Origin of the sequence: Kitasatospora sp. NPDC059599 (genome assembly GCF_042735125.1) — a bacterium.
GTDB lineage: Bacteria > Actinomycetota > Actinomycetes > Streptomycetales > Streptomycetaceae > Kitasatospora.
This window is the reverse complement of sequence record NZ_JBHWCL010000078.1, coordinates 1-43,242: the sequence shown is the minus strand read 5'-3', so window position 1 is coordinate 43,242 and position 43,242 is coordinate 1. Positions and strand designations below refer to the sequence as shown.

The 43,242-nt window shown below is 74.2% G+C and carries 35 protein-coding genes and 1 rRNA gene; 20 read left to right on the top strand and 16 right to left on the bottom strand.

The window, feature by feature from the left end:
• A 16S ribosomal RNA gene (locus tag ACFV04_RS25450) occupies window positions 1–93 on the bottom strand; the annotation flags it as partial.
• A 649-nt stretch (window positions 94–742) separates the two neighbouring features.
• On the opposite strand from ACFV04_RS25450, the gene ACFV04_RS25445 reads away from it, so the two are divergent.
• Window positions 743–1,192 carry a PTS glucose transporter subunit IIA gene (locus ACFV04_RS25445; protein WP_380345006.1) on the top strand — a complete coding sequence of 150 codons (450 nt, stop codon included), beginning with the start codon at window positions 743–745 and terminating at the stop codon, window positions 1,190–1,192.
• A 43-nt stretch (window positions 1,193–1,235) separates the two neighbouring features.
• Complete coding sequence (gene ptsP, locus ACFV04_RS25440; RefSeq protein WP_380345008.1) at window positions 1,236–2,906, top strand: phosphoenolpyruvate--protein phosphotransferase; 1,671 nt, start codon at window positions 1,236–1,238, stop codon at window positions 2,904–2,906.
• A 72-nt stretch (window positions 2,907–2,978) separates the two neighbouring features.
• Here ptsP and ACFV04_RS25435 read toward each other — a convergent pair whose 3' ends face one another.
• From ACFV04_RS25435 to ACFV04_RS25425, 3 genes are all read right to left on the bottom strand, one after another.
• A complete protein-coding gene (locus ACFV04_RS25435) occupies window positions 2,979–4,997 on the bottom strand; it encodes an acetoacetate--CoA ligase (RefSeq protein WP_380532594.1) in 2,019 nt (672 codons plus the stop codon).
• A gap of 143 nt (window positions 4,998–5,140) precedes the next feature.
• Window positions 5,141–5,689: an NUDIX domain-containing protein gene (locus ACFV04_RS25430; protein ID WP_380532591.1), complete on the bottom strand. Its 549-nt coding sequence runs from the start codon at window positions 5,687–5,689 to the stop codon at window positions 5,141–5,143.
• Between the two features lie 95 nt (window positions 5,690–5,784).
• The gene (locus tag ACFV04_RS25425; protein ID WP_380532589.1) at window positions 5,785–6,693 is read right to left on the bottom strand and encodes an NUDIX domain-containing protein; all 909 of its coding nucleotides are present in this window, start codon (window positions 6,691–6,693) and stop codon (window positions 5,785–5,787) included.
• A gap of 189 nt (window positions 6,694–6,882) precedes the next feature.
• Here ACFV04_RS25425 and mmuM point away from each other — a divergent pair, with 189 nt between their 5' ends.
• From mmuM to ACFV04_RS25400, 5 genes are all read left to right on the top strand, one after another.
• Window positions 6,883–7,827, top strand: coding sequence for a homocysteine S-methyltransferase (gene mmuM / locus ACFV04_RS25420; RefSeq protein WP_380532586.1), 945 nt, complete (start codon window positions 6,883–6,885; stop codon window positions 7,825–7,827).
• 119 nt (window positions 7,828–7,946) lie between these two features.
• Window positions 7,947–8,711 (top strand): IclR family transcriptional regulator, encoded by a 765-nt coding sequence (locus ACFV04_RS25415; RefSeq protein WP_380345018.1) that lies wholly within the window; start codon window positions 7,947–7,949, stop codon window positions 8,709–8,711.
• Between the two features lie 305 nt (window positions 8,712–9,016).
• Window positions 9,017–9,736, top strand: coding sequence for an MIP/aquaporin family protein (locus ACFV04_RS25410; protein WP_380345020.1), 720 nt, complete (start codon window positions 9,017–9,019; stop codon window positions 9,734–9,736).
• Between the two features lie 127 nt (window positions 9,737–9,863).
• Window positions 9,864–11,384, top strand: a complete 1,521-nt coding sequence (glpK, locus tag ACFV04_RS25405; RefSeq protein WP_360262518.1) for a glycerol kinase GlpK — start codon at window positions 9,864–9,866, stop codon at window positions 11,382–11,384.
• A 174-nt stretch (window positions 11,385–11,558) separates the two neighbouring features.
• The gene (locus ACFV04_RS25400) at window positions 11,559–13,154 is read left to right on the top strand and encodes an FAD-dependent oxidoreductase (protein WP_380345022.1); all 1,596 of its coding nucleotides are present in this window, start codon (window positions 11,559–11,561) and stop codon (window positions 13,152–13,154) included.
• Between the two features lie 144 nt (window positions 13,155–13,298).
• On the opposite strand, the gene ACFV04_RS25395 is transcribed toward ACFV04_RS25400, so the two are convergent.
• The gene (locus ACFV04_RS25395) at window positions 13,299–14,519 is read right to left on the bottom strand and encodes an amidohydrolase family protein (protein WP_380532581.1); all 1,221 of its coding nucleotides are present in this window, start codon (window positions 14,517–14,519) and stop codon (window positions 13,299–13,301) included.
• Between the two features lie 192 nt (window positions 14,520–14,711).
• Here ACFV04_RS25395 and ACFV04_RS25390 point away from each other — a divergent pair, with 192 nt between their 5' ends.
• Window positions 14,712–15,341 carry a TetR/AcrR family transcriptional regulator gene (locus ACFV04_RS25390; RefSeq protein WP_380532578.1) on the top strand — a complete coding sequence of 210 codons (630 nt, stop codon included), beginning with the start codon at window positions 14,712–14,714 and terminating at the stop codon, window positions 15,339–15,341.
• A 93-nt stretch (window positions 15,342–15,434) separates the two neighbouring features.
• Here the strand turns inward: ACFV04_RS25390 and ACFV04_RS25385 are convergent, their stop codons facing one another.
• Together ACFV04_RS25385 and ACFV04_RS25380 are read right to left on the bottom strand one after the other, a co-directional pair.
• A complete protein-coding gene (locus ACFV04_RS25385; protein WP_380532602.1) occupies window positions 15,435–16,826 on the bottom strand; it encodes a gluconate:H+ symporter in 1,392 nt (463 codons plus the stop codon).
• Window positions 16,827–16,828: 2 nt separating this feature from the next.
• Entirely contained in the window at window positions 16,829–17,383 is a 555-nt protein-coding gene (locus ACFV04_RS25380; RefSeq protein WP_380532576.1) for a gluconokinase, read from the bottom strand.
• Window positions 17,384–17,607: 224 nt separating this feature from the next.
• Between ACFV04_RS25380 and ACFV04_RS25375 the strand changes: the two genes are divergently transcribed.
• Window positions 17,608–18,303 carry a FadR/GntR family transcriptional regulator gene (locus tag ACFV04_RS25375; RefSeq protein ID WP_380345028.1) on the top strand — a complete coding sequence of 232 codons (696 nt, stop codon included), beginning with the start codon at window positions 17,608–17,610 and terminating at the stop codon, window positions 18,301–18,303.
• 239 nt (window positions 18,304–18,542) lie between these two features.
• Complete coding sequence (locus ACFV04_RS25370; RefSeq protein ID WP_380532573.1) at window positions 18,543–18,974, top strand: hypothetical protein; 432 nt, start codon at window positions 18,543–18,545, stop codon at window positions 18,972–18,974.
• A 292-nt stretch (window positions 18,975–19,266) separates the two neighbouring features.
• Here ACFV04_RS25370 and ACFV04_RS25365 read toward each other — a convergent pair whose 3' ends face one another.
• The 4 genes from ACFV04_RS25365 to ACFV04_RS25350 all read right to left on the bottom strand — a co-directional run bounded on the left by ACFV04_RS25365 (window position 19,267) and on the right by ACFV04_RS25350 (window position 27,215).
• Entirely contained in the window at window positions 19,267–20,034 is a 768-nt protein-coding gene (locus ACFV04_RS25365; protein WP_380532571.1) for a metallophosphoesterase, read from the bottom strand.
• Window positions 20,035–20,053: 19 nt separating this feature from the next.
• Entirely contained in the window at window positions 20,054–24,616 is a 4,563-nt protein-coding gene (locus tag ACFV04_RS25360; RefSeq protein WP_380345033.1) for a hypothetical protein, read from the bottom strand.
• Window positions 24,617–24,648: 32 nt separating this feature from the next.
• Window positions 24,649–25,524 (bottom strand): hypothetical protein, encoded by an 876-nt coding sequence (locus tag ACFV04_RS25355; RefSeq protein ID WP_360262528.1) that lies wholly within the window; start codon window positions 25,522–25,524, stop codon window positions 24,649–24,651.
• 137 nt (window positions 25,525–25,661) lie between these two features.
• Complete coding sequence (locus ACFV04_RS25350; RefSeq protein ID WP_380532567.1) at window positions 25,662–27,215, bottom strand: hypothetical protein; 1,554 nt, start codon at window positions 27,213–27,215, stop codon at window positions 25,662–25,664.
• Between the two features lie 185 nt (window positions 27,216–27,400).
• Between ACFV04_RS25350 and ACFV04_RS25345 the strand changes: the two genes are divergently transcribed.
• The 5 genes from ACFV04_RS25345 to ACFV04_RS25325 all read left to right on the top strand — a co-directional run bounded on the left by ACFV04_RS25345 (window position 27,401) and on the right by ACFV04_RS25325 (window position 31,971).
• The gene (locus tag ACFV04_RS25345) at window positions 27,401–28,453 is read left to right on the top strand and encodes an IPT/TIG domain-containing protein (RefSeq protein ID WP_380532564.1); all 1,053 of its coding nucleotides are present in this window, start codon (window positions 27,401–27,403) and stop codon (window positions 28,451–28,453) included.
• Between the two features lie 315 nt (window positions 28,454–28,768).
• Window positions 28,769–29,293 (top strand): hypothetical protein, encoded by a 525-nt coding sequence (locus tag ACFV04_RS25340; RefSeq protein ID WP_380532599.1) that lies wholly within the window; start codon window positions 28,769–28,771, stop codon window positions 29,291–29,293.
• Between the two features lie 150 nt (window positions 29,294–29,443).
• Window positions 29,444–30,220, top strand: coding sequence for a LamB/YcsF family protein (locus ACFV04_RS25335; protein ID WP_380345039.1), 777 nt, complete (start codon window positions 29,444–29,446; stop codon window positions 30,218–30,220).
• Between the two features lie 62 nt (window positions 30,221–30,282).
• Window positions 30,283–30,933, top strand: coding sequence for a 5-oxoprolinase subunit PxpB (pxpB, locus tag ACFV04_RS25330; protein ID WP_380532562.1), 651 nt, complete (start codon window positions 30,283–30,285; stop codon window positions 30,931–30,933).
• Between the two features lie 174 nt (window positions 30,934–31,107).
• A complete protein-coding gene (locus ACFV04_RS25325) occupies window positions 31,108–31,971 on the top strand; it encodes a biotin-dependent carboxyltransferase family protein (protein ID WP_380532559.1) in 864 nt (287 codons plus the stop codon).
• Window positions 31,972–32,533: 562 nt separating this feature from the next.
• Here ACFV04_RS25325 and ACFV04_RS25320 read toward each other — a convergent pair.
• Both ACFV04_RS25320 and ACFV04_RS25315 read right to left on the bottom strand, forming a co-directional pair.
• Window positions 32,534–32,755 carry an aminoglycoside phosphotransferase family protein gene (locus ACFV04_RS25320; RefSeq protein WP_380532556.1) on the bottom strand — a complete coding sequence of 74 codons (222 nt, stop codon included), beginning with the start codon at window positions 32,753–32,755 and terminating at the stop codon, window positions 32,534–32,536.
• 310 nt (window positions 32,756–33,065) lie between these two features.
• Window positions 33,066–33,836 carry an alpha/beta fold hydrolase gene (locus tag ACFV04_RS25315; RefSeq protein WP_380345046.1) on the bottom strand — a complete coding sequence of 257 codons (771 nt, stop codon included), beginning with the start codon at window positions 33,834–33,836 and terminating at the stop codon, window positions 33,066–33,068.
• Between the two features lie 126 nt (window positions 33,837–33,962).
• Here ACFV04_RS25315 and ACFV04_RS25310 point away from each other — a divergent pair, with 126 nt between their 5' ends.
• On the top strand, window positions 33,963–34,496 hold the full coding sequence (locus tag ACFV04_RS25310; protein ID WP_380345048.1) for a PadR family transcriptional regulator: 534 nt from the start codon (window positions 33,963–33,965) through the stop codon (window positions 34,494–34,496).
• 227 nt (window positions 34,497–34,723) lie between these two features.
• On the opposite strand, the gene ACFV04_RS25305 is transcribed toward ACFV04_RS25310, so the two are convergent.
• Window positions 34,724–35,377 carry a DUF4396 domain-containing protein gene (locus ACFV04_RS25305; RefSeq protein WP_380532554.1) on the bottom strand — a complete coding sequence of 218 codons (654 nt, stop codon included), beginning with the start codon at window positions 35,375–35,377 and terminating at the stop codon, window positions 34,724–34,726.
• Between the two features lie 144 nt (window positions 35,378–35,521).
• Between ACFV04_RS25305 and ACFV04_RS25300 the strand changes: the two genes are divergently transcribed.
• Together ACFV04_RS25300 and ACFV04_RS25295 are read left to right on the top strand one after the other, a co-directional pair.
• Window positions 35,522–36,217, top strand: coding sequence for a class I SAM-dependent methyltransferase (locus ACFV04_RS25300; protein WP_380532551.1), 696 nt, complete (start codon window positions 35,522–35,524; stop codon window positions 36,215–36,217).
• A gap of 246 nt (window positions 36,218–36,463) precedes the next feature.
• The gene (locus ACFV04_RS25295; protein ID WP_380532597.1) at window positions 36,464–37,306 is read left to right on the top strand and encodes an undecaprenyl-diphosphate phosphatase; all 843 of its coding nucleotides are present in this window, start codon (window positions 36,464–36,466) and stop codon (window positions 37,304–37,306) included.
• 123 nt (window positions 37,307–37,429) lie between these two features.
• On the opposite strand, the gene ACFV04_RS25290 is transcribed toward ACFV04_RS25295, so the two are convergent.
• On the bottom strand, window positions 37,430–38,941 hold the full coding sequence (locus ACFV04_RS25290) for a HEAT repeat domain-containing protein (RefSeq protein ID WP_360262537.1): 1,512 nt from the start codon (window positions 38,939–38,941) through the stop codon (window positions 37,430–37,432).
• Window positions 38,942–39,229: 288 nt separating this feature from the next.
• On the opposite strand from ACFV04_RS25290, the gene ACFV04_RS25285 reads away from it, so the two are divergent.
• Window positions 39,230–39,796 (top strand): PAS domain-containing protein, encoded by a 567-nt coding sequence (locus tag ACFV04_RS25285; protein WP_380345054.1) that lies wholly within the window; start codon window positions 39,230–39,232, stop codon window positions 39,794–39,796.
• A gap of 117 nt (window positions 39,797–39,913) precedes the next feature.
• On the opposite strand, the gene ACFV04_RS25280 is transcribed toward ACFV04_RS25285, so the two are convergent.
• A complete protein-coding gene (locus ACFV04_RS25280) occupies window positions 39,914–41,395 on the bottom strand; it encodes a hypothetical protein (protein ID WP_380345056.1) in 1,482 nt (493 codons plus the stop codon).
• A gap of 551 nt (window positions 41,396–41,946) precedes the next feature.
• Between ACFV04_RS25280 and ACFV04_RS25275 the strand changes: the two genes are divergently transcribed.
• Entirely contained in the window at window positions 41,947–43,161 is a 1,215-nt protein-coding gene (locus tag ACFV04_RS25275; protein WP_380345058.1) for a phosphotransferase, read from the top strand.
• Window positions 43,162–43,242: the final 81 nt, after the last annotated feature.

Sequence of the window (43,242 nt, the reverse complement as noted above, 5' to 3'; positions counted from 1 at the left end):
ACTGATCCACCCCGAAGGGCTTCACCGTTCGACTTGCATGTGTTAAGCACGCCGCCAGCGTTCGTCCTGAGCCAGGATCAAACTCTCCGTGAATGTTTACCCGTGATCGGGTCGACACCCGCGTTGAGCGGCACGGCAACCACCGGAATAGGGCGGTCCCGCGCACTGCGTCCTCGCTAGTGTTTGTTTCAAAAGGAATCTCCAACCCCAGGAAATCCTGAGGCCGGGGATGTCAACATATCTGGCGTTGACTTTTGGCACGCTGTTGAGTTCTCAAGGAACGGACGCTTCCTTCGGACCGCCTTCCAGCAGGCCCTCCGGGCTTTCGTTCGTGATTCCAGCTTAGCAGATGTTTTCCGCTCCGTTTACCGGGGCTTTTCGCATCTGAAATCTGGTGTTAACCGCCGAGTTGCGGCGACTCGACCAACCATAGCGGGTCGTCCGCCGCGGCGCGAATCGAGGCTCGCCCGGTGTCACCCGGGTGGCGGCATGATTTGTTGCTCTCGCGAGCATATACAGCAATGGTCCCGATTCGCCAAGATGCCTGTAGAGTGCGGCGCATCGGCCGAGAGGACTAGACCACTCGCGGGCCGATGGGACGCCGGCCAACAGGTGGGCACGGGGCGGGGTTTCGCCCGGGAATGTCGACAGATGTCCCTAGTTGACATGATTTAGGCTTCAGTTGATCGTCGTGCCGCTCCTCGCGGCCGCTCGCTGTACTGCGCTCTTGGGAGGCACAACCATGACCACTGTGACGTCGCCGCTGACCGGCAAGGTCGTCGGGCTCGCCGGCGTGCCCGACCCGGTGTTCTCGGGTGCGATGGTCGGCCCGGGCACCGCGATCGACCCGGTCCGTCGGCCCACCGAGGCGGTCGCCCCGGTGGACGGCGTCGTCGTCTCCATGCACCCGCACGCCTTCGTCGTCGTGGACGCCGAGGGCCACGGTGTGCTGACCCACCTCGGGATCGACACCGTCCAGCTCAACGGCGAGGGCTTCGAGCTGCTCGTCAACAAGGGCGACACGGTGACCCGCGGTCAGGCCGTCATCAAGTGGGACCCGGCCGCCGTCGAGGCCGCCGGCAAGTCGCCGATCTCCCCGATCGTCGCGCTGGAGGCCGCCCCGGACTCGCTCGGCGGCCTGCGGGAGGACGGCGAGGCCGTCTCCGGCGAGGCCCTGTTCAGCTGGAGCTGACTCCTCTCTATCCCCCACACACAGACTCAGCGGAGACAGGTACATGGAGAAGACACTGCGCGGCGTGGGTGTCAGCCACGGGGTCGCGATCGGCCAGGTGCGGCACATGGGGACGGCGGTGCTGGAGCCCCCGGCCACCCAGATCCCCACCGAGGACGCCCCGCGGGAGCAGGCCCGCGCCCAGGCCGCCGTCGAGGCCGTCGCCGCCGACCTGATCGCGCGCGGCAACCTGGCGGGCGGCGAGGCGCAGGCCGTGCTGGAGGCCCAGGCGCTGATGGCGCAGGACCCGGAGCTGATGGCCGACGTGTCCCGCCGGATCGCCGTCGGCAGCAGTGCCGAGCGCGGTGTGTACGACGCCTTCGCCGCCTACCGTGCGCTGCTCGCCTCCGCCGGGGAGTACCTGGCCGGGCGGGTCGCCGACCTGGACGACGTGCGGAACCGGATCGTGGCCCGGCTGCTCGGGGTGCCGATGCCGGGTGTGCCGGACAGCGACGAGCCCTACGTGCTGTTCGCCCGTGACCTCGCGCCGGCCGACACGGCGCTGCTGGACCCGGCGCTGGTGCTCGGCTTCGTGACCGAGGAGGGCGGGCCGACCAGCCACAGCGCCATCCTGGCGCGGGCGATGGGCGTGCCGGCCGTCGTCGCGCTGCCCGGTGCGACCGATGTCGCCGAGGGCACCGTCGTCGCCGTGGACGGCAGCTCCGGCGACGTGCTGCTGGAGCCTTCGCAGGAGAAGCAGGAGGAGCTGCGGGCGGCGGCCGCCGAGCGCAGGGCAGCGCTGGCTGCCTCCTCCGGCCCCGGCCAGACCTCGGACGGGCACCGCGTCCCGCTGCTGGCCAACGTGGGTGGCCCGGGGGACGTGCCGGCGGCGCTGGAGAACGGCGCCGAGGGTGTCGGCCTGTTCCGTACCGAGTTCCTGTTCCTGGACGACTCGGCGAAGGCCCCCACCGAGGAGAAGCAGGTCGAGGCGTACCGCAAGGTGCTGGAGGCCTTCCCCGAGGGGCGGGTCGTCGTCCGGGTGCTCGACGCGGGTGCGGACAAGCCGCTGGACTTCCTGACCCCGGCCGACGAGCCGAATCCGGCGCTGGGCGTGCGCGGCCTGCGCACCCTGCTGGAGCACCCCGAGGTGCTGCGCACCCAGCTGCGGGCGCTGGCCACCGCGGCCGAGGGCCTGCCGGTGCACCTTGAGGTGATGGCCCCGATGGTGGCCGACCGCAAGGACGCCAAGGACTTCGCGACCGCGTGCCGCGAGGCCGGGCTCGCCGCCAAGTTCGGTGCGATGGTGGAGATCCCGTCGGCCGCGCTGCGGGCCAGGTCGATCCTGCAGGAGGTCGAGTTCCTGTCGCTGGGGACCAACGACCTCGCGCAGTACACCTTCGCGGCCGACCGCCAGGTCGGTGCGCTGGCGCGACTGCAGGACCCGTGGCAGCCGGCGCTGCTGGACCTGGTCGCCGCGGCGGCCGACGCAGCGCGGGTGTCCGGCAAGAGCTGCGGTGTCTGCGGCGAGGCGGCGTCCGACCCGCTGCTGGCCGTGGTGCTGACCGGTCTTGGCGTCACCAGCCTCTCGATGGGCTCCGCGTCGATCCCGTACGTGCGGACCACGCTGGCCAAGTACACGCTGGCGCAGTGTCGCCGGGCGGCCGAGGCGGCCCGGGCCGCGGACGGTGCCGAGGAGGCACGGGCGGCGGCGCAGCAGGTGCTGTCCGGCGAGTAGGGACAGTGGACGGACCGAACGGGGCGCCCCACCACCGCGGTGGGGCGCCCCTTTCGTGCGCGCCGGGGCCGCTCAGGCCCGGCGGTCGACGCGGAGCTGCTCGAAGAAGCGCAGGTGCTCGATCTTGTCGACGGAGCCGGGGTTGACGGCCTGCTCCAGCGGCGTGCCGGAGAGGATGCGCTTGACCGGGACCTCGATCCGCTTGCCGGTGAGGGTGTGCGGCAGGCCGCGGACGGCGATGACCTCGTCGGGGACGTGGCGCGGGGAGAGCTCGGTGCGCAGGGAGGTGCGGATGCGCTTGATGAGGTCGTCGTTCAGCTCGGCGCCGGGCGCGAGGACGACGAACAGCGGCATCCAGTAGCCGCCGTCGGGCTCCTCCAGGCCGATGACCAGGGATTCGGCGATCTCGGGGAGGCGCTCGACCACCTCGTAGATGTCCGAGGAGCCCATCCGGACGCCCTGGCGGTTGAGGGTGGAGTCGGAGCGGCCGTGGATGACGACGGTGCCGCGGGAGGTGACGGTGATCCAGTCGCCGTGGCGCCAGACGCCGGGGTAGGTGTCGAAGTAGCTGTCGTGGTACCGGGTGCCCTCGGGGTCGTTCCAGAAGCCGGTGGGCATGGACGGGATGGGCTTGGTGACGACGAGTTCGCCGACGGCGTCCGTGAGCGGCTTGCCCTGGACGTCCCAGGACTCGACGGCGGCGCCGAGGCAGGGCGCCTGGATCTCGCCGAGGTGCACGGGGAGGGTGGGCACGCCGCCGACGAAGCATGAGCAGACGTCGGTGCCGCCGCTGACGGAGGCGAGCCAGACGTCCTCCTTGACCTCGTCGTAGATCCAGCGGAAGCCGTCGGGCGGCAGCGGGGAGCCGGTGGTGCCGATGCAGCGCACGGCGGAGAGGTCGAGGTCGCGGCCGGGGTGCAGCTCGGCCTTGCGGCTGGCGATCACGTAGGCGGCGGAGGTGCCGAGGACGGTGGCGCCGGTGCGGGCGGCGACGGACCACAGGGCGCCGGTGTCGGGGTGCCCGGGGCTGCCGTCGTAGGTGACGATCGTCGCGCCGACGAGGAGGCCGGCCAGCAGGAAGTTCCACATCATCCAGCCGGTGGACGTGTACCAGAGGAAGCGGTCCCGGGGGCCGAGGTCGAGGTGGAGGCCGGCCTGCTTGAGGTGTTCGAGCAGGATGCCGCCCTGGCTCTGGACGATGGCCTTGGGCAGGCCGGTGGTGCCGGAGGAGTAGAGGACCCAGAGCGGGTGGTCGAACGGGACCGGCTCGAAGACCGGTTCCACGTCGTCGGCGACCAGGTCGTCCCAGGTCAGGGCGCCCTCGGGGGCAGGGGAGCCGAGCAGCGGGACGTGCACGACGGTGCGCAGGCTGGGGAGCTCGCGGCGCAGCTCGGCGACGACCTCGGTGCGGTCGTGGTCCTTGCCGCCGTAGTGGTAGCCGTCGACGGCGAAGAGGACGGCGGGTTCGATCTGCTGCAGGCGGTCGAGGACGCTGCGGGCACCGAAGTCGGGGGCGCAGCCGGTCCAGACCGCGCCGACGGCGGCGGTGGCGAGGAAGGCGACGGCGGCCTGCGGGATGTTGGGCAGGTAGGCGCTGACGCGGTCGCCGGGGCCGATGCCCCGGGCGCGCAGGGCGGCGGCGAGGGAGCCGACCTGGCGGCGCAGCTCGGACCAGGTGAGGACGACGGGCTGCTCGGTGGTCTCGTCGACGTGGAGGACGGCCGGCCGGTCGGCGTTGGAGGGGTCCTCGGCGGCGCGCAGGGCGTGCTCGGCGTAGTTGAGGCGGGCGCCGGGGAACCAGCGGGCGCCCGGCATGGCCGGGTCGGCGAGGACGGCCTCGGGGGCCTCGGTGAAGCGGACGTCGAACCAGCGGGTGACCGCGGTCCAGAACCGGTCGAGGTCCTCGGTGGACCAGGCGTGCAGGTCGGCGTAGCGCTCGGCGGCCTGCTGGTCGTCGGCGGCCGGGGCCAGCGGGGCGGCCGGGGCGCCGTGGTGTTCGGCGGCCCAGGCCTGGAAGGCCACCAGGCTGGTGGCGGCGGCGCGAGCGGGGTTGGGGCGCCAGAGCGGCTGGTCCTGGGGTGGGGTGCTCACGGTGGTGGTCTCCCGGCCGGTGGTGGGGACGGGAGGGCTCGTGGCAGACCCGTCCGGTTGGGCTGTCGGTGCAGACCATGCCACGTGAGCGGCCGTCGCGCCAGGGTCGGCCGGGGCGCGGCGGGGTCGGTCAGCGGGGTCGGTCAGCGGGGGGCGAACTCGCCGCTGAACCAGCGGTGCAGGACGCTGTTGTGGAAGTCCCAGGCGAGCGGGGTGTCGGCGGTGGCGAGGTACCAGCCGTCGGTCTCGTCGGTGGGGCGCGAGGGCGGGAGCTCGGCGAGCGGGCGGGCGGGCAGCAGGCCGCAGAGCATGACGAAGCGGCCGTCGGGGTCGGAGCAGGTGTGGATCAGGGTGACCTCGGCGGGGTCGGCCGTGATGCCGGTCTCCTCGTGAAGTTCGCGGACGCAGGCCTGCTGCCAGCTCTCGCCGTAGTCCATGTAGCCGCCGGGGAAGGCGAGTTCGCCGTAGCCGGGTTCGATGGTGCGGCGGATGACGACCAGGGCGGGGGCGTCGTCGGGCCGGGTGACGGGCAGGACGGCGACCGCGACGGGAAGCGGGTTGCGGTAGCTGATCTCGGCGCAGCCGGGGCAGGTGCGGGGCCAGGCCCGGGTGTCGGGCGGGTACGGCGTGCCGCAGAAGTGGCAGTGGGAGAACGGCCGGTGGACGGCCCGGGCGGCTTCGTCAGTGGTCATGGCCGGATGGTAGTCCCGTCGGTCGGCGTGGTCCCCCGGTCTCCGGTGATCAGTGCTCGGGTGATCCGCGCTCCGGTGATCGGGGTCCGCGGTGATCAGTGGTGCGGGCCCTCGCCCGGGAGGCCCTCGCGGGCGGCGGTGGGGCGGAGCAGGGCGGGGTGCAGCAGGGCGGCGTCGCCCGCGTGGTAGGTGCGGGCCCGGGGGCCGCCGCGGGCGCCGCCGCGCGCGGTGGTGGTGCCGGTGCTCTCGACGAATCCGGGGACGGAGAGGACCTTGCGGTGGAAGTTGCCGGGGTGGAGCTTCTCGTCCCAGACCGCCTCGTAGACGGCGCGCAGGTCGGGGATGGTGAAGTCGTGGGGCAGGAAGGCGGTGGCCAGCGGGCTGTACTCGAGCTTGGCGCGCACCCGGTCGAGCCCGTCGGCGAGGATCCGGGCGTGGTCGAAGGCCAGCGCGAGCGGTGCGGGGCCGGTGCGCCCGTCGACGCCACCCCCCTGGGTGTCGGCGGGCGCACCGGCGGCTCCGGTCCGGCCGCGGGGCCGGAGGTCCAGGTCGCGGACGGGGTGCCAGGCGGCGGCCGCGGCGTCCGTCCCGGCCCGGGGGTCGGGGAGGTCCGGTGCGAAGGCGAGGTAGGCGACGGAAACGACGTGCATCCGCGGGTCCCGGTCGGGGGCTCCGTAGGTGCCGAGCTGTTCCAGGTGGAGCCGGCAGAGCGTGGCCTCGGCGTCGGAGGCGCTCTGCAGGCCGGTCTCCTCGGCGAGTTCGCGGGCGGCGGCCTCGTCCAGGCTCTCCTCGCCGGCCCTCAGGAAGCCACCGGGCAGTGCCCAGCAGCCCTGGTAGGGCGGGGCGCCGCGTTCGACGAGCAGGACGTGCAGGCCGCCGTGGCGCAAGGTCAGGGCGACCACGTCGACCGTGACGGCGATCGGGGCGTAGGCGCGCGGGTCGTACGCGGCGAGCCATTCCTGCTCGGCCGCGGGCCCGGTGCCGGGCCGGTCGTCCGCCGCCATCGCCGGTCCTCTCCGCGCTCTCGTGGCTCTCGTGTTCGTTCTTGTCTTCGGTGTGGTCAGGTGCTGTCGTTCTCGGCCTGAGCACAACGTAGTCATTCACGTTCCCCGGCGGCAAATGCTTTTCCCGGTCGGCGGGACGCTCCGCCTTCTAGGCTGTGACCAGCAGCGACCGTGCCAGAGGAGGCCGACATGCCCACTGCTCCCCCGCCGGACTTCGCCGCGGCGCTGGCCGCCGGTCCGCTGGTGCTGGACGGCGGGATGTCGAACCAGTTGGCGGCGGCGGGGCACGACCTGTCGGACGAGCTGTGGTCGGCGCGCCTGCTGGCGGACGACCCGGGGGCGGTGGTCGCGGCGCACCGGGCGTACTTCGAGGCCGGCGCGGACGTCGCCATCACGGCGAGCTACCAGGCGAGCTTCGCGGGCTTCGCCCGGCGCGGCGTGGGCCGGGCCGGTGCGGCGCGGCTGCTGGCGAGCAGCGTGGAGCTGGCCCGGGAGGCGGCGCGGGCCGAACCGGGCGGGCGGCGGCGCTGGGTGGCGGCGTCGGTGGGCCCGTACGGGGCGGTGCTGGCGGACGGCTCGGAGTACCGGGGCCGGTACGGGCTGGGCGTCGCGGAGCTGGTGGCCTTCCACCGGCCGCGGCTGGAGGTGCTGGCGGCGGCCGGGCCGGACGTGCTGGCGCTGGAGACGGTGCCGGACGCGGACGAGGCGCGGGCGCTGCTGGAGCTGGTGCGCGGGCTGGGGGTGCCGGCCTGGCTGTCGTTCAGCGTCGACGGGGACCGGACCCGGGCCGGGCAGCCGCTGGCGGAGGCGTTCGCGCTGGCGGCGGACGTGGACGAGGTGCTGGCGGTGGGCGTCAACTGCTGCACGCCGCAGGACGCGGACCGGGCGGTGGCGGTGGCCGCCGCGGTGACCGGGAAGCCGGTGGTGGTCTACCCCAACAGCGGGGAGCGGTGGGACGCCGAGAACCGGGGCTGGCGCGGGGAGCCGACCTTCCGCTCGTTCCGGGTGGGCGGCTGGCTCGCGGAGGGCGCGCGGCTGGTCGGCGGTTGCTGCCGGGTCGGCCCGGACGGGATCGCGGCCCTCGCGGCGGAGGTCGCGGTGCGCCGGAGCCGGCCCGCCGGCGCGGGAGGTTAGCACCCGACCGGAGGCGGACTACCGAGGGGGAAGGTGCACGGAGTCCGTCCAGCCTGGCAGACTCGTCCCGTCACCACTGCGGTCGACAATGTCGACCGCCTGTCCGCGCGGAGGTACCCATGCCCGGCCCGATCCAGTCGCTTTCCCGGGCCGCCGCGATCATGCGCCTGCTGGCCGGCGGTGAGCGCCGCCTCGGCCTGTCCGAGGTCGCGACGGCGCTTGACCTCGCCAAGGGCACCGCGCACGGCATCCTGCGCACGCTGCAGCAGGAGGGGTTCGTCGAGCAGGACCCGGAGAGCGGCAAGTACCAGCTGGGCGCGGAACTGCTGCGGCTGGGACAGAGCTACCTGGACGTCCACGAGCTGCGGGCGCGGGCCCTGGTGTGGGCGGACGACCTGGCCCGGGCGTCCGGGGAGACGGTCTACCTGGGGGTGCTGCACCAGCAGGGCGTGCTGATCGTGCACCACGTGTTCCGGCCGGACGACACCCGGCAAGTGCTGGAGGTCGGTTCGATGCAGCCGCTGCACAGCACCGCGCTGGGCAAGGTGCTGGTGGCCTACGACCCCGTCGCGCGCGGGGAGTTGGGTGACGGGCCGTACGAGTCCTACACCATGCGCACGCTGACCGAGGCGGCCGACGTGGACGCCGAGTGCGCGCTGATCCGCGAACGCGGCTGGGCCGACTCGGTGGAGGAGACCTGGGAGGGCGTGGCCTCGATCGGCGCGCTGATCCAGGACCGGCGGCGCAACCCGGTGGGCGCGGTGTGCATCAGCGGTGCGGTGGAACGGGTCTGCGAGGACGGCTTCGTGAAGCCCTCGCTGGTGGCCTCGGTGCGCAGCGCGGCGCGGGCGATCTCCCGCGACCTGGGCGCCGGCCGGTTCTGAGATACATCGTTCACATCGTCACGCTGAGGCGCGGACGGGCTGTCGGCCTGTCCGCGCCTTGGCGTTTTGTCCTGTTTCGGGGCGCTCCGCTCGGTAACTTCGGAGGGCGGGTCGAGGCGAGGGTCACAGCTGCGTAACCCTGCCTTGACGTGGGGCCGACCTGGGGAGGAAGCTTCCGCATGACGGTCGACATTGTCGAACGATGGCCGGGAAGATCACTCCCACAGTGCGCTCACTCCGCATAGCGATCGACCGGCCGCCTGCCCCCACCCGCACCTCCGGGCCATATGGACAAGGGAGTCTTTGTGTCCGCGTTCTCCAACGGCGACGTCTTCGTCGGTGAAACCCTCGGCACCGCCGCCCTGATACTCCTCGGCGGCGGCGTGTGCGCCGCCGTGACCCTCAAGAAGTCGAAGGCCATCAACGCCGGCTGGCTGGCGATCACCTTCGGCTGGGGATTCGCGGTCCTCATCGCCGCATACATGTCGGCTCCGAAGTCCGGCGCGCACCTCAATCCCGCCGTCACCATCGCGCTCGCGGTCAAGAGCGGCGACTGGAGCCAGGTGCCGCTCTACATCGGCTCGCAGATGCTCGGCGCGATCATCGGCGCCGTTCTGGTCTGGGCCACCTACCTCGGCCAGTTCAACGCCAACGAGGAACCCACCCTCGGCATCTTCTCGACCGGGCCCGAGATCCGGAACCCGTTCCAGAACGTGCTCACCGAGGTCATCGGCACCTTCGTGCTCTGCTTCGCGATCCTCACCATCGGCACCAACACCGGCCTCTCCCAGTCCGGTACCGGCACCCTGATGGTCGCCTTCACCGTCGTCGGCATCGGCCTCTCGCTGGGCGGCCCGACCGGCTACGCGATCAACCCGGCCCGTGACCTCGGCCCGCGCATCGCACACGCCCTGCTGCCGATCCCCAAGAAGGGCGGCTCCGACTGGTCGTACGCCTGGGTCCCGGTCGTCGGCCCGATCATCGGCGGCCTCGCGGCCGGCGGCGTGTACAACGCCCTCTTCTAAAGGCCCTCCCCCGAACAGCGGTGTCGACCGAACAGCGGTGTCGACCCCGCCGAACACGGGGACTGACCGAGAAGCGCGTCAGGCCCACCCACCCCGTAACCCCCGAACCCGAGCCGAGGACCCTCCCATGACCTCCACCGGTAACTACATCGCCGCGATCGACCAGGGCACCACCTCCAGCCGCTGCATCATCTTCGGCGCCGACGGCCGGATCGTCGCCGTCGACCAGCAGGAGCACCGGCAGATCTTCCCCCAGCCCGGCTACGTCGAGCACGACGCCGCAGAGATCTGGACCCGGGTGCAGTCGGTCGTCCGCGGCGCGCTGGAGAAGGCCGGCCTGACCAAGGACGACATCCGCGCCGTCGGCATCACCAACCAGCGCGAGACCACCGTCCTGTGGGACAAGAACACCGGTGAGCCGGTGCACAACGCGCTGGTGTGGCAGGACACCCGCACCGAGGGGCTCTGCCGCGAGCTCGGCCGCAACGTCGGCCAGGACCGCTTCCGCCGCGAGACCGGCCTCCCGCTGGCCAGCTACTTCGCCGGCCCGAAGATCCGCTGGCTGCTGGACAACGTCGAGGGCCTGCGCGAGCGCGCCGAGGCCGGCGACATCCTGTTCGGCACCATGGACACCTGGGTGATCTGGAACCTCACCGGCGGTGTCGACGGCGGCAAGCACGTCACCGACGTGACCAACGCCAGCCGCACCATGCTGATGAACCTCAAGACGCTCGCCTGGGACGAGAGCATCGCCGAGTCGATGGGCGTGCCGATGGCCGTCCTGCCGGAGATCCGCTCCTCCGCCGAGGTGTACGGCGAGGCCGTCGGCGACCTGGCCGGCGTCCCGGTCGCCTCCGCGCTCGGCGACCAGCAGGCCGCGCTGTTCGGCCAGACCTGCTTCAACGAGGGCGAGGCCAAGTCCACCTACGGCACCGGCACCTTCCTGCTGCTCAACACCGGCGAGAAGATCGTCAACTCGTACCACGGCCTGCTGACCACCGTCGGCTACCGGATCGGCGACCAGGCCCCGGTGTACGCCCTGGAAGGCTCCATCGCCGTCACCGGCTCGCTCGTCCAGTGGCTGCGCGACCAGCTCGGCATCATCTCCACCGCCGCCGAGATCGAGACCCTCGCCAACACGGTCGAGGACAACGGCGGCGCCTACTTCGTCCCGGCCTTCTCCGGCCTGTTCGCCCCGTACTGGCGCTCCGACGCCCGCGGTGTGATCGCCGGTCTGACCCGGTACGTCACCAAGGGCCACCTGGCCCGGGCCGTCCTGGAGGCCACCGCCTGGCAGACCCGCGAGGTCGTCGACGCCATGCAGAAGGACTCCGGGGTCGAGCTCACCGCCCTCAAGGTCGACGGCGGCATGACCAGCAACAACCTGCTCATGCAGAACATCGCCGACGTCCTGGACGCCCCGGTCGAGCGCCCGTACGTGGCCGAGACCACCGCCCTCGGCGCCGCCTACGCGGCCGGTCTCGCCGTCGGCTTCTGGAACGACCTCGACACCCTGCGGGCCAACTGGCACCGCGCCGCCGAGTGGACCCCGCGCATGGACGAGGCCACCCGGGAGCGCGAGTACAAGAAGTGGCTCAAGGCCGTGGAGCGCACCATGGGCTGGGTGGAGGAGGAAGAGACCAACTGACCGACCCGCCGGTCGGGGCCCCGCGCCCCGGCCGGCCGCCCGCTGTTCCGGCAACGGGCGCAACCGTGTTTCACCGGCCCGCCGCACCGGGCCGACCGGCCTCTCCCGCAGGGGCCGCACCGCACCCGAGAGGAGTAACGGCGCCGCCCGACCAGCGCGCCGTACACAACCACCATGGCAACCATCCCGACCCTGGGCGCCGAGCGCACCGCCGGCCGCACCGCCTCCCGCGCCGAGACCCGTGAGCTGCTCGGCAAGGCCACCTACGACCTGCTGGTGATCGGGGGCGGCATCCTCGGCACGGCCGTCGCCTGGACCGCGTCCCAGGCCGGCCTGAAGGTCGCCATGGTCGACGCCGGCGACTTCGCCGGTGCCACCTCCAGCGCCTCCTCCAAGCTCGTCCACGGCGGTCTGCGCTACCTGCAGACCGGCGCGGTCAAGCTGGTCGCGGAGAACCACAAGGAGCGCCGCGCGCTCTCCACCGACGTGGCCCCGCACCTGGTCAACCCGCTCACCTTCTTCGTGCCGGTCTACAAGGGCGGCCCGCACGGCGCGGCCAAGCTCGGCGCCGGCGTGTTCCTGTACTCGGCGCTCTCCGCCTTCCGCGACGGCATGGGCCGGGTCTCGACCGCCGCGCACGCCGCCCAGCAGGTGCCCGCGCTGCGCACCGAGGGCCTGCGCTCGGTGGCCGTCTACGGCGACCACCAGATGAACGACTCGCGCGTCGCGGTGATGACCGTGCGCGCCGCCGTCGACGCCGGCGCCGTGGTGCTCAACCACGCCGAGGTCACCGGCCTGCGCTTCACCGGCAGCCGGGTCACCGGCGCCGAGCTGCGCGACCGCCTGGACGGCACCGAGTTCGGCGTCGACGCCCGCCTGGTACTCAACGCCACCGGCCCGTGGGTCGACCACCTGCGCAAGATGGAGGACGCCGGCGCCGCGCCGTCGATCCGCCTCTCCAAGGGCGCCCACGTCGTGGTCAAGCGCCGCTCGCCGTGGCGCGCCGCGCTGACCATCCCGATCGACAAGTACCGCGTCTCCTTCGCCATCCCGTGGGAGGACCACGTCCTCCTCGGCACCACCGACGAGGAGTACACCGGCGACCCGAAGGACGTCCGGGCCACCGACGCGGACATCGACCAGATCATGGGCGAGGCCGCGCACGCGATCCGCGACGAGCACCTCGACCGCGACCTGGTCACCTACTCCTTCGCCGGCCTGCGCGTGCTGCCGGGCGGCCCGGGCGACACCGCCGCCGCCAAGCGCGAGACGGTCGTCACCGAGGGCAAGGGCGGCATGCTGTCGGTCTCCGGCGGCAAGTGGACCACCTACCGCCACATCGGCCGCACCGTGCTGGAGAAGCTGGCCCACGTGCCCGGCACCAGCCTCGGCGAGGACATGTCCCCGATCGCCCCGACCGTCCCGCTGCCGGGCGTCGGCGCGCCGAACGCGGTCGCGCACCGCCTGCTGATCGACCGCGAGCCGGGCTCGCGCATGGAGCCGCTGGTCGCCAAGCACCTGGCCAGCCACTACGGCACGCTCTCCTTCGAGATCGCCCGCCTGATCGACGAGAACCCGGAGCTCGGCCGGCCGATCCACGAGGACGGGCCGGACGTCTGGGCGCAGGTCGCGTACGCGGCGGACAACGAGTGGGCGTACACGGCGGACGACGTGCTGCGCCGCCGCACCACCATGACGGTGCGCGGACTGGACACGCCGGAGATCCGGGCCGACGTCGAGGCCTTCCTGGCGAAGAAGGCCGGCAAGTAACCACCGCAGGACGGTACGACGGGCGGGCGTCCGGGGTTTCCCCGGGCGCCCGCCCGTCGCTTTGCCCGCCCGTCGAGCTGCGCGGGTGGCGCACTGCCGGGGCGGCGCCGCGTCGGGTGGGCGCTGCGTCGGGTGAGCTCCGCGTCAGACCGGCGTGCCGGCCTTGACCACGTGCCGGAGGTACCGCTCCGGGCGGGTGAGGACGGTGAGGTCGGCCAGCGGGTCGCCGTCGACGACGAGCAGGTCGGCGTGGGCGCCCGGGGCGAGGGTGCCGATCTCCCCCGCCATGCCGAGCAGCCGAGCCGCCGTGGTGGTCGCCGAGCGGAGCACGTCCGCGACCGGCTGGACGCGGGCGCGGAGGGTGAACTCCTCCAGCTGGGCCGGGTGCAGCGGGCCCAGCAGGTCGCTGCCGTAGACCAGGTTGACGCCCGCGCGGTGGGCGCGCTCCAGGGCGTCGAGGCCCCGGTCGCGGACCTCGGCGAGCTTGCCGACGGAGGCGGGCGGCAGGCCGGAGGCGGCACCGAGCCTGGCGGTCTGCTCGTAGGCGACCAGGGTCGGGACCAGGAAGGCGTCCTTCTCCAGCAGCAGGGCGACCGTGCCGTCGTCCAGCAGGTTGCCGTGCTCGACGCAGCGCACCCCGGCCCGCAGGGCGCGGTCGATCGCGCGCGGGTGGTAGGCGTGCACGGTGACGTAGCGGTTGTGGTTCTCCGCTTCCTCGACCGCCGCGCGGATCTCCTCCTCGCTGTACTGGACGGCCGCGATCTCGTCGTGCGGGGAGGCGACGCCGCCGGAGAGCAGCACCTTGAGGTGGCGCGCGCCCTTGCGGAACTCGTCCCGGGCGGCGGCCCGTACGGCGTCCACGCCGTCGGCGATCCGGCCGAAGTTCGGCCGCGACTCGCAGCAGGGCAGGGCGTCGTCGCCGAGCGGGCGCAGGTCACCGTGGCCGCCGGTCTGGGACAGCGCCTTGCCGCCGTGCAGCAGCCGGGGGCCGGGCACCAGGCCCTCGGCGAGGGCGCGGGCCATGCCGTGGTCGGCGCCGCCGACGTCGCGCACGGTGGTGAAGCCGCGGCGCAGCATGCGCCCGGCTTCGGCGAGGGCGCGGGCGGTCGCGTAGCCGGGGGTCCAGTCGGCGACGTCGCGCAGGTCGAGCGAGGTGACCAGCAGGTGGACGTGGGCGTCGATCAGGCCGGGCAGGACGGTGCCGCCGGCGGCGTCGACCACCCGGACGCCGTCGCCCGCGGCCGGCGGACGGCCGGTGCCGGTGGCGGCGATCCGGCCGTCGGCGGCCTCCAGCCAGCCGAGGTCGGTGCGGGTGCCGTCCTCGGGGTGGAGCAGGTGGGCGTTGGTGATCAGCAGTCGGCTCATGGCGGTGGTCCCCCTCGGGTCCGGTACGGCGGTGGGCTGCGGCGGTCCGGGCCCGGGTCTCCGGGCCCGGCCGGCCCGGCACGGCGGGTTCGGGCACGGCGGTTCGGGCACGGCGGTCGGCGCGGCCTCCGCCATTCAGTACGGCTCGTATTGAATACGACCTGTACTGAATACACCATGTATCGTTCTCCTGTGAACCCACCCCCCGCCGATACCGCCCCCGCCCGGCCTCCCCGCCGCCGCGTCCACACCCGGGCCCGGCTGCTCGCCGCGGCGGGCGAGCTGTTCCTCACCGTCGGCTTCGCCCGGACGAGCATCGAGGACGTCTGCGCCGCCGCCGGCTACACCCGGGGCGCCTTCTACTCCAACTTCGGCAGCAAGGAGGACCTGCTCCTGGCCCTCTTCGACGACCAGGCGGCGCTGCGGATGACCGAACTGGAGCAGTTGGCCGCCGCCTGCGAGGCGCTGCCGCCCCAGGAGCGGGCCCGACTGCTGGTCGAGGCTCTGCTGCGGGTCGAACCCGCGGAGACCGGGTGGATCCTGCTGTTCCTGGAGTTCCGGCTGGTCGCCGCCCGGACGGAGGCGCTCGCCGAACAGGTCGCCGCACACGATCGGACCGTCGCCCGGGCGCTGGCCGACGTCCTGGAGCGGGCGCTGCCGGAGCTGGTGCCCCCGGGCGCGAGCGCCGGGCAGGCCGCGGCGGTGGTCCTCGCCGCGCGGGAGGGACTGCTGGCCAGGACGGCGGCAGGCGGGGCCGTCGCGGAGGAACTGCTGGGGGCGACGGCGGCGGTGCTGTCGGGGCTGCTGGGCCCGTCGAGCTGAGGAACGTCGTAGGGGCGGCACCCGTACGGTCACGGGTGCCGCCCCTGCGGCGGTGCTGCGGTGCGGCGGTGCTGCGGTGCTGCGGTCGGGACGCTAGACGATCAGGCTCAGCGGCAGGATCAGGGCTATCGCGACGACCGAGATCACCGTCTCCATCACCGACCAGGACTTCAGCGTCTGCCCGACGCTCATCCCGAAGTACTCCTTCACCAGCCAGAAGCCGGCGTCGTTGACGTGCGAGAAGAACAGCGAGCCGGCGCCGATCGCGAGGACCAGCAGCGCCGAGTGGGTCGAGGACATGGTCGCGGCGAGCGGGGAGACGATGCCCGCCGCGGTGATCGTGGCGACCGTCGCCGAGCCGGTGGCCAGGCGGATCAGCACGGCTATCAGCCAGCCCAGCAGCAGCGCGGAGATGTGCCACTTGCCGGACCACTCGCTGACCGCGTTGCCGACGCCCACGTCGATCAGGGTCTGCTTGAAGCCGCCGCCCGCGCCGACGATGAAGACGATGCCCGCGATCGGACCGAGCGACTTGCCGACGGTGTCGGAGATCCGGGCCTTGTCGAAGCCGGCCGCCCTGCCGAGGGTCAGCATGGCGAGCAGGGTCGCGGCGAGCAGGGCGATCAGCGGGGAGCCGATGAAGTCGAACACCCGCTGGGCGGGCGCCTTCGGGTCGTCGATCACCACGTCGGCCAGCGCCTTGCCGAGCATCAGTACGACCGGCAGCAGGATGGTCGCCAGCACCGCGCCGAAGGACGGCGTGCGGTCGGGCTTGACCGTCTCCTCGGGGGCGGTGGCGGCCGGGATCTCCAGCGGGCCGACCCAGCGCTCGGCGACCCGTGCGAACAGCGGGCCGGCGATGATCAGGGTCGGGACGGCGATCAGCAGGCCGAGTGCCAGGGTGATGCCGAGGTCGGCCTTCAGGGCGTCGACGGCGACGAGCGGGCCAGGGTGCGGGGGCACCAGACCGTGCAGCACCGACAGGCCGGCCAGGGCCGGGATGCCGACCCGCATCAGCGGCACGTTGCCGCGGCGGGCCACCAGCAGCACGATCGGGATCAGCAGGACGACGCCGACCTCGAAGAACAGCGGCAGGCCGAGCACGGCCGCGATCAGCGCCATCGCCCAGGGCAGCGCCTTGGCGCCCGTACGGGAGAGCACGGTGTCCGCGATGATGTTCGCGCCGCCGGAGTCGGCGAGCAGCTTGCCGAGCATCGCGCCGAGGCCGATCAGCAGGCCGACGCTCGCCACGGTGGCGCCGAAGCCCGTGGAGAAGCTGGCGAGCAGCTTGTCGAAGGGGGCGCCCGCGACGGCGGCCAGCAGGCCGGAGCCGAGCGTGAGGGCGAGGAACGGGTGCAGCTTCAGCTTGGTGATCAGTACGACGATCGCACCGATGCTGACCAGCACCGCGATCAGCAGCTGGGTGTTGCTGCCGGTGTGCGCCAGGGCCGGTGGGGCGGCCGCCAGCAGGGTGGGGGAGCTCATGCTCACGCGAGGTCTCCATTGACGGGCCGCAGCAGCGCCGCGGCCATCTCGACGAGTTCTTCGGGGGACGGGCCCACGTCCAGGACCGCGCCGCGCTCGTCCGCCTCCAGGGGTTCCAGGGCGGCGTACTGCGAGCCGAGCAGCGACGACGGCATGAAGTGGCCGGAGCGGTGGTTGATCCGGTCCTCGACCAGCTCGTGGCCACCGCTGAGGTGCAGGAAGAAGGCGCCCGGGCAGGCCGCGCGCAGGGTGTCGCGGTAGCCGTGCTTCAGGGCCGAGCAGGTGACCACGCCGCCGGTGCCGTCCTCGGTCCGCTCCCGGAGCCAGGCGCCGATGGCGCGCAGCCAGGGGGCGCGGTCCTCGTCGTCCAGCGGGATGCCGGCCGACATCTTGGCGATGTTGGCCGCCGGGTGGAAGTCGTCCGCCTCGGCGAAGGGGAGGTCGAGGCGGTCCGCCAGCATGCGGGCCAGGGTGGTCTTGCCGACGCCGGAGACGCCCATCACCACGACGGTGAGGGGGGTTTCCGGGTGGTCGTGGTTCTCGACGCTGAGAGCCATGGGTGGTGCTCCTTCGTTGCCTGGCCGCCACTATCGCCTCAAAGATATGACGTATTCAAGTGGCGGAAACCAAATCGTCATACTTTTGGTTCCCGGGGTGCCGGGCCCGTGCGACCGGGGGCGCGGGCGCGTCGGAGGTGGCGGGTGGGGCGCGGGTGGGGCGGATCACACCGCGACGGAGGGTGACGTGGGGGTTGCCGGCCGGGGACGTCTAGGCTGGGCGGATGGAGATCCAGGGGCTGCCCGGGCGGCTGCTTGACGAGCTCGGACCGGCGCTCGCGTCCGGCGAGATTCCCGAGGGCGCGGTACTGCGCGGGGAGGAGCTGGAGGAGCGCTTCGGGGTGTCCCGGACGGTGGTCCGGGAGGCCGTGCGGATCCTGGAGGGGATGCGCATGGTGGCCTCCCGGCGGCGGGTCGGGATCACCGTGCTGCCGAAGTCGCTCTGGGACGTCTTCGACCCGATGGTGATCCGCTGGCGCCTGGCCGGATCGGACCGGCCCGCCCAGCTGCGCTCGCTCGGCTCGCTGCGGGTGGCCGTCGAGCCGGCCGCGGCGGCGCTCGCCGCAGTCCACGCCACCGACGACGACCGGCGCGAACTCAGCTCACTGGCCGTGGAGTTGACAGTCGCCGCGCGCGATGCCGACCTGACCACCTTCCTCGGGCACGACATCGCCTTCCACGCCCTGGTGCTGCGCGCCTCCGGCAACGAGATGTTCGCCCACCTCGGGGACACCGTGGGGGCGGTGCTCACCGGCCGGACCGAGTACCATCTGATGCCCCATCAGCCGGAGCCGTACGCGATCCGGTTGCACCGCGAGGTCGCCGACGCGATCTGCTCGGGCCGCTCCGACGAGGCCGAGCAGGCGATGCGGACGATCGTCACCGGCGCGCTGGAGGAGCTCAACCAACAGTTGAGCTGACCCTCCGTCCGGGCACCGCCCGGACCGGCACGGCCGGACCGGCACGGCCGGACCGGACGGCCCGACACCGGGCGACACGGCCCGACGACCGGGCGACACGGCCGGATGACACGGTTTGGCGGTAGTTCGGTGCATTCGGACGCATAGTCCTGGTTCGGTGGGGCAGAGTGAGCCGGGGGGCGCATTTCGTGTGCGCCCGTTCCGTGCCCGCTGCCGAATCCGCGCCTGGGGGTCGCTCGATGTCCGTGCCACGCCGCCGTCGCCGCCTTCCCGACGAGGTGCGCGCCGCCGCAGTCCGGGCGGTGCTCTCCCTCGCCTTCACCCTGGTGGGCGCGGTCGTCGCGACCCTGTCCTCGTACGCGGGCAGTTGGATGCTGACGCCCGCGCTGATGGCCATGGGGCTCGGGGTGTTCGGCACCATGTGGTGCCTGCTGGAGATCCTGATCTCCCGCCAGGTCGCCGCGCAGCGGATGCGGCCGCCGGGCTCCGCGTACCCGATGGCGGGCAGTCGCACGCCCTCGGAACCGCTGGCCGCCCGCCCGTTCCCGCGCCCCGGCCAGTCCGTCCACCGGCAGCCGCAGCAGTCGGTGTACCGGCAGCCGCAACAGCAGCCCCACCAGCAGCCGCCGCAACCGCCGCACCAGTCGCGGGTGTCGACCCCCCGCCCCTGAGACCGGACACGAACTCCCCCAGCAGGGTGCCCTGTTCACCGTGCCCAACCGGGGCTACCGCGCTTCCGCCCGCTGACCGGACCGCAGCCGGCCGGCGCGGTCGACGACCTGGTCACGCCCGCCGTCCGCGTCCACTCGGAGAACCCGGGTCCGCTCTCGCCCCGGCTCTGCTGGTGACACCGGGGCACGATCACCGACCCGACCCGGATCGACGAGACGGAGCGCTCCTCCTCGATCGCCCCGCCCGCCGAACTCACCGGGGATCCTGCGCCGTCGGCCGACTCCCGAGCACTCAGTCCATGACGGGGACGACCCGGTAGTGGGTGGTGATCCGGCCCTCCCCGTCCAGGACGTGGAAGGCGAGCATCGGCGGGTGGTCGAAGGAGATGCCCTGCCCACCCTCGCAGGGCAGGGTGACGGTGGAGACCACGCCGGGCGCCACCAGCAGCGGCAGACCGGCGAAGGTGGTCGCGGCGGCGGTGTGCGAGTGCCCGCAGAACAGGGCGACCACCCGGGGGTGACGCCGCAGCACCCGCGCCAGGCCGGCCTCGCCGAACTGGCGGATCCCGTCGACCCTCGGCAGGTGCAGGTCGACCGGCGGGTGGTGGAAGGCGACCAGGGCGGGCACCCCGGCGCGCCCGGCGGCGAGTCGGGCGTCCAGCCAGTCCAGCGTCTCCTCGTCCAGCAGGCCGTCGTGCTGCCCGGGTATCGACGAGTCGAGCATCAGCACGTCGGCGCCCGGGAGTTCGTGCAGGCGGTTGACCGGGCCCTGCGCCGGGGCCCGGCCGAGCAGCACCTCCCGGTACGGCGCCCGGGAGTCGTGGTTGCCCGGGCAGGTGAGCACGGGGTGCCGGGAGGCCAGCACCTCGGCCACCTGCCGGTACTCCTCGGCCAGGCCGTGGTCGGCGAGGTCGCCGGTGACCAGCACGGCGTCCAGCGGGCCGGGCAGGGCGTCGAGGTACGCCACCACCTGCTCGGCCCGCCGCCGGGCACGCCTGCCGCCGTCCCGGCGGTGGACCTGGCCGAGGTGGATGTCACTGAGGTGCGCGATCGTCAGCATGCCGGTCACGCTAATCAGTTCACGGCTGGGCGGGAACCTCCGCGGGGCGCTTGAACATCCGGGTGGCGGTGATCTCGCCGTGGATGGCCGGGCCGTCCGGGTCCGGTGCGGCGGGCAGACCGGGGCGCAGGTGCTCCTCGACCGAGATGTACTTGAGCCCGGCCCGCAGGTCGGCGTCGTTGCGCAGGCGGATGACCAGCGGGAACTCGGCGAGCGCGGTCGTGTCGAACAGACCGGTGGTGTAGATCAGCTGGACGCCGAGCGCGTCGGCGACGGCGCGCTGCAGCTCCAGCAGGTAGGTGGCGTTGGCCCGGCCGATCGGGTTGTCCAGGAACAGCGTGCCGGCGTGCCGCAGCTGGGACTGGCCGCGGTCGTTGGCGCGCAGCGCGGCCATCGTGCAGTACAGCGCGATGGCCGCGGTGAGCAGCTGGCCGCCGGAGAAGACGTCGGACATCTGGCCGACGCCGACCCGCTCGGCGCGCAGCACCGCGTCCGGCTTGAGGATCTCGACGCTGACGCCCTTGGGGCCGATCGCGGCGGCGACGCCGCGCAGCAGCAGGGACATGCCGTCGCGGCGCAGGTCGCTGTTCTTCCGGACGGCGGCCCGGGTGGCCTCGTCGATGACCTCGCCGAGGCGTTCGACCAGGGTGGCGTGGTCCGGGTCCTCGAAGCGGATCCGGAGGAACTCCTGGCCGGACCACTCCCCCAGGCCCTCGGGCAGCCGGGACAGCCGCTGGGCGGCGCGCAGGGTGGTGAGCGAGGACTCGACCAGGCCGCGCAGGCGGTCCACGATCGAGCCGCGGTTCTTCTCCAGCTGGGCGAGTTCGTCGGTGAGCACGCGCAGCCGGGGCGCGAAGGCGGCGGCCCAGGCGGCGGCGTGCTCGGGCAGCGCCGAGGCGGGGAGTTCGCGGATCTGCTGGCGGGCGGGGGTGCGGACGGCCTCGTAGCGGGCGGCGTTGGCGTGCCGGACGAGGGCGTCGGAGGCGTCGCGGACGGCGAGTTCGGCGCTGGACAACTCGCCCGCGGCGGTGCGCAGGCTGCGGCGGGCCTCGGTGGCGCCGGTGCGGGCGTCGGCGAGGCCGCCGAGGTACGGCTCGACCGGGTCCTCCGGGTCCTCCTGGTGGTCGCGCAGGCCGTCGCGCAGCTGGCCGGCCAGTTCGTCGAAGTCGGCGGCGGAGGCCTGCGCGGTGTCGAAGGTGCGCTGCAGGTCGGCGTGGGCGGTGCGGGCGGCGTCCAGGGCCTCGCGGCGTTCGGCGAGCCGGCTGGTGGCGGTGCGCAGCAGGGCCTGGGCGTGCTCGGGGTCGGTGGGGACGAGGTCCTCGGGCAGCTCGGTGTGGGCCTCGCCGTCGGTGGGAGCGGAACGCTCGGCGTCGCCGCGCAGGCGGCCGAGCTGCTCGCTGGCGGTGGCGGAGCGGGCCTCGATGGTGGCGACCAGTTCCTCGGCGCGGGCGGCGGCGGCCTGGCGGGCCGGGCCGTCGGCGCCGTCGGGGCTGCCGAGGAGTTCCTCGGCGCGGGTGCGCACCTTGTTGGTGAGGCGGTCGAGTTCGGTCGCGGCGGCCGCTTCGTCGCCCTCGGCGCGGGCCTGTTCGGCGCGCAGGTCGGCGCCGACGCCGACCTTCTCGTACAGCTGGGAGGCGGCGCGGTAGGCCTCGCGCAGGGCGGGGAGTGCGGCGGGTGCGGTGTCGGCGGGCTCGTCGGTCTGCTCGGCGGCGGGGATCTCGGCGCGTTCGCCGCGCAGCGCGCGGGCCGTGCGGCGGGCGTCGTCGGCGGCGCGCTGGGCGGCGCGGCGGTCCTCGTCGCAGGTGCGGGCGCGTTCGGCGCGCAGGGCCTGGCGGCGGTCGCACTCGGCGGCGTCCTCGGCGAGTTCGCGCTGGCGGCGGGCCCAGGTGGCGCGCTCGCGCAGGCGGAAGGCGAGACCGGACAGGGCGTCGGCGCGGCGGCGGGCACGCTGGGCGGCCTCGCGGTGCTCCTCGTGGGCCGAGGCGGCGGCGGCGTGGTCGGTCTCGGCCTCGTCGTGGTCGGCGCGCAGGGTGGCCAGGGCGGCGGCGGAGTGCTCGGCGTGCTCGCGGGCGGCCTCGGCGGCCGCGGCGAGTTCGGCGAGCGTGCCGGGCGGGCAGCTGGCGTGCCAGGAGGCGAGGCGGGCGGCGAGGGCCCGGTCGGCGCCGAGGCGGCCGGCGAGTTCGCGGATGTGCTCCTCGCGGGCGCTCGCGCGGGCGCGCAGGTCGCGGCGCTCGCCGTCGGCGGCGGACTCGTCGTGCATGGCCGGGTTCGGCGGCACGAGGAAGAAGGCGGGCTCGTCGGTGATCGGGGCGATCAGCGAGGCGGCGGCGCCGACGGCCACGGTGGAGCGCGGCAGCAGGGCGGCGGTCTGCAGGGCCTCGCGGGCGCGCTCCAGCGAGGACGGGTCGGTGACGACCACGCCGTCGACGAGTTCGGGGCGGGCGGCGAGGATCGCGTCGTGGTCGGCCGGGTCGACGGACTGGGCGAGGTAGCGCCAGCCGGGCAGGGCCGGGATGCCGTGCTCGGCGAGGTACTCGACGGTGGCGAGCACGTCCGGGCCGGGCGGCAGCAGGCCGCCGTCGCCGAGGGCGGCGAGGATGCGGGAGTCGTCGGCGGCGGCCGTCCTGAGGTCGAACAGGGTGCGCTCGGCGGTGGCGATGGCCTCGTCGAGGAGTTCGCGCAGGTACTCGGCGTTGCGGTCGAGGACGGCGGGGGTGAGGAAGCCGGCGTCCTCCTCGGCGTCGTCCTGGTAGGGCGTCAGGGAGAGCAGGTCGGCGAGGCGTTGTTCGGTGGCGAGCAGGGCGGCAGTGCGCTGCTCGCCGGCCAGGGCCCGGGCGGCGGCCTTGCGGGCGTCGCCGGCGCGCTCGGCGGCGAGTTCGGTGCGCGAGGTGGCGGCGGCGGCCTCGCGCAGCCGGGCGGCGGCGGACTCGGCGGCGGTGCGGGCCTGGGCGAGCGAGGCGGTGGCGGCCTTCTCGACGTCGGCGGCGTGCAGCGCGGCGCGGGCCGGGTCCACGTCGCCGTCGGCGTCGATGAAGCCCGCTTCGACGGCGGCTTCGGTCTCCTGCTCGACCTCGACGAGGCGCTGGCGCAGGTGGTCGGCCTCGCTGCGGGCCTTCTGGGCGGCGGTGGCCGCTTCGGTGGCGTCGGACTGGGCCTTGGCGCCGTCCTCCTGGAGCTCTCCCGCGCGCTGCTCCTCGGTGTCGGCGCGGGTCTCGGCGGCCGCGGCGGCGGCCTCCAGGGCGCGGGCGAGGGCGGTGGCGGCGCGGGCGCGGGCGGCGAGCGCGGGGGCGGCGTCCAGCTCGGCCTCGCGGATGGCGGCGGCGACCCGGGTGACCCGGTCGGCGGCGGCGCGCTGGCGCAGCACGGCCTCGGCGGCCTGCCAGGCGGAGTGCAGGGTGCGGGCGTCGATCAGCTCGCGGCGCAGCGCGGCGGCTTCGGTGGTGGCCGCGGCGAGGCTCAGGGTGGCGTGCCGGTAGGTGAGTTCGTCGGCGATCAGGGTGTGCCGGGTGCGGTCGGACTCGGCGGCGGTGACGGCGCTCGCGGCGGCGGCGACCTCGATGGCGAGGTCCTGGGCGCGGTCGCGTTCGGCGGTGGCCCGGGAGGTGAGGGCGTGGGCGAGGCGGCGGGTGCGGCGTTCGGCGGTGCGGTGGGCCTCGCGGACGGTCTCGCGGGCGGTGGTGGCCTCGGCGATGCGCTCCAGGAGGTCCAGCGAGCCGGCGGTGAAGTCGCGTTCGGCGGTGAGTTCGGAGCGGCGGCCGAGCTTGGCGGCGAAGCCGTGGACGAGGTCGGCGAGGCCGTCGGTGTCCCGGGTGTCGGTGACGGCGCGCAGCAGGAGGTCGGTGAAGTCGCTGTCGTGCTTGACCGCGAAGAGGCCGGCCGCTTCGCCCTCGTCGGCGTTCATCTCGCGCTGGTAGCGGAAGAGTTCGGGGTCGAGGCCGAGTTCGCCGAGGTGTTCGGTCCAGCGGTCGTGGCCGTCCTCGAAGACCAGGTCGAGGTACGGGTGGGCCTTGCCGGCCTCGGTGAGGGCGTCGCGGAAGCCCTTCATGGTGCGGCGCCGGCCGCGGGCCTTCTGGTCGCCGGCCAGGCTGACCCGCTCGGAGACGGGCAGGGAGTCGAGGGTGAGGCCGGGGCCGGGGCGGAAGGAGTACCAGGTCTCGGCGAACTTGCGCGGGTCGGAGGAGACCTGGCGGCCGCGCCACTCGCTGACCTTGCCGACGACGATCAGTTCGCCGGTGACGGTGTGCTGCCACTCCAGGGCGACGTGGCCGCAGTCGTCGGCGAGCAGGAACTTGCGCAGCACACCGGAGCTGGCGCCGCCCAGGGTGTTGCGGTGGCCGGGGAGCATGACCGAGAAGATCAGCTTGAGCAGGACGGACTTGCCGCCGCCGTTCTCCAGGAAGAGGACGCCGGCCGGGGCGGGGCGGCGGACCGGGCCGTCGGGCTCCTCGCCGAACAGGCCGATCTGCTGCGGGGCCGGGTCGGCGACGGGCTCGCCGACGCCGCGCAGGTCGAGCACCGTGTCGGCGTAGCGGGCGCCGGCCGGTCCGATCGAGTAGAGGCGGACCCGGTTGAGCTCGTACATGTGCGGCGGTTCTCCGTGCGTCTATGGGGTTGTCAGAGCGAGTGGAACGGCAGGCCGGCGTCGGCGACCAGCTCGTCGGAGGTGTCCGGCGGCAGCAGGGTGGCGGTGCCGTCGGAGACCGGGACGACGCCCAGGTCGAGCAGTTCGGCCATGGCCGCGCTGCCGGCCAGGTCGCGGACCTGCAGCTGGTAGCGGGCGGTGGTGCGGTAGGTGCCGCCGGAGTCGTCGGAGACCTTCTGCAGGAAGCCGGAGTCGACCAGGAACATCACGGCCTTGGCGACGATACCGATGGTGGAGCCGGAGAGCCGGCGGGCGTCCTTGGTGGCGCCGGTGGCGGTGCGCCGGGCCCAGACCCGCCAGGCGGCCTCCAGACCGGGGGCGTCGGACTGCGGGTCGGTGTTGGCGCCCTCGACGTCGGCCTGCTCCTCCAGCCGGCGGCAGGCCTGGCGGACGAAGGCGTCGACGCCGTTGACGGTGATCCGGCCGAGGTAGGCGTCGTCGGCGAGGTCCTCGGGGCGGGGGAAGGCCATCGCGGCGACGGCCAGGTGGGCCAGACCGTGCAGGAAGCGGTCGGTGGACTCGGAGGCGGCGCGGCGCGAGTAGTCGCCCATCCGGACGGCGAACAGCGAGTCCTCGGCGGCCGCCACGGCCATGCCGGCGCGCGGCGAGACCTCCAGGACGACCAGTCCCATGCCGGTGGCGACGGCGTCGGCGAGCCGGGCGAACGGCGGGTCCTCGCGGTGGCGGCGCACGAGCTCGGCGTACTCGACGTCGCGGGCGGGCAGCAGCTTGGCCTGCAGGCCGAAGGAGACCAGCCGGGCGGCGTCGGCGACGTCGGCCGGGGTGATCGGCGCGGGGGCGGCCGGTTCGGTCTCGGTCGCCCAGGACGTGTCGTGGTGGGTCGTCACGGGCGGTGCTCCTCGGGGCTGTTGCTGTCGCTGCTGGCGGTGTCGGGACTGGTGGTGTCGGGGCTGTCGTCGTCGCGGCCGCGGCCGCTGTCGCGGTGGGTTCCGCCGCGGGGATTCCGGTGGTGCGTCAAGGCCGTTCAGCCGGCGTCCTTGCGGTCGGCGGCCATGCCGACCGCGTCGAGCAGGGCGCTGCCGACGATCAGGTCGGCGCCGCCGAACTCCGCGTCGCGCAGCGGGGTCCCGTCGTCGACGGCGAACAGCAGCCGCTCCTCTCCCTGGCGGTAGGCGGTGCCGACCGGCGGGCTGGCCGCGTGCACGGACAGCAGGGCGACCAGGTACGGCAGGTCCGGGTCCTGCGCACGGGCGTCGGCGAGCAGGCCGGAGAGCCGGCGGGGGGCGTCCGGGGGCAGGTCGAGCAGGACCAGCGCCGCCTCCAGCTGGGCCTCGGAGAACCGGCTGTCGTCCGGGGTGGCGACCAGGTCCGGGTCGGGCAGTTCGGCGCCGAGGTGCTCGCGCTCGACCGGCGGGGTGAGCAGCAGGTCGACCAGGTCGGCGACCCGGACCGAGACCGGGGTGCGCAGGCCGGCGCCGCGGGCGAAGAACGCGTCGGTCGGGCGGGCGGCCTGCTCCACCGGCAGCCGCAGCACGGGGGCGAGCAGCTGCCCGTACAGGTCGATGCCGCTGCGGGCGCCGGGGGTGGCGAAGGCCTGCCGGTCCTGTTCGGCGCGGAACAGCGGGCCGGCCTCCAGCAGGCGGGTCTGCAGCTTCGTGTGGCGGCGGATGCAGTCCTTGACGATGTCGAGCAGCTCGGCGGCGCGGCGCTTGTGCTCCGCCCCTTCCGGAGTGTGGGGCTCGGCCTCGTCGCGGGCCTTGCGGATGTTGGTGAGAATCGCGTTCTCGTGCCGGTAGCGGTCGGCGATGTGGTCCAGCGCCTCCTCGATGAGGTCCGGGACGGCGCGCATCCAGTCGACCGCGCGGACGTTGCGTCGGGTGGCGTCGAGGGCGCGGCGCAGCGTCTCGGCGTACTGGACGGTGCGGTAGCGGGCCTGCTCGGCGGCGAGCTGGGCGTCGGCCAGGCGGCCGCGGCGGATCAGCACCTCCAGCTTGACCTCGGCGGCGATCTGGGCCGAGGTGACGTCGGTGTCGAGCGCGCCGACCAGGACGTTGACCGCCTCGTCGGTGGTGCGCAGGTAGACGCCGCCGTCGGGGCCGGGGACCTCCTCGATCAGCTTGAAGTCGTAGTCGCGGCGCACGTACTCGCCGTCCGCGCCGAAGGTGCCGTAGACGGCGCGGAAGCCGCGGTCCACGCTGCCCACGTTGATCAGCGACTCCAGCACCCAGCGGGCGACCCGCTCGTGCTCGGTGACGGGGCGGTCGGCGGCCTGGGCGGCGACCCGGGGCAGCAGGCGGGCGAGGACTATGTCGCGGTCGGCCCCGGTGTCGAAGTCCATGTTCAGGGTGACCAGGTCGATCGCGGCGAGGCCGACCTCGGCCATCGCGTAGCCGCCGTACTCGCCGGCCAGGTTGACCTTGCGGTTGTCCAGGTCGTGCAGCGGGGCGGTGCAGGCCAGCGCCTTGAGCCGGCGGGCCAGGCCCTCGTCGGCGGCGGGGCCGGGCGCGGGGCGCGCGACGGCCGGGCCGGCGGACGGGCGGAGGCCGGGCTCGGTGGGCGGGTCTGCGATGGCGGTCACGGAGGACAAGATTAGAGGTTCGCACCGACATCGACCGAAACGGACCTTGCGGGCGGACGGAACGGCAGGTGGGAGGCCGTCCGGGGGTGATTTTCGGAACGGTGTTCCACCGGTATTCCGCCATTCTCGAACCGACATTCGAGAAAGCCGTGAGGGCGGCGCAATAGTTCGGTGATGATCGACGCATGATCACCCGACTGGCCAAAGCGGGCCTCGCCGCCGCGCTGTCCGTGACCACCCTCACCACCGGTGCCCTCCTCACCACCGGCGCCGCCGCGGCCGCGCCGGCCGCCACGGCATCGACCTCCGCGCAGCACGTGACCGTGTCGCAGAGCGGGAACTACCCCGGTGGCTTCTTCACCTCCGGCAACATGTCGGCGAGCTGGGTGTCCGCCGGCACCTCGGACCTGACCGGCCCGACCCACTTCACCGTCGACCTGCCCCCGGGCGTCACCACCGACGGCGCGATGTTCTACTCCACGCCGTACGACTACACCTTCACCGAGACGCTCTCGCCCGACGGCCGCCACCTGGAGGCCGTGCTCACCGGCACCCGCGTGGTCGGGAAGAGCGAGTTCATGAAGCTCAACCTGCGCACCACGCCCGGGGTGCCGATCACCGGCGTGATCACGGTGACGGCTGCCAACCCGAACGACACCGACCCGACCGGCCACGTCTCCAGGTACGACCTGGGCACCCACGGCTACCTGCCGGCGACCGTCCAGGCCGCCCCGGCCGTCACCGGCGTCGACACCACCACCGGCCCGGGCACCGGCGGCACCGCGGTGACCGTCAGCGGTACCGACCTCTCCCACGGCATGGTGCTGGTCGGCGGCGTCCCGGCGCCCGGCAGCTGCACCGACACCGCCTGCACGGTGACCACGCCGGGCGGCTCGGGCAGCGCGCCGGTCAGCGTGGTGACGCCCGGCGGCACCGCCGCCGCGTCGACCGCCTTCGACTACACCGGCGCCGCTCCCCCGGCCCCGCCCGCCCCGGCGGTCAGCAGCCTGAGCCCGGCCGCCGGCACGGTCGCCGGGGGCACCCGGGTCAACGTGATCGGCAGCAACCTGACGTACGGGACGGTCGCGTTCGGCGGAGTGCCGGCCACGCACGTCTCCTGCGGCCCGTCCTTCTGCACGGCCACCGCTCCGGCGGGCTCCCAGACCGGGCCGGTCGGCGTCACGGTCACCACGGCGGGCGGGACCAGCGCGCCGGTGACGTACACCTACACGGCGTAGCGACCGCTCTCGGTGCCCGGGTGCTTCGGCGCCCGGGCACCGACGCGTTTCCGGACGTCCGGCGGCGCGGTGGGCCCGGGGCGGCGCCGTGTTCCCGGGGCGGCGTCGCGGCCCTGCACGGCGTCGTGTCCTGCGCGGCGTCGCGTTCCCGCGCGGCGTCGGGGCCGCCCGGTCGAGGGCTAGTTGAACATGTTCAAAAGGGAGGTCTAGAGTCGGTCCCGCGCAGACGGGACAAGGCTCCGCCTGCAGGTTCGGCACGCCGGGTGCGCCCGGCGTGCCCGGCACGGAGGTGTTCGAGTGGACGAGGTGCACACCATGGACGGCGATCCCGCGGTCATCCTTCGCAAGGTCCGGCGCCTGCTGTGGTTCTTCCTGGTCTGTCTGGTGCTCAGCGGCCTGACCGCCTTCCCGCTGGAGACCGAGACCCGCCTGCTGGTCGACTTCACCACCGGCCCCGCCGCCCCGCTGACCGACCACTTCCCGGCCGTGACGGCCTGGTTCGAACGGGTCCACACCGGCATCGCCGAGACCAACCGGAGCTACCCCTTCCTGGCCTACGGCACCGACTGGCTGGCCTTCGCCCACCTGGTGATCGGGGCCGCGTTCTGGGGTCCGCTCAAGGACCCGGTCCGCAACGTCTGGGTGATCCGCTGGGCCGCGCTCGCCTGCGGGGCGGTCATCCCGCTGGCCCTGATCTGCGGACCGTTGCGAGGGATCCCGGTGGTCTGGCGATTCATCGATATGTCGTTCGGGGTCTTCGGCGTCATCCCCCTGCTGATCGTGCTGCGGGCCCTGCGTCCGCTGGAACGTTCCTTCCGGGAACCGCTGCCCGCGCGCTGAGTCGAGCCGGGCCACACACCCCGGGGCGGCGCCACGCGGGGCGCGCAGGCCGGGTCACACGCCGCAGGCCTCCGGGCCCGGGTCACGGACAACGGCCTTCATCCGCAGGCCCTACCATCTGGCTCAACAGCTGCTGGGAGGCGGACGGGCGTGGCCGATGCGGTGATCGATCTCAATGCGGACCTCGGCGAGGGGTTCGGACGCTGGACGCTGACCGACGACGAGGCACTGCTGTCCGTGGTGACCAGCGCCAACGTCGCCTGCGGCTTCCACGCCGGGGACCCGTCGACGATGCGCCGGGTCTGCGCGCTGGCCGCCGAGCGCGGCGTCCGGATCGGCGCCCAGGTCTCCTACCGCGACCTGGCCGGCTTCGGCCGCCGTGCGATGGACGTCCCTCCGGAGGAACTCTCGGACGAGATCGCGTACCAGATCGGCGCCCTCCAGGTCTTCGCCCGCGCCGCCGGCTCGAAGGTCTCCTACGTCAAGCCGCACGGCGCCCTCTACAACCGGGTGGTCGCCGACTCGGAGCAGGCCGAGGCCGTGGTGGCCGGCGTGCTGCGGGCGGGCGCGGTCTGCGACGGGCCGCTGCCCGTCCTCGGACTGCCCGGCTCCCGGCTGCTGGAGGTCGCCGAGGGCGTCGGGCTGCCCGTGGTCACCGAGGCCTTCGCCGACCGGGCGTACACCCGCGCCGGCACCCTCGTCCCCCGCCGCGAACCGGGCGCGGTGGTGCACGACCCCGAGGCCGTGATCACCCGCGCCGTCGACATCGCCCGGGACCGCGCGCTGGAGTCCCTCGGCGGGGAGCGGATCACCGTCGAGGCCCGCTCGCTCTGTGTCCACGGGGACACCCCCGGCGCCGCCCAGCTCGCCTGGCGGGTGCGCGGCGCCCTGGCCTCGGCCGGGGTCCGGGTGGAGGCGTTCACGTGACGGGCGACGGCGGGGCTGCGGGCGACGGCGGGCGTCCCGGCGGAGCCGAACGACCTGCGGGCGTGGAACAACGGGGCGGCACGGAGCAGACGGTCGGCGCAGTCCGGCGGGTCGGCGAGCGGGCGCTGCTGGTCGAGCTGCCCGGGACGGCCGAGGTCACGGCGCTGTACGGATGGCTGCGGGAGCGGCGGGAGGCGGGCGCGCTCGGCGAGGTCGCGGAACTGGTGCCGGCCGCCCGCACGGTGCTGCTGGACGGTGTCGCGGACGTCGAGGCGGTGGCGCGGCTGCTGCGCATCGCCCGCCCCACGGCCGTCGAGGCGGACCGCGGGTCGCTGCTGGAGGTCCCGACCGTGTACGGCGGCGCCGACCTGGCCGAGGTCGCCGCACTGTGGGGGGTCTCGGAGGAAGCGGCCGTCCGGATCCACACCGGGCCCGAGTACGTGGTCGCCTTCTGCGGCTTCGCCCCCGGCTTCGGCTACCTCACCGGCCTCCCCGCACGGTACGAGGTGCCGCGCCGGGCCACCCCGCGCAGTTCCGTCCCGGTCGGCTCGGTCGCCCTGGCCGGCCCGTACACCGGCGTGTACCCGCACCCCTCCCCCGGCGGCTGGCAGCTCATCGGCCGTACGGCGCTGCCGCTCTGGGACACCGGGCGGGAGCCCCCGGCCCTGCTGGCCCCGGGTGTCCGGGTCCGGTTCTCGGCGGTACGGGCGTGAGCTGCGCGGCGGAGCCGGTACCGTCCCTCGGGGCGGTGCGCGGTGGGACCGCGGGGGCGACCGCGAGGGCAGCCGTGGGGGCGACCGGGTGGACCCGGCCGACGCGGGTGGAGCCGGCGACCGGAGCCGTTCCGTCGGGCGTGCGTGTGGTCGGCCGGGTGTGAGGAGGCGGCGATGAGCGAGCTGGTGGTGGTGCGGCCCGGACCGCTGACCACGGTCCAGGACCTCGGGCGTCACGGCGTCGCCCACCTCGGGGTGCCGCGGGCCGGGGCGTTGGACGAGCCGGCCCTGCGGGCGGCGAACCGGCTGGTGGGCAACGAGCCGGGGGCCGCCGGGCTGGAGACCACGCTCGGCGGGGTCGCCCTGCGGGCCGTCGGGGCGGTCGTGGTCGCGGTCACCGGCGCCCCCGCGCCCGTCCGGGTGGACGGACGGGCGGCGGCGTGGGGCGCGCCGGTCGTGGTGCCGGACGGGGCGGTGGTCGAGGTGGGTGCGGCGACCGACGGGGTGCGCGGCTACCTGGCGGTGGCGGGCGGGATCGCCGTCGCCCCGGTGCTCGGCAGCCGCTCGGCGGACCTGCTCTCCGGCCTGGGGCCGGCCCCGCTGACCGCCGCCGACCGGCTGCCGGTCGGCACTCCGACGCCGTTCCCGGCCCGGCCCGACCTGGTGCCGCTGCCCGCTCCCCCGGCCGAACTGGTGCTGCGGCTGCGGCTCGGCCCGCGCGCGGACTGGTTCACGGCCGACGCGGTGGCCCGACTGGGCCGCGACGGGTACCGGGTGTCCTCGACGAGCAACCGGGTCGGGCTGCGCACCGAGGGGCCGGCCGTCACCCGGGCTCGGGACGGCGAACTCCCCAGCGAGGGCATGGTGCTGGGCGCGGTGCAGATCCCGCCGGACGGGCAGCCGGTGGTCTTCCTGGCCGACCACCCGACCACCGGCGGCTACCCGGTGATCGGCGTCGTCCCGGCCGCCGACCTCGCGGCCGCCGCGCAGGCCCGGCCGGGGACGCCGGTACGGTTCGTGCCGTTGCGGGAGCGCTGACGGCCCGCTCCAACGACCGGACAGCAGTTCGGCGACGGCCCGTTGGGCCGGGTCCGGTTCCGGTTCCGTCCGGACGTCCTCGGCCGCCCAGGCCGCGTTCCGCAGCACCCGAGCGAGGGCGCAGGCCGCAGCGACCTCGCGGTCCGGCTCCGGTTCCTCCGTCGGCAGGTCGAAGCGACGCCGCAACGCCCGGGTGCGGCCCCCGTCGGCGACCAGGTCCTCCCAGCGGTTGCGCAGTGCCGGGAGCAGCTCGAACCCGGGGTGCCCGGCGAGCGGTTCGGGGTCGAGGGCCGGCCGGGCGCGCGGCCGCTCTCCGGGAGCGGGGCGAGGACGTTGCCGTCGTGCAGGCCCCCGTGGAGCAGCCGGTCGCCGGGCTCGGCGCGCACCTCACGGACGGCGGCGGCGCAGTCGGCGAGCAGTCCGCGTTCGTCCGGATCGGCGAGGGCGGCGAGGGCGGCGAGGGCGGCCGGGGCCCGTTCCGGCAGGACCGCCGCCACGACCGCCAACGTTCTTACTCCTGGCAATTTTTGATGCTTCGTCAATCTATGGAACAGGTAGGCGATCACACACCAGGCGGCGAGGACGGCGGGCAGGTCGAGGGGCGAGCGGGCCGGTCCAGGCGTTCCACCAGCATGGAGCCCGAGGCCCGTTCGCGGTTCAGTCGCCGGACGGCGCCGCGCCCGGCCCGGTTCCGCAGGGCGAGCGATTCGCCCGCCGTCTCGTCGTCCACAGGTTGCAGCTTGAGCACGTCGGGCGTCCCGACGGTGCGCAGCACGGGCACCACCGGCCCGACGGTGCCGTGCGGGGCCGGCCCGTCCGGGGCGCAGCTCCCGTCGGTTCGTCAACTCGGGTAGCAGGAGGGGCAGTCGATCCGCCCAGGCGCGACCGTCCGCACCGAAGAACTCCTCCGGGGACGCGGCGAGCGCGGGCAGGAGTTCGACGGGCGCCGGGCGGAATTCTCGCGGCGCCCCTGCCGACCCAAGGCCACTCTGCGGGCCCCGGGCGCGCCTCCCCGGACTCAGGGCCCGCCTCCACACCCAGGCGCCCCCTTCGGACCCAGGGCCCACTTCCGGACCCGGGGCGAGTGCGGGCACTCAGCCCACGCCGAGCGCTTCCGCCGCCGCACCGGCGAATCCGTCCGGGTTGTCGAGCATGATGTTGTGCCCGCAGTCCGGGACGGCGACCACCCGGACGCCCGCCGCGCGGAGCCCGTCCGCATCCGCCGGCCCGCCGTCCGCCGCCGGGTGGAGGAAGGTGCGGGGGAGGTCGAGGTCGAGCAGCAGCTCGCGCATGGTCGGCGCCGTCGCCCGGGCGAGGTGGCGGGCGCTGCGGTGGAGCGCCTCCGGGCCGGCCAGCCGCATGGTCGACCACCAGAACTGCCCCACCCGCTCGGCTACCTCCTCCCGGCCGCCGGCCAGGAACTCCGCCTCGGTGTATCCCGCGATGCCGCTGCTGCCGAGCCGCTGACGGTCGGGCGCGATCGGGTCCAGGTTGGCGTCCACCATGAGGAGGCGCGAGACCAGCGCGGGGTGCCGGTGGGCGAGGACGATCGCGATCGCGCCGCCCATGCTGTGGCCGATCACCTCGACCCGGTCCGGTCCGGCCGCCCGCACCGCGGCGGCGACCGCGTCGGCGTGCTCCTCCAGCGTGTACCCGAAGTCCGCCGGGCGGTCGCTGATGCCGAACCCGAGCAGGTCCATCAGCAACGAGCGGCGCCCGGCGAGCAGCGGATGGGCCGCGGCCGCCGCGAAGTAGACCGGCGAGGTGGCACCCAGGCCGTGCAGGTAGAGCCGGGCGGGCTCGGCACCGGGCAGTTCGATCCAGCGGATCAGGTCGCCGTGCGGGGTGACGGGGGCGTGACGCATCGCGAGGGCTCCTCTTCCAGGGGAACGCCGGGAGGTCCCGGACCATCGAGACCATACCTCGACTCCGAGGTATCTCGCCTTCGATATACCTACGGAACGAGGGACCGGCATGAGAGGGTGACCCCCATGCTCAAGCTCGCGATCCTCGGCTTCCTCCACGACCGGCCCCTGCACGGCTACGAGCTGCGCCGTCACCTCTCGGCGCTCTCCGGGCACGTCCAGCCGATCAGCGACGGCACGCTCTACCCCGCGATCAAGCGCCTGGAGGCCGCCGGACTGCTGACCCGCGAGACCGAGCCCGGCAGCGCCGCCGCCCCCCGGCACACCCTGCACCTCACCGAGGCCGGCCACGCCGCACTCCTCGGCCGGTTGCGCGAGCCCGAGCCGCTGGACATCAGCGACGAGAACCGCTGGTTCACCCTGCTCGCCTTCCTGCGCCACCTCCAGGACCCAGCCGCCCAGGCAGCGGTGCTCCGCCGCCGGCTGGCCTTCCTCTCCGAACCGGCGAGCTTCTACTACGACGGCGACCGCCCGATGGGCGCCGAGGAGTTCCCCGACCCGTTCCGACGCGGCCAGCTGCTGATCGCCCGCGCCACCACCGAGGCCGAACTGACCTGGCTGCACGCGACATTGGCCGAGCTGGACGGCACCGAGCGGTAGCGGGCGGCAGCCGGCGGCAGCGGTCGACCACAGGCGGCAGCGGGTGACGACCGGCGGGCCGGAACGCACCGCGGCCCGCACCGGCCGTCGAACGGGTCGGTGCGGGCCGCGGCCGGAAGTCTCGGGAACCCCAGGAATCCTGGACGCCTCGGGGACCTGGGCGTCTTGGGCGCCCAGGGACCTCCGGCGCCTCGGGAGCCTCGGAGCACGATCGGCGCCGTTACCGGTCAGTGCCGGTGGTGGGCGTGGACCACGGCGTGGCCGCGCCCCCGGCCGATCATCCACTTGTTGACCGGGACGGTCAGCGCGAACGCGAGGGCCAGCGAGCCCACCAGCGCCACCCAGAACAGCAGGTCACCGAGGCCGGCGTCCATCGCCCCGGGGACGGTGACCATCACGGTGTTGTCGATCAGCTCCATCACCAGGATCGACACGGTGTCGGCGGCCAGCGCGACCTTCACCGCCGCGCCGACGTCCAGACCGGCCTTCAGCACGCCGCGCATGGTCAGCGCGTAGCCGAAGACGAACGCCAGGACGATCGAGATCACCACGGTCGCGCCGTTGTGCAGGCCGAAGGCGGTGCCGACCACCATGCCGAGGACCTCGCCGATGGCGCAGCCGGTGAGGCAGTGCAGCGTTGCCTGCGCGGCCGTCCGCCAGCTCGTTGCGCCGGCGGCGTCGGCGTGGTGGTGGCCGTGCCCGCCGTGCCCCTGGTGGTCATGTCCGTGGCTCGCGTGGTGCTCGGGCCCGTGGGTCCCGTGGGTCCCATGATGCCCGTGATTCTCGTGCACCTCATGGGCCTCGTGGGCCTCGTGCCGCTCGTGCCCGTGATTCTCGTGCTCCTGCCGCCCGTGGTGTTGGTGCTGTGCGGGGTGTGCCATGTCGTCCTCCGCGTGCCCGGACGCCCGTTCGGCGCCGCTCTCCTCGCTCCGTCGATGATCGAAGTTATACCCCCCTAGGGTATCTAGCAAGCCCTTCGCGACGCCCTCTTCTCACATCCGCCCGCCCGTGTTCGGATGAGGAACATGACGGACGAGCGACGCAAGGGCTACGACGGGACCGGCGAGGGCGCGATCACTCCGGACGGCTGCGCCGTCGAGGTGTGGAGCCGCCTGCCCGCGGGCAACGCCCCGGAGGTGATCGAGGCGGCTGTGCCGCCCGGCGCGAACATCCTCGAACTGGGCTGCGGTGTCGGCCGGATGACGCACCCACTGACCGAGCGCGGCTTCACCGTGACGGCCGTGGACGAGTCCGCCGAGATGCTGGCACGGGTCCGCGAGAGCGTCCGCACGGTGCGCAGCCCGATCGAGGACCTGGACCTCGGCGAGCGCTTCGACGTCGTCATGCTCGCCTCCTTCCTGGTGCACGCCGGTGATGTGATGGTGCGTCAGAGACTGTTGGCGACGTGCCGGCGCCACGTCGCCGAGGGCGGCTGCGTCCTGGTGCAGCGCGAGGGCGAGGACTGGCACCTGAACGTCCCGCGCGAGACCGCGATCGGCCCCGGCGCGTGGTCCCGGCTCGTCTCCGCCACCCCCGTGGGCGACGGCGTGAACTCCGTCCGCTGCGAGTACGAGTTCCCGGACGGCACCTGGACGCAGACCTTCCTGTCCCGTCCGCTCGGCACCGGGGAGTTCGAGCAGGCCCTGGCCGACGCCGGCCTGACGGTCGAGCGGTACCTGACGGAGGACCGCACCTGGGTCCGGGCGAGGCCCGCGGAGTAACCGCACGCGGCCGGAAGGGGCCGCGCACGCCCGGAACGGACCCCGTGCGCAAAGACCGAACAAAGAGTGAACAAAGAACTGTCACTTTCACCCCGTACCATCGGCCGCGCGCCGGGCCCGCGCGCGGCCTGCGGGCCGGGCGGGCGCGGTCGTCCGCACGCCCCTTCCGACCCGCGAGGACCCGCCCATGCCGCCCCTGTCGCCCATGCCCACTGCCCGACGGATACCCCCGGCGGGTGCCCGGTGATCAACTGGTTCCACGGGGCCATCCTCGGCCTGATCCAGGGGCTCACCGAGTTCCTGCCGGTCTCCTCCAGCGCCCACCTGCGGGTCTTCTCCGCGCTGCTGGGCTGGGACGACCCGGGCGCGGCCTTCACGGCCGTGACCCAGCTCGGCACCGAGACGGCGGTGCTGATCTACTTCCGCCGGGACATCGCCTCGATCGTCAGGACCTGGGCACGGTCACTGGTCCGCCCGGCGCTGCGCTCGGATCCGGACGCCCGGATGGGCTGGTTCGTGATCATCGGCACCCTGCCGATCGGCATCCTCGGAAAGCTGTTCCAGGACACCATCGAGACCCACCTGCGCGACCTGCGGATCATCGGCACCACGCTGATCGTCTTCGGCCTGGTCCTGGCCTTCGCCGACCGCACCCGCGCCGTCCGCCACGCCCGCCCGATCACCGACCTCACGCTGCCGCACGCGGGCGTCTACGGGTTCGCCCAGGCGCTGGCGCTGATCCCGGGCGTCTCCCGCTCCGGCGGCACGATCAGCGCGGGCCTGCTGCTCGGCTACAGCCGGGAGGCCGCGGCCCGCTACTCGTTCCTGCTGGCGATCCCGGCGGTGCTCGCCTCGGGGGCGCTGGAGCTGTTCAAGATCGGCGAGGGCCCGGCACCCGCCTGGGGTCCGACCATCCTGGCCACCCTGATCGCCTTCGCGGTGGGCTACGCGGCGATCGCCTGGTTCCTCAAGTACATCTCGACCCACAGCTTCCTGCCGTTCGTGGTCTACCGGGTGCTACTCGGTGTCCTGATCATCGGGCTGGTGGCCGGCGGCGTGCTGACCCCGGACGCGGGCGCGGTGAAGTAGAACCACGTTTCAGAACGGCCTCGGAACGCCCCGGGAGCGGCTCCCGACGAGGGGGGTGGATCCGAAGAGAGCAGTGGGCCGGGACACCACGATCGGTGCCCCGGCCCACTCGGCTGTGAGGACCTAACGCCCGAACTCCCGGGCGGCGGTCAGACGGCCGCGCACGGCGGCATGGACCTCGGCCTCCTCGGCCGGATCGGCGGCGAGTCTGCGCAGCCGCTCCAGCACGCGGGCGTCGCCCGTGGTGGCGACGTGGCGCGCGGCGAGCTCGCGCGTGGACTCCTCGCAGTCCCAGAGGCACTCGACGGCCGGCCCCTCGGGGAAGTGCACGTCGGTGGCCGCGAGCGCCCGGGCCGCGCGTCCGCGCAGCTCGGAGGAGGCGGCCTCCCCGTAGACGTGGCGCAGGACCGGTACGGCGTCGGCGGCGGCCAGCCGCCCCGCACCGTCCACCAACGACCCGAGCCCGGTACCGCCGACCCCGCGGACGGAGACCCAGCGGCGCAGCCCGGCCACCACCAGCGGCGCGTCCTGCGGCTCACCGGCGTCGGCGAGCAGTTGAACGGCGGCCTCGCCTAGCGCGCTGTCGGCGCCGCCGGTGGCCGGGTCGGCCCAGCGGCGGGCCTGTGCCAGCACCTCGGGGCCGCGCATCCGGCCGAGCAGTTCCAGGGCGGCGCGCACGATCCGGTCGTCCACGTCGGCGGCGGCGGCCTCGATCAGCTCGACCGCGGCCGGGTCCCGTTGGTCGACCAGGTAGCGCAGGGCCGCGCGGCGGGCGCCGGGCAGGCCGCTGCGGGCGGCCTCCAGCAGCACCGGCCGGTCCTCGGGCCGGACGACGGCGGTCAGGCAGCGGGCGGCCGCGGCCGCGCGGCGGTCCACCGCGGCGGGGCCGCCCGCGGGGTCGGCGTCGCGCGGGGACTCCGGTCGGGCGTCGGGACGGCCGAGGAAGGCGTCGGCGCCGAGGCCGCCGAGGTCGCCCTGGTCGGCCCAGACCAGCACGTCGGCGGTGGACCAGCCGGGGGTGACCCCGCCGCGGTTGACCTGGCGCTGCCACAGGTCGAAGGGGGACTGCTCACCGGCCGCCGCCACCCGCGGGTGGTAGGCCGCCCACAGCCGCCAGGGCCGGGGCTCGTACGCGTTGCGGATGAACTCGCGCAGCTCGGCGTCGCCCTCGGGGCCCGGCGGGAAGTGGTCCAGCACGGCGGTGCCCAGCAGCAGCAGGCCCCGGTCGTCGTCGCGCAGGGCGAGCTCGTCGAGGGCCCAGGCCCAGTTGGCACCGGTGGCGGCGTACTCGCGCAGCATCAGCAGCGCGTCGCGCCGGCCGTAGGCGGCGAGGTGGCCCAGGACCGAGAGGGCGAGGCCGGTGCGGCTCTCGTCGTCGGTGACGAGGTCCTCGGCGGAGTGGAGGTGGTCCTCGATGCCGTCGAGGGAGGCCTCCAGCTCCATGTAGAGGCGGGCGTAGTAGAGGGAGCGGCTCTCGACCTGCCAGTCGGCTCGCGGATCCCTGGTGACGCACTCCTCCAGCGCAGCGATGGCCTCGGCACGGTCGGCGGCCAGCGCATGGAGCTGCCCGTCACCACGGCCTCGCTGCAGGAGGCCTAGGAGGCTGGCACTGGGTGCTATCACTGGCTCGAACATGAGGTCAGCATCCGTTGCGGCGGTCGTAGTGGCAACGGGATTTCCGTCGCCGGGGTCTCTGGTCGGTACTGCGGTGGGCGCCCGGGCGCCGGAATCACCGAAGGTTACCGCCTCGGGCCCGCGGCCGCACACAGGGCGACGAGGTCGGCTGCCACAGTGGCATATGCCAGGGGAATTTTGCCTGCGTTCTGTCCAAATCACCCACGAGGATGAGGACGTTGTGCGACAGTCTTCTCACTACCCGTACGACCCGCCCAAAGCGGGCCGAATCCGAGCGATGGACCCGCCATGAACATGCCCTTAGGCGCCGCCCGCCCGCCGGGCACCGCCACGGTGGACGGCGCCCCGACGGGCGCGGACGGCTGCGGCACGAGCGCCCCGGGCGCGGACGGCCGACCGGGCCGCGACGGCGGCGACGGGACGGGCCACGACGGCACCGGCGGCGACGCCGACAGCGGAACGGACGGCAGAGTGGACGGCACGGCGCGGGAGCCGTCCGGCCCCTACCTCGGCGGCGGCAGCGACGAGGGCCTCCTCGGCTCCGCCGAATGGGACCTGCTGACCGACGGCATCCGCTGGAACGCGGAGACCTACCTCCTCCTCGGGTGCGACCCGGACCACGGCCCGCTCAGCCTCGACCGGCTGCCCGACCGCGTCCCCGAGGCCGACCGGCCACTGCTGCGCCGCATGATGACCGACGCCCTGGTGCACGGCCGCGTCGCCGCCGGCACCCTGCGGATCCGCCGGCCCGGCGGACGGCACCACAGCGTCGAGTGCGCGGGCGAACCCGTCCTCGGCACGGACGGCACCGTCACCGCCCTGCGGATGCTGCTCCGCCCCGCACCGCCGGACTGAGCCCGCCACCACCCCGCGCGGCCGCGGCACCGGGCACCGCGGGACCGGACGACCGCACCACCGGACCGGGCCGCGACTCCCCCGCGCACCCGGGAGCCCGCGCGCCGCCCCCGCCCCTCACGTCAGCCGCGGCCGCTTCTTGGCGTCCGCCGCCCGCAGCTCCCGCCCCAACTCGGCCCGCAGCTCGTCCACCACCGGCAGACCCCGGTACGCCGCGGTCAGCCGGTACATCTCGCGCAGCCGGTCCCAGGTCCGGTGCGAGGAGTTCTGGCCGATCAGGTTCATCACCATCTTGGCCTGCAGTTCCGCCGCGTCCGGCTCGCCCGTGATCAGGTGCACCGAGGCCAGGGTGATCCGGTCGAACAGCGCCGAGCGCAGCTGTCCGGTGCCCTCCCGCAGGGTGATCACCCGCTCCGCGTGCCGACGGGCCTCGGGGGCCGCCCCCGCATCGTGCTCGGACAGCGTGCGCAGCACCAGGGCCTGCATGCCGCGCAGTTCGGCCTCGTCGAACACCTGCATCCAGGACGGCGGCGGCTCCGGCGAGTCCTCGGCGAACAGGTCCTCGGCCTCGCCGAGCAGCCGGTAGGTGTCCTGGGAGTGCCCGATCGAGGCGTGCGCCCAGGCCTCGACGGTGTTCAGCATGGCGCGCGTTCTGGGCGCCGGTTCACCGCCGGCCGCCTTGGCCGCCGACATCAGGTCGATCGCGTCGTCGGCCCGGCCCAGGTGGACCATCTGCCGGGCGGCCCGGGAGATCGCTTCGCCGGCCCGCGGCCGGTCGCCCGCCTCCTTGGCCGACTCGGCCGCGATCATGAAGTACCGCTGGGCGGTGGGCTCCAGGCCGACGTCGTGCGACATCCAGCCCGCCAGCACCGCGAGGTTGGCCGCGACCAGCCACAGCCGCTGTTCCACGGCGGGCGGGTGCCGGTGCGTCAACAGGCCTCCGACCTCGTTGAGTTGACCGACCACCGCCTTGCGCTGCAGCCCGCCCCCGCGGGCCGCGTCCCAGGCCCGGAACACCTGCACCGAGCGCTCCAGCGACTCCACCTCGTCGAGCCCGACCGGGCCCGCGTCGTACACGTCCACCACCGGGCGCGCCCCGCCCCCGGTGACCACCTGTCGGGGCCCCGGGACGGCGGCCGCGTACGCGACGGCGTCCCCGCCCAGCCAGCCCTTCAGCGAGTCGGCGATGACCGCCCCGGCCGTGAGCGCGGCTCCGGCGCCCACCAATCCACGTCGGTTCAGCATGAGGTCCATTCCCGTGAACTCGGTGAGGACCGCGGCTGTTCGATCCGGCGACCATGGCACTGCTGCGGACGGCTCCGCTCCGGACCTGGTGGGCCGGTGTCGTTCCAGACCGAGGTCCTCAGTGGTGACGACACGGCCGAGCCGCTCCGTGAACACGGCCGCCAGCACCCTCGGCACCGGATCGCGCGGGATCTCCCCCTGCTCGATCCAACGCCGTACCCTCGACGTGTCGGTGGACAGTTGCAGCTGTCCCATCGCGGCACCCCGGCGGTTGACCAGCCGCGCGAGTTCGCCCTTCGACCATCCGGTCAGGACGAACAGGTCGGCGAGTCGGGTGTTGGGTTCCCTGCTCAATGAAGCCCCCAGGTTCCTCGGCTCCTCCGAGGCTAGAGGCTCGGGCAAGTGCCAGGCGAGCATTCGCCACCGTTCGCCAGGGCCCGCCAGACTACTAAGCCAGTGCCCGACGGGTGTGTTGTAGGGGTGCGCCACCTCGCCCCCCGGGGTCGGACGGCGTCCCACCGGCGTCGGGGCACTCCCCCGACGGTGTCACGGGACGCCCCCGGTACTCACCCGAGGGGGTGGCGCGGCCGGGTGGCGCGGGAGCGCCGGGCACGGCCACGGCATGTCCGGCCGACCGCATTCCCCAGGGTGCGGACGGCCCGAGCAGCGCCGAACCGGGGTCACCTGACCCCGCGTCCGTGCCCGGCGCCCGTGCACCACCCGCCGCACCGCGACGGCGTACGAACCGCCCGCAGCACCGCTCCGCCCGACGCCGTACCGCACCACCCGATGCCTCACCGCACCACCCGCAGGGCCGCCGTCACGCCAGGAAGCACACGGCACCGCCCTCCCCGCCCCCGCGGGGCCGCACCCGCCGACGGACCGGAAGGGACCACCCTCAGCCCATGTACTCCTCAGCGACGACCCCCACGCCGACCGCGACCCGCACCGCGCTGCGCCCCCCCACCGCAGCTGCCGGGCGGCCCGGCCCCAAGCAGGCGCCCCCGGCGAGCCGTCCGGTGGCCCCGCGCGGCGTCGAGGGCCGGGCCACCGACACCCGGGTCGTCCCGGCCGGCCGCACCGCGCTGGGGCTGCGCGGCCCCGAGACCGCCCCGCCGGTCGGCGGCCGGATCCCGCTCGCTCGCCAGGCCGACGGCCAGGTGCTGCGCGCCCGCCGGCCCGGCCAGCCGGGCGGGCCGGAGCGGATCGATCCGTCGGCGCTGCAGACCCCGTCGGTCCGGGCCGCGCTGGCGAGCGTCGCGCGGATATGTCCCGCGTTCACCCCGCGCCAGGTCCTGCGCGAGGGCAGCCGCCACATCCTGGTGGCGGGCACCATCGGGCGGGCACCGGTGGTCGCCAAGTGCCTGGCGCCGCAAGCGGTGCGGAGTGAGTACTTCGAGCAGCTGGTGGCCGACTTCCACCACGAGGTCGCGGTCTACCGGGCGTTCGTCCGGCACCGCCCGCCGGTGCGGCTGCCCCGGCTGGTCGCGGCCGACCACGACCGCTGCGTGCTGGTCATGGAGCGCGTCCCCGGGCGGCCGGCCGCCCGGGAGCGCCACCCGGTCAACGCGCCCACCCCGGGCGAGGTGCGGGCGCTGCTCACCGCGGTCCGGACGCTGAACCTCTGGCGGCCGCCGACCGACGTGTTCCAGCCGCGCCTGGACTACCAGTTGGAGATCGCCCGCTACCACTCGGTGGGCCAGCTCACCGACCGGGACGCCGGCGACCTGCGCGGTCTGCTGCACGGCCTCGGCCACACCCCGCTGCAGCTCTGCCACGGCGACGCCCTGCTCAGCAACATGCTGCTGGCGCCGTCCGGCCCGGTGCTGGTCGACTGGGAGCAGGCCGGCTGGTACCTGCCCGGCTACGACCTGGCGGTGCTGTGGAGCGTGCTCTCCGGGGACAGCGCGGCACGCCGGCAGATCAGCCAACTCGCCCAGAGCGGCGGCACGATGGCCCGGGACGCGTTCCTGGTGAACCTGGTGCTGGTGCTGATGCGGGAGATCCGGCTGTACGACGTGCCGGGCGCCGGCGAGGAGCAGCGGATCATGATCCGCCGGCTCTACGACGACGCCGCGCTCGCCCGCCGGGCCGTCCGGGCCGCCGTCGGGACGCGCTGAACCGTCCTCCCCGCGCCGTCCTCTCGCACCGTCGTTGCCGACCCTGACCGCTGGACCGGCCGGGCAGGACCGGTCCAGCGG

Excerpts from the sequence above, each read along its gene's own strand:
- ACFV04_RS25300 (WP_380532551.1), top strand. The coding sequence starts at position 35,522 with ATGACGGACGAGCGACGCAAGGGCTACGACGGGACCGGCGAGGGCGCG.
- ACFV04_RS25380 (WP_380532576.1), bottom strand. The coding sequence starts at position 17,383 with ATGGCTCTCAGCGTCGAGAACCACGACCACCCGGAAACCCCCCTCACC.
- ACFV04_RS25395 (WP_380532581.1), bottom strand. The coding sequence starts at position 14,519 with ATGAGCCGACTGCTGATCACCAACGCCCACCTGCTCCACCCCGAGGAC.
- ACFV04_RS25325 (WP_380532559.1), top strand. The coding sequence starts at position 31,108 with ATGAGCGAGCTGGTGGTGGTGCGGCCCGGACCGCTGACCACGGTCCAG.
- ACFV04_RS25305 (WP_380532554.1), bottom strand. The coding sequence starts at position 35,377 with ATGGCACACCCCGCACAGCACCAACACCACGGGCGGCAGGAGCACGAG.
- ACFV04_RS25430 (WP_380532591.1), bottom strand. The coding sequence starts at position 5,689 with ATGACCACTGACGAAGCCGCCCGGGCCGTCCACCGGCCGTTCTCCCAC.
- ACFV04_RS25385 (WP_380532602.1), bottom strand. The coding sequence starts at position 16,826 with ATGAGCTCCCCCACCCTGCTGGCGGCCGCCCCACCGGCCCTGGCGCAC.
- ACFV04_RS25340 (WP_380532599.1), top strand. The coding sequence starts at position 28,769 with ATGGACGGCGATCCCGCGGTCATCCTTCGCAAGGTCCGGCGCCTGCTG.
- ACFV04_RS25275 (WP_380345058.1), top strand. The coding sequence starts at position 41,947 with ATGTACTCCTCAGCGACGACCCCCACGCCGACCGCGACCCGCACCGCG.
- ACFV04_RS25310 (WP_380345048.1), top strand. The coding sequence starts at position 33,963 with ATGCTCAAGCTCGCGATCCTCGGCTTCCTCCACGACCGGCCCCTGCAC.
- ACFV04_RS25345 (WP_380532564.1), top strand. The coding sequence starts at position 27,401 with ATGATCACCCGACTGGCCAAAGCGGGCCTCGCCGCCGCGCTGTCCGTG.
- ACFV04_RS25400 (WP_380345022.1), top strand. The coding sequence starts at position 11,559 with ATGGCAACCATCCCGACCCTGGGCGCCGAGCGCACCGCCGGCCGCACC.
- ACFV04_RS25365 (WP_380532571.1), bottom strand. The coding sequence starts at position 20,034 with ATGCTGACGATCGCGCACCTCAGTGACATCCACCTCGGCCAGGTCCAC.
- ACFV04_RS25415 (WP_380345018.1), top strand. The coding sequence starts at position 7,947 with ATGCCCGGCCCGATCCAGTCGCTTTCCCGGGCCGCCGCGATCATGCGC.
- glpK (WP_360262518.1), top strand. The coding sequence starts at position 9,864 with ATGACCTCCACCGGTAACTACATCGCCGCGATCGACCAGGGCACCACC.
- ACFV04_RS25285 (WP_380345054.1), top strand. The coding sequence starts at position 39,230 with ATGAACATGCCCTTAGGCGCCGCCCGCCCGCCGGGCACCGCCACGGTG.
- ACFV04_RS25445 (WP_380345006.1), top strand. The coding sequence starts at position 743 with ATGACCACTGTGACGTCGCCGCTGACCGGCAAGGTCGTCGGGCTCGCC.
- ACFV04_RS25315 (WP_380345046.1), bottom strand. The coding sequence starts at position 33,836 with ATGCGTCACGCCCCCGTCACCCCGCACGGCGACCTGATCCGCTGGATC.
- ACFV04_RS25370 (WP_380532573.1), top strand. The coding sequence starts at position 18,543 with ATGTCCGTGCCACGCCGCCGTCGCCGCCTTCCCGACGAGGTGCGCGCC.
- ACFV04_RS25425 (WP_380532589.1), bottom strand. The coding sequence starts at position 6,693 with ATGGCGGCGGACGACCGGCCCGGCACCGGGCCCGCGGCCGAGCAGGAA.
- ACFV04_RS25290 (WP_360262537.1), bottom strand. The coding sequence starts at position 38,941 with ATGTTCGAGCCAGTGATAGCACCCAGTGCCAGCCTCCTAGGCCTCCTG.
- ptsP (WP_380345008.1), top strand. The coding sequence starts at position 1,236 with ATGGAGAAGACACTGCGCGGCGTGGGTGTCAGCCACGGGGTCGCGATC.
- mmuM (WP_380532586.1), top strand. The coding sequence starts at position 6,883 with ATGCCCACTGCTCCCCCGCCGGACTTCGCCGCGGCGCTGGCCGCCGGT.
- ACFV04_RS25360 (WP_380345033.1), bottom strand. The coding sequence starts at position 24,616 with ATGTACGAGCTCAACCGGGTCCGCCTCTACTCGATCGGACCGGCCGGC.
- ACFV04_RS25375 (WP_380345028.1), top strand. The coding sequence starts at position 17,608 with ATGGAGATCCAGGGGCTGCCCGGGCGGCTGCTTGACGAGCTCGGACCG.